The sequence below is a fragment of the Prochlorococcus marinus str. MIT 9314 genome (genome assembly GCF_000760035.1).
Lineage (GTDB): Bacteria > Cyanobacteriota > Cyanobacteriia > PCC-6307 > Cyanobiaceae > Prochlorococcus_A > Prochlorococcus_A marinus_B.
The window spans coordinates 1-54590 of sequence record NZ_JNAO01000002.1; the positions used below are offsets into that span (position 1 = coordinate 1).

77 protein-coding genes (1 of these 77 running past the window's edge) are annotated in these 54590 nt (G+C 30.8%); 39 read left to right on the top strand and 38 right to left on the bottom strand.

Annotated elements, in window-relative coordinates:
• Together EU98_RS0108680 and EU98_RS08045 are read right to left on the bottom strand one after the other, a co-directional pair.
• On the bottom strand, nt 1-387 hold a 387-nt coding region (locus EU98_RS0108680), incomplete at its 3' end, for a hypothetical protein (protein WP_032514985.1).
• A gap of 47 nt (nt 388-434) precedes the next feature.
• Nucleotides 435-827 (bottom strand): hypothetical protein, encoded by a 393-nt coding sequence (locus tag EU98_RS08045; protein ID WP_032514986.1) that lies wholly within the window; start codon nt 825-827, stop codon nt 435-437.
• A gap of 171 nt (nt 828-998) precedes the next feature.
• On the opposite strand from EU98_RS08045, the gene dusB reads away from it, so the two are divergent.
• Together dusB and EU98_RS08035 are read left to right on the top strand one after the other, a co-directional pair.
• On the top strand, nt 999-1997 hold the full coding sequence (gene dusB / locus EU98_RS08040; protein ID WP_032514987.1) for a tRNA dihydrouridine synthase DusB: 999 nt from the start codon (nt 999-1001) through the stop codon (nt 1995-1997).
• Between the two features lie 28 nt (nt 1998-2025).
• Nucleotides 2026-2286, top strand: coding sequence for a DUF2470 domain-containing protein (locus EU98_RS08035; protein WP_032514989.1), 261 nt, complete (start codon nt 2026-2028; stop codon nt 2284-2286).
• A 13-nt stretch (nt 2287-2299) separates the two neighbouring features.
• Here the strand turns inward: EU98_RS08035 and EU98_RS09610 are convergent, their stop codons facing one another.
• Together EU98_RS09610 and EU98_RS08030 are read right to left on the bottom strand one after the other, a co-directional pair.
• Entirely contained in the window at nt 2300-2464 is a 165-nt protein-coding gene (locus EU98_RS09610; protein WP_072165436.1) for a translation initiation factor IF-2 N-terminal domain-containing protein, read from the bottom strand.
• A 42-nt stretch (nt 2465-2506) separates the two neighbouring features.
• Nucleotides 2507-2743, bottom strand: a complete 237-nt coding sequence (locus tag EU98_RS08030; RefSeq protein WP_032514991.1) for a hypothetical protein — start codon at nt 2741-2743, stop codon at nt 2507-2509.
• A 443-nt stretch (nt 2744-3186) separates the two neighbouring features.
• Between EU98_RS08030 and EU98_RS08020 the strand changes: the two genes are divergently transcribed.
• Genes EU98_RS08020 through EU98_RS08005 form a run of 4 tightly spaced genes read left to right on the top strand, consistent with a single transcriptional unit; the run spans nt 3187 to nt 5020 of the window.
• Nucleotides 3187-3606, top strand: a complete 420-nt coding sequence (locus tag EU98_RS08020) for an acyl-CoA thioesterase (RefSeq protein WP_025891745.1) — start codon at nt 3187-3189, stop codon at nt 3604-3606.
• A gap of 34 nt (nt 3607-3640) precedes the next feature.
• Nucleotides 3641-3838 (top strand): hypothetical protein, encoded by a 198-nt coding sequence (locus EU98_RS08015; protein ID WP_032515101.1) that lies wholly within the window; start codon nt 3641-3643, stop codon nt 3836-3838.
• A gap of 40 nt (nt 3839-3878) precedes the next feature.
• Complete coding sequence (locus EU98_RS08010) at nt 3879-4130, top strand: hypothetical protein (RefSeq protein ID WP_011818540.1); 252 nt, start codon at nt 3879-3881, stop codon at nt 4128-4130.
• Between the two features lie 20 nt (nt 4131-4150).
• Nucleotides 4151-5020 (top strand): restriction endonuclease, encoded by an 870-nt coding sequence (locus EU98_RS08005; RefSeq protein ID WP_032514994.1) that lies wholly within the window; start codon nt 4151-4153, stop codon nt 5018-5020.
• A 5-nt stretch (nt 5021-5025) separates the two neighbouring features.
• Here the strand turns inward: EU98_RS08005 and EU98_RS08000 are convergent, their stop codons facing one another.
• Nucleotides 5026-5430 (bottom strand): MAPEG family protein, encoded by a 405-nt coding sequence (locus tag EU98_RS08000; RefSeq protein WP_032514996.1) that lies wholly within the window; start codon nt 5428-5430, stop codon nt 5026-5028.
• Nucleotides 5431-5804: 374 nt separating this feature from the next.
• On the opposite strand from EU98_RS08000, the gene EU98_RS07995 reads away from it, so the two are divergent.
• The gene (locus EU98_RS07995; protein ID WP_032514997.1) at nt 5805-6098 is read left to right on the top strand and encodes a hypothetical protein; all 294 of its coding nucleotides are present in this window, start codon (nt 5805-5807) and stop codon (nt 6096-6098) included.
• Nucleotides 6099-6107: 9 nt separating this feature from the next.
• Here EU98_RS07995 and EU98_RS07990 read toward each other — a convergent pair whose 3' ends face one another.
• On the bottom strand, nt 6108-6650 hold the full coding sequence (locus EU98_RS07990; RefSeq protein WP_032514998.1) for a PAP/fibrillin family protein: 543 nt from the start codon (nt 6648-6650) through the stop codon (nt 6108-6110).
• A gap of 79 nt (nt 6651-6729) precedes the next feature.
• On the opposite strand from EU98_RS07990, the gene EU98_RS07985 reads away from it, so the two are divergent.
• Both EU98_RS07985 and EU98_RS07980 read left to right on the top strand, forming a co-directional pair.
• Nucleotides 6730-7014, top strand: coding sequence for a DUF1330 domain-containing protein (locus tag EU98_RS07985; RefSeq protein ID WP_032514999.1), 285 nt, complete (start codon nt 6730-6732; stop codon nt 7012-7014).
• Nucleotides 7015-7150: 136 nt separating this feature from the next.
• The gene (locus EU98_RS07980) at nt 7151-7330 is read left to right on the top strand and encodes a hypothetical protein (protein ID WP_011863071.1); all 180 of its coding nucleotides are present in this window, start codon (nt 7151-7153) and stop codon (nt 7328-7330) included.
• A 4-nt stretch (nt 7331-7334) separates the two neighbouring features.
• Here the strand turns inward: EU98_RS07980 and EU98_RS07975 are convergent, their stop codons facing one another.
• From EU98_RS07975 to EU98_RS07965, 5 genes are all read right to left on the bottom strand, one after another.
• Nucleotides 7335-7514 (bottom strand): hypothetical protein, encoded by a 180-nt coding sequence (locus EU98_RS07975; RefSeq protein ID WP_011818547.1) that lies wholly within the window; start codon nt 7512-7514, stop codon nt 7335-7337.
• Nucleotides 7515-7599: 85 nt separating this feature from the next.
• A complete protein-coding gene (locus tag EU98_RS10110) occupies nt 7600-7734 on the bottom strand; it encodes a hypothetical protein (RefSeq protein ID WP_257469857.1) in 135 nt (44 codons plus the stop codon).
• An 86-nt stretch (nt 7735-7820) separates the two neighbouring features.
• A complete protein-coding gene (locus EU98_RS07970) occupies nt 7821-8123 on the bottom strand; it encodes a hypothetical protein (RefSeq protein ID WP_032515000.1) in 303 nt (100 codons plus the stop codon).
• On the bottom strand, nt 8124-8309 hold the full coding sequence (locus EU98_RS0108685) for a hypothetical protein (protein ID WP_241466370.1): 186 nt from the start codon (nt 8307-8309) through the stop codon (nt 8124-8126).
• Nucleotides 8310-8394: 85 nt separating this feature from the next.
• On the bottom strand, nt 8395-8574 hold the full coding sequence (locus tag EU98_RS07965; RefSeq protein WP_025888492.1) for a hypothetical protein: 180 nt from the start codon (nt 8572-8574) through the stop codon (nt 8395-8397).
• Between the two features lie 232 nt (nt 8575-8806).
• Between EU98_RS07965 and EU98_RS07960 the strand changes: the two genes are divergently transcribed.
• The 3 genes from EU98_RS07960 to EU98_RS07950 all read left to right on the top strand — a co-directional run bounded on the left by EU98_RS07960 (nt 8807) and on the right by EU98_RS07950 (nt 10291).
• Nucleotides 8807-8989: a Nif11 family protein gene (locus EU98_RS07960; protein WP_011863077.1), complete on the top strand. Its 183-nt coding sequence runs from the start codon at nt 8807-8809 to the stop codon at nt 8987-8989.
• A gap of 85 nt (nt 8990-9074) precedes the next feature.
• Nucleotides 9075-9845, top strand: a complete 771-nt coding sequence (locus EU98_RS07955; RefSeq protein WP_032515002.1) for a hypothetical protein — start codon at nt 9075-9077, stop codon at nt 9843-9845.
• A gap of 131 nt (nt 9846-9976) precedes the next feature.
• Nucleotides 9977-10291, top strand: a complete 315-nt coding sequence (locus EU98_RS07950) for a hypothetical protein (protein WP_032515003.1) — start codon at nt 9977-9979, stop codon at nt 10289-10291.
• A 17-nt stretch (nt 10292-10308) separates the two neighbouring features.
• On the opposite strand, the gene EU98_RS09685 is transcribed toward EU98_RS07950, so the two are convergent.
• On the bottom strand, nt 10309-10470 hold the full coding sequence (locus tag EU98_RS09685) for a hypothetical protein (protein WP_011818555.1): 162 nt from the start codon (nt 10468-10470) through the stop codon (nt 10309-10311).
• 96 nt (nt 10471-10566) lie between these two features.
• Nucleotides 10567-10941: a hypothetical protein gene (locus EU98_RS07945; RefSeq protein ID WP_032515004.1), complete on the bottom strand. Its 375-nt coding sequence runs from the start codon at nt 10939-10941 to the stop codon at nt 10567-10569.
• A 179-nt stretch (nt 10942-11120) separates the two neighbouring features.
• On the opposite strand from EU98_RS07945, the gene EU98_RS07940 reads away from it, so the two are divergent.
• From EU98_RS07940 to EU98_RS07930, 3 genes are all read left to right on the top strand, one after another.
• Nucleotides 11121-11327, top strand: coding sequence for a hypothetical protein (locus EU98_RS07940; protein WP_025891758.1), 207 nt, complete (start codon nt 11121-11123; stop codon nt 11325-11327).
• 281 nt (nt 11328-11608) lie between these two features.
• A complete protein-coding gene (locus EU98_RS07935; protein WP_032515005.1) occupies nt 11609-11851 on the top strand; it encodes a hypothetical protein in 243 nt (80 codons plus the stop codon).
• Between the two features lie 127 nt (nt 11852-11978).
• Complete coding sequence (locus EU98_RS07930; protein WP_025891760.1) at nt 11979-12386, top strand: OsmC family protein; 408 nt, start codon at nt 11979-11981, stop codon at nt 12384-12386.
• A gap of 635 nt (nt 12387-13021) precedes the next feature.
• On the opposite strand, the gene EU98_RS07920 is transcribed toward EU98_RS07930, so the two are convergent.
• Nucleotides 13022-13405, bottom strand: coding sequence for a DUF1499 domain-containing protein (locus EU98_RS07920; protein ID WP_032515006.1), 384 nt, complete (start codon nt 13403-13405; stop codon nt 13022-13024).
• Nucleotides 13406-14108: 703 nt separating this feature from the next.
• On the opposite strand from EU98_RS07920, the gene EU98_RS09690 reads away from it, so the two are divergent.
• The 3 genes from EU98_RS09690 to EU98_RS09695 all read left to right on the top strand — a co-directional run bounded on the left by EU98_RS09690 (nt 14109) and on the right by EU98_RS09695 (nt 14740).
• The gene (locus tag EU98_RS09690) at nt 14109-14252 is read left to right on the top strand and encodes a hypothetical protein (protein ID WP_193742981.1); all 144 of its coding nucleotides are present in this window, start codon (nt 14109-14111) and stop codon (nt 14250-14252) included.
• Between the two features lie 9 nt (nt 14253-14261).
• Nucleotides 14262-14510 carry a hypothetical protein gene (locus EU98_RS07915; RefSeq protein WP_011376589.1) on the top strand — a complete coding sequence of 83 codons (249 nt, stop codon included), beginning with the start codon at nt 14262-14264 and terminating at the stop codon, nt 14508-14510.
• Nucleotides 14511-14593: 83 nt separating this feature from the next.
• A complete protein-coding gene (locus tag EU98_RS09695; protein ID WP_011863089.1) occupies nt 14594-14740 on the top strand; it encodes a hypothetical protein in 147 nt (48 codons plus the stop codon).
• On the opposite strand, the gene EU98_RS07910 is transcribed toward EU98_RS09695, so the two are convergent.
• Nucleotides 14741-15526, bottom strand: coding sequence for a metal ABC transporter permease (locus EU98_RS07910; protein ID WP_032515007.1), 786 nt, complete (start codon nt 15524-15526; stop codon nt 14741-14743).
• 17 nt (nt 15527-15543) lie between these two features.
• Here EU98_RS07910 and EU98_RS07905 point away from each other — a divergent pair, with 17 nt between their 5' ends.
• Nucleotides 15544-15978, top strand: coding sequence for a Fur family transcriptional regulator (locus tag EU98_RS07905; RefSeq protein ID WP_032515008.1), 435 nt, complete (start codon nt 15544-15546; stop codon nt 15976-15978).
• Nucleotides 15979-15991: 13 nt separating this feature from the next.
• On the opposite strand, the gene EU98_RS07900 is transcribed toward EU98_RS07905, so the two are convergent.
• Nucleotides 15992-16762, bottom strand: coding sequence for an ABC transporter ATP-binding protein (locus EU98_RS07900; RefSeq protein WP_032515009.1), 771 nt, complete (start codon nt 16760-16762; stop codon nt 15992-15994).
• A gap of 137 nt (nt 16763-16899) precedes the next feature.
• Between EU98_RS07900 and EU98_RS07895 the strand changes: the two genes are divergently transcribed.
• The 3 genes from EU98_RS07895 to EU98_RS07885 all read left to right on the top strand — a co-directional run bounded on the left by EU98_RS07895 (nt 16900) and on the right by EU98_RS07885 (nt 20818).
• Entirely contained in the window at nt 16900-18330 is a 1431-nt protein-coding gene (locus EU98_RS07895; RefSeq protein WP_032515010.1) for a metal ABC transporter solute-binding protein, Zn/Mn family, read from the top strand.
• Between the two features lie 77 nt (nt 18331-18407).
• Nucleotides 18408-19757 (top strand): CobW family GTP-binding protein, encoded by a 1350-nt coding sequence (locus EU98_RS07890; RefSeq protein WP_032515011.1) that lies wholly within the window; start codon nt 18408-18410, stop codon nt 19755-19757.
• Nucleotides 19745-20818, top strand: coding sequence for a WD40 repeat domain-containing protein (locus tag EU98_RS07885; RefSeq protein ID WP_032515012.1), 1074 nt, complete (start codon nt 19745-19747; stop codon nt 20816-20818). The genes EU98_RS07890 and EU98_RS07885 overlap by 13 nt, the downstream gene beginning before the upstream one ends.
• 18 nt (nt 20819-20836) lie before the next feature.
• Here EU98_RS07885 and EU98_RS09700 read toward each other — a convergent pair whose 3' ends face one another.
• Nucleotides 20837-20992 carry a hypothetical protein gene (locus EU98_RS09700; RefSeq protein ID WP_193742982.1) on the bottom strand — a complete coding sequence of 52 codons (156 nt, stop codon included), beginning with the start codon at nt 20990-20992 and terminating at the stop codon, nt 20837-20839.
• 559 nt (nt 20993-21551) lie between these two features.
• Here EU98_RS09700 and EU98_RS0108690 point away from each other — a divergent pair.
• The 5 genes from EU98_RS0108690 (at nt 21552) to cynS (ending at nt 26086) form a co-directional block, all read left to right on the top strand.
• Nucleotides 21552-21836, top strand: a complete 285-nt coding sequence (locus EU98_RS0108690; RefSeq protein ID WP_032515013.1) for a hypothetical protein — start codon at nt 21552-21554, stop codon at nt 21834-21836.
• 350 nt (nt 21837-22186) lie between these two features.
• The gene (locus tag EU98_RS07880) at nt 22187-23872 is read left to right on the top strand and encodes an ABC transporter substrate-binding protein (RefSeq protein WP_032515014.1); all 1686 of its coding nucleotides are present in this window, start codon (nt 22187-22189) and stop codon (nt 23870-23872) included.
• Between the two features lie 69 nt (nt 23873-23941).
• A complete protein-coding gene (gene ntrB, locus EU98_RS07875) occupies nt 23942-24727 on the top strand; it encodes a nitrate ABC transporter permease (RefSeq protein WP_032515015.1) in 786 nt (261 codons plus the stop codon).
• Between the two features lie 13 nt (nt 24728-24740).
• Entirely contained in the window at nt 24741-25607 is an 867-nt protein-coding gene (locus EU98_RS07870) for an ABC transporter ATP-binding protein (RefSeq protein WP_032515103.1), read from the top strand.
• 35 nt (nt 25608-25642) lie between these two features.
• Complete coding sequence (gene cynS / locus EU98_RS07865; RefSeq protein ID WP_032515016.1) at nt 25643-26086, top strand: cyanase; 444 nt, start codon at nt 25643-25645, stop codon at nt 26084-26086.
• Nucleotides 26087-26127: 41 nt separating this feature from the next.
• On the opposite strand, the gene EU98_RS07860 is transcribed toward cynS, so the two are convergent.
• A complete protein-coding gene (locus tag EU98_RS07860) occupies nt 26128-26319 on the bottom strand; it encodes a TatA/E family twin arginine-targeting protein translocase (RefSeq protein ID WP_032515017.1) in 192 nt (63 codons plus the stop codon).
• Nucleotides 26320-26412: 93 nt separating this feature from the next.
• Here EU98_RS07860 and EU98_RS07855 point away from each other — a divergent pair, with 93 nt between their 5' ends.
• Nucleotides 26413-26736, top strand: coding sequence for a hypothetical protein (locus EU98_RS07855; RefSeq protein WP_032515018.1), 324 nt, complete (start codon nt 26413-26415; stop codon nt 26734-26736).
• 142 nt (nt 26737-26878) lie between these two features.
• Here EU98_RS07855 and EU98_RS0108695 read toward each other — a convergent pair whose 3' ends face one another.
• Together EU98_RS0108695 and EU98_RS07850 are read right to left on the bottom strand one after the other, a co-directional pair.
• A complete protein-coding gene (locus EU98_RS0108695) occupies nt 26879-27100 on the bottom strand; it encodes a hypothetical protein (protein ID WP_032515019.1) in 222 nt (73 codons plus the stop codon).
• A 44-nt stretch (nt 27101-27144) separates the two neighbouring features.
• Complete coding sequence (locus tag EU98_RS07850) at nt 27145-27309, bottom strand: hypothetical protein (RefSeq protein ID WP_413352872.1); 165 nt, start codon at nt 27307-27309, stop codon at nt 27145-27147.
• 200 nt (nt 27310-27509) lie between these two features.
• On the opposite strand from EU98_RS07850, the gene EU98_RS07845 reads away from it, so the two are divergent.
• The 5 genes from EU98_RS07845 to EU98_RS07825 all read left to right on the top strand — a co-directional run bounded on the left by EU98_RS07845 (nt 27510) and on the right by EU98_RS07825 (nt 32014).
• Nucleotides 27510-28952, top strand: a complete 1443-nt coding sequence (locus tag EU98_RS07845; RefSeq protein ID WP_032515021.1) for a circularly permuted type 2 ATP-grasp protein — start codon at nt 27510-27512, stop codon at nt 28950-28952.
• Nucleotide 28953: 1 nt separating this feature from the next.
• Entirely contained in the window at nt 28954-29895 is a 942-nt protein-coding gene (locus EU98_RS07840) for an alpha-E domain-containing protein (RefSeq protein ID WP_032515022.1), read from the top strand.
• A gap of 11 nt (nt 29896-29906) precedes the next feature.
• On the top strand, nt 29907-30764 hold the full coding sequence (locus tag EU98_RS07835; RefSeq protein ID WP_032515023.1) for a transglutaminase family protein: 858 nt from the start codon (nt 29907-29909) through the stop codon (nt 30762-30764).
• A 174-nt stretch (nt 30765-30938) separates the two neighbouring features.
• On the top strand, nt 30939-31412 hold the full coding sequence (locus EU98_RS07830; RefSeq protein WP_032515104.1) for a hypothetical protein: 474 nt from the start codon (nt 30939-30941) through the stop codon (nt 31410-31412).
• Between the two features lie 83 nt (nt 31413-31495).
• Nucleotides 31496-32014, top strand: a complete 519-nt coding sequence (locus EU98_RS07825; protein WP_032515024.1) for a pentapeptide repeat-containing protein — start codon at nt 31496-31498, stop codon at nt 32012-32014.
• A gap of 23 nt (nt 32015-32037) precedes the next feature.
• Here EU98_RS07825 and EU98_RS07820 read toward each other — a convergent pair whose 3' ends face one another.
• Both EU98_RS07820 and EU98_RS07810 read right to left on the bottom strand, forming a co-directional pair.
• The gene (locus EU98_RS07820; protein ID WP_032515025.1) at nt 32038-32391 is read right to left on the bottom strand and encodes a hypothetical protein; all 354 of its coding nucleotides are present in this window, start codon (nt 32389-32391) and stop codon (nt 32038-32040) included.
• Between the two features lie 211 nt (nt 32392-32602).
• The gene (locus EU98_RS07810; RefSeq protein WP_032515026.1) at nt 32603-33472 is read right to left on the bottom strand and encodes a carbohydrate kinase family protein; all 870 of its coding nucleotides are present in this window, start codon (nt 33470-33472) and stop codon (nt 32603-32605) included.
• 41 nt (nt 33473-33513) lie between these two features.
• On the opposite strand from EU98_RS07810, the gene EU98_RS07805 reads away from it, so the two are divergent.
• Nucleotides 33514-33885 carry a DUF2834 domain-containing protein gene (locus EU98_RS07805; protein WP_032515027.1) on the top strand — a complete coding sequence of 124 codons (372 nt, stop codon included), beginning with the start codon at nt 33514-33516 and terminating at the stop codon, nt 33883-33885.
• Here the strand turns inward: EU98_RS07805 and EU98_RS07800 are convergent.
• Nucleotides 33882-35111: an MFS transporter gene (locus EU98_RS07800; protein WP_032515028.1), complete on the bottom strand. Its 1230-nt coding sequence runs from the start codon at nt 35109-35111 to the stop codon at nt 33882-33884. The genes EU98_RS07805 and EU98_RS07800 overlap by 4 nt on opposite strands.
• 2 nt (nt 35112-35113) lie before the next feature.
• On the opposite strand from EU98_RS07800, the gene EU98_RS07795 reads away from it, so the two are divergent.
• The gene (locus EU98_RS07795; RefSeq protein WP_032515029.1) at nt 35114-36664 is read left to right on the top strand and encodes an alpha/beta fold hydrolase; all 1551 of its coding nucleotides are present in this window, start codon (nt 35114-35116) and stop codon (nt 36662-36664) included.
• On the opposite strand, the gene EU98_RS07790 is transcribed toward EU98_RS07795, so the two are convergent.
• From EU98_RS07790 to EU98_RS07750, 10 genes are all read right to left on the bottom strand, one after another.
• Nucleotides 36661-37683: an ABC transporter permease gene (locus EU98_RS07790; protein WP_032515030.1), complete on the bottom strand. Its 1023-nt coding sequence runs from the start codon at nt 37681-37683 to the stop codon at nt 36661-36663. The two genes, EU98_RS07795 and EU98_RS07790, sit on opposite strands and share 4 nt — an antisense overlap.
• Nucleotides 37676-39247 (bottom strand): ABC transporter substrate-binding protein, encoded by a 1572-nt coding sequence (locus tag EU98_RS07785; RefSeq protein WP_032515031.1) that lies wholly within the window; start codon nt 39245-39247, stop codon nt 37676-37678. The genes EU98_RS07790 and EU98_RS07785 overlap by 8 nt, the downstream gene beginning before the upstream one ends.
• Before the next feature lie 17 nt (nt 39248-39264).
• Nucleotides 39265-39516 carry a hypothetical protein gene (locus EU98_RS0108700; protein WP_193742983.1) on the bottom strand — a complete coding sequence of 84 codons (252 nt, stop codon included), beginning with the start codon at nt 39514-39516 and terminating at the stop codon, nt 39265-39267.
• A gap of 70 nt (nt 39517-39586) precedes the next feature.
• Complete coding sequence (locus EU98_RS07780) at nt 39587-40888, bottom strand: homoserine dehydrogenase (protein WP_032515034.1); 1302 nt, start codon at nt 40886-40888, stop codon at nt 39587-39589.
• A 45-nt stretch (nt 40889-40933) separates the two neighbouring features.
• Nucleotides 40934-41353 (bottom strand): SufE family protein, encoded by a 420-nt coding sequence (locus EU98_RS07775; protein WP_032515035.1) that lies wholly within the window; start codon nt 41351-41353, stop codon nt 40934-40936.
• 39 nt (nt 41354-41392) lie between these two features.
• Entirely contained in the window at nt 41393-41950 is a 558-nt protein-coding gene (locus EU98_RS07770) for a 5-formyltetrahydrofolate cyclo-ligase (protein WP_032515037.1), read from the bottom strand.
• A 9-nt stretch (nt 41951-41959) separates the two neighbouring features.
• On the bottom strand, nt 41960-42433 hold the full coding sequence (ruvC, locus tag EU98_RS07765; RefSeq protein ID WP_032515038.1) for a crossover junction endodeoxyribonuclease RuvC: 474 nt from the start codon (nt 42431-42433) through the stop codon (nt 41960-41962).
• Nucleotides 42434-42438: 5 nt separating this feature from the next.
• Entirely contained in the window at nt 42439-43527 is a 1089-nt protein-coding gene (gene bchI / locus EU98_RS07760) for a magnesium chelatase ATPase subunit I (protein WP_011818593.1), read from the bottom strand.
• 116 nt (nt 43528-43643) lie between these two features.
• Entirely contained in the window at nt 43644-44396 is a 753-nt protein-coding gene (locus tag EU98_RS07755) for an RNA methyltransferase (RefSeq protein WP_032515039.1), read from the bottom strand.
• Complete coding sequence (locus tag EU98_RS07750) at nt 44393-44779, bottom strand: c-type cytochrome (protein ID WP_032515040.1); 387 nt, start codon at nt 44777-44779, stop codon at nt 44393-44395. Before EU98_RS07750 ends, EU98_RS07755 begins: the two co-directional genes overlap by 4 nt.
• Nucleotides 44780-44834: 55 nt before the next feature.
• On the opposite strand from EU98_RS07750, the gene petG reads away from it, so the two are divergent.
• Entirely contained in the window at nt 44835-44954 is a 120-nt protein-coding gene (gene petG / locus EU98_RS0108705) for a cytochrome b6-f complex subunit V (RefSeq protein WP_011376619.1), read from the top strand.
• Here petG and rsmD read toward each other — a convergent pair.
• The 4 genes from rsmD to EU98_RS0108710 form a co-directional block, all read right to left on the bottom strand.
• Nucleotides 44931-45530 (bottom strand): 16S rRNA (guanine(966)-N(2))-methyltransferase RsmD, encoded by a 600-nt coding sequence (rsmD, locus tag EU98_RS07745; RefSeq protein ID WP_032515041.1) that lies wholly within the window; start codon nt 45528-45530, stop codon nt 44931-44933. The two genes, petG and rsmD, sit on opposite strands and share 24 nt — an antisense overlap.
• A gap of 13 nt (nt 45531-45543) precedes the next feature.
• A complete protein-coding gene (gene hisH / locus EU98_RS07740; RefSeq protein ID WP_032515042.1) occupies nt 45544-46161 on the bottom strand; it encodes an imidazole glycerol phosphate synthase subunit HisH in 618 nt (205 codons plus the stop codon).
• 11 nt (nt 46162-46172) lie between these two features.
• The gene (gene trxA, locus EU98_RS07735; RefSeq protein WP_011376622.1) at nt 46173-46496 is read right to left on the bottom strand and encodes a thioredoxin; all 324 of its coding nucleotides are present in this window, start codon (nt 46494-46496) and stop codon (nt 46173-46175) included.
• Nucleotides 46497-46725: 229 nt separating this feature from the next.
• Nucleotides 46726-47889, bottom strand: coding sequence for a GuaB3 family IMP dehydrogenase-related protein (locus EU98_RS0108710; protein WP_032515043.1), 1164 nt, complete (start codon nt 47887-47889; stop codon nt 46726-46728).
• A gap of 180 nt (nt 47890-48069) precedes the next feature.
• Between EU98_RS0108710 and gyrA the strand changes: the two genes are divergently transcribed.
• Together gyrA and crtL are read left to right on the top strand one after the other, a co-directional pair.
• A complete protein-coding gene (gyrA, locus tag EU98_RS07730) occupies nt 48070-50667 on the top strand; it encodes a DNA gyrase subunit A (RefSeq protein ID WP_032515044.1) in 2598 nt (865 codons plus the stop codon).
• A gap of 24 nt (nt 50668-50691) precedes the next feature.
• Entirely contained in the window at nt 50692-51903 is a 1212-nt protein-coding gene (gene crtL / locus EU98_RS07725) for a lycopene beta cyclase (RefSeq protein ID WP_032515045.1), read from the top strand.
• A gap of 5 nt (nt 51904-51908) precedes the next feature.
• Here crtL and EU98_RS07720 read toward each other — a convergent pair whose 3' ends face one another.
• On the bottom strand, nt 51909-53492 hold the full coding sequence (locus EU98_RS07720) for a glycoside hydrolase family 57 protein (RefSeq protein WP_032515046.1): 1584 nt from the start codon (nt 53490-53492) through the stop codon (nt 51909-51911).
• 226 nt (nt 53493-53718) lie between these two features.
• Between EU98_RS07720 and EU98_RS07715 the strand changes: the two genes are divergently transcribed.
• A protein-coding gene (locus EU98_RS07715) for a 2-isopropylmalate synthase (protein ID WP_032515048.1) crosses the window boundary here: on the top strand, nt 53719-54590 show its 5' portion. The gene runs 769 nt beyond the window's last position; the window shows 872 of its 1641 coding nt (coding positions 1-872); it begins with the start codon at nt 53719-53721; its stop codon lies beyond the right edge, outside the window.

Below are 54590 nucleotides of genomic sequence, written 5' to 3' on the forward strand. Positions count from 1 at the left end.
TGACTCTACTTTTTCTTCTTTAACTTCACTTTCTTCTGGTTCTTCTAGTTTTACTTCTGACTCTACTTTTTCTTCTTTAACTTCACTTTCTTCTGGTTCCTCTGATTTTACTTCTGACTCTACTTTTTCTTCTTTAACTTCACTTTCTTCTGGTTCCTCTGATTTTACTTCTGACTCTACTTTTTCTTCTTTAACTTCACTTTCTTCTGGTTCCTCTAGTTTTACTTCTGAATTTGCTGAGCTTTGATCTTCATCTTTACTTAAAAGGAATTTTAATAGTTTTTTGAATAATAAGAAACCTTTTTCAATTCTTTTTGGACCTAAAATTGAAAGCAAAATTACTAATAATATGAATATTTCAGGTGAATTTAAACCTAATAGTTTCATAAAATTTCATATTCTATTTATATTTTAGTACATGCTAAAAATATAATCTAATTATTCTCAAAAATTGGTAAGTAGAGTTCCCTATTTGATGCAATTAAACCTTCTTCTTTAAAAAAAATTTCTAGGTCTTTTAGATCATTTATATCTACAAATTCCCCACAATTATCTAATATATTATTATGGGTGAAGTTCCATAAATCAGCCAAATATTCGTCATCATCTGGAAATGCTACAAATTTCAAATATGTATTATTCAAAGCATATTCACTAGCAAAATCAGAATCTAAACCCTCCCTCTTGGCATCACAAAAAACTTTAGCAAATCTTTTGCCTACAGAAGTTTGAGCACTTGATAAATCTAAATTACCTTGCATAGCATTTACATTTATTGGTGAAATAAAAATAATTATTGGAAGAATAATAGATACTAATATAAACAAGAAAAAATTTCCTTTTTAAATTTTAACTCAACCTAAACTAGCAAAAAAAGTAATCAATTAGGCTTATTTAAGTAAAAGCACTTATTATAAATTAAGAAATAAATAGAAAACATAAAATCATCTCAATATCTGAATTTATAATAAATAAAGATAAAATGAATTTAAAATTATATGTCTTCGAATATAAGGCTAAAAGGAAGGGGGGTTAACAGGATAATTACCAGTAAGGTCATGCTATCGCCATTAGCAGGAGTTACAGATAATATTTTTAGACGACTTGTACGTAAATGGGCTCCAAACTCTTTACTTTTTACAGAAATGATAAATGCCACAAGTCTTAAAAAAGGATATGGCACACAAAAAATCAATCAAATAGATTTAGAAGAAGGTCCTATTGGAGTACAAATATTTGATAATAGGCCATATGCTGTTTCTGAAGCTGCGAAACAAGCTGAGGACTCTGGAGCTTTCTTAATTGATATAAATATGGGATGTCCAGTAAAAAAAATTGCAAAGAAAGGTGGAGGCAGTGCTTTAATTAAAGACCGAAAACTTGCTATAGAATTAGTCAAAAATGTTGTAAAAGCTGTTAGGGTTCCAGTAACAGTAAAAACACGACTCGGATGGGATAGTAAAGAAGAAAATATAGAGGATTTCTTATTTAAACTTCAAGATGCGGGAGCAACGATGATCACACTTCATGGAAGAACTAGAAAACAGGGTTTTTCAGGCAAGTCAGATTGGGAAATGATCGGGAGACTTAAAAAGTTGTTGGAAATTCCAGTAATTGCTAATGGAGATATCAAAAATCCAGATGACGCTCTTAATTGTTTAAAAAAAACAAATGCTGATGGTGTAATGATTGGACGAGGAATTTTAGGATCCCCATGGAAAATAGGAGAAATAGATTATGCTCTTAGAGAAAATAAAAATTTTAAAGAACCAAACACAGAAGAAAAACTTTATTTAATTATTGAGCATCTTGATGAATTAATAAAAGAAAAAGGAGATCACGGATTGCTAATTGCAAGGAAACATATCTCATGGACATGCAAAGACTTTAAAGGAGCATCAAATTTGAGAAATAACTTGGTTAGAGCTGTTGATAAAAATGAAGTTAAAAATTTAATAATTAAAATGATTAAAACTTTGAATAATGAAGAAAAATAGATTAGCTTAAAACAAATTTATTTTTTAAATGAAAATTATTAGTAAAGAAACAAGTAAAAGAGTTTGTGATCACATGAACAATGATCACATAGATTCAGTGCACAAATATCTTATTCATTATGGGAAGATATCAAGATTTGAGAATGCTTATATGGAAGAAATTAATAATAGTTATATAAAAATCAATTACGATGGCCAATCAGCAATTATTAATTTTAAAAATGAAATATCTGAAGAAGAAATTCATTCAACTTTAGTATCAATGATTAAAAACATTAAAAAGAAATAATTTAAAAAAAATTCTAATTTTTATTTTCATAGTAATCAGTTATCTTTTTACATTCTTCAAATGAAAGCATGCTTAATCTAGATGTGGCTTTTATTTTTAGAATTGCACAAACAGCTAATAAATCAGCGCTATCAACATTAAGTGCTTCAGAAAGTTCTAGGACCCTAAGACCTTTCATTAGTATTAAAAAATCTTTTCTAAATTATCAAGAATCTTAAAATCAATGGGCTGCATTTTTACCTAAACCTGCAACGAATGGAAAAGTTTGTTCATCACCAAATATATCTTCTACTGAAGAATTAGAAATATTAGTATTTTTATTATCAGGCTTAATTTCTTCAATTTCATTAGAGATATTATCTTTAATGTTATTTTCAATTTCTTTTGCTAATAAATTATTGGTATTAGAAAATATTGAAAAAACTAATACACAAAAAAACAAAACAATTCTTTTCATAAAAACAATTTATCTAATACTATTGTCATATGCCAATAAGGTTATTTAGAAAAACTAGATAATTTTAAAACAAATCTATATAAATCAAAATCCAAAAAAATTCATCTTCCCAACTTATTTCTATTTTTAAATCTAATAAAAAAATAAAGACCTAGTAATAAAAGAATTGCCAATGAGTACTGATTAAGAAAAACATAAACCATATACACGAGAAAGGGGAATAAGCACGCCCTCTTGAAATTTAATTTCTGTTCCTTTGACATATTTTTCCAATTTAAATATTCTTCCCATTGAAAAATCTTCTTCATTTTTCTAGTTCTATTTTTACGATTAAACATAACTTTATAAATATAGTTTTGATGATTCTTATGTTAATAAACAAAATTAATCTACAATATCAAAATAAGTTTTTTCATTGAATAAAAATATTTTATAAATAAAAGATGAACTCAAAACCAGTTTGGAAAATAGAAAAAATTGTTTTACCTCAACATGCAGATCATGCAGGCGTAATGTGGCACGGTAAATATTTTAATTGGCTTGAAGAAAGCCGAATAAATGCACTTTCAGAAGTAGGTATAAGTTATTTCGAACTAACTAAAAATGGCTTAGATTTACCTTTAATCAATACTTCTATAAAATATAAATCTCCTTTATTTCTTGGTGAAAAAATAACAATCGAGAGCGAATTCAATATTGATAAAAGTCCTAGGATTAATGTAATTTCAAAATTTCATAACAAGAAAAATGAAATCTTAACGATTGCTGAAGTCAATTTAGTCTTAATAAATAAACTGAATTTTTCTATAATAAGAAAAAGACCAGATTTCCTATCGGAAGCCTTTAGTAAATTAAATGGTTGAAATTATTATCCGCCAATTCAACGATTTATTAATTATGAATATATTTCAAGTTATGGATTCTTATCAATATGAAATGGAATCAAGATATCAAGAAAAATCAATGCTCACTAATCTTTTTACAGAGCACAAATTTATAGGATGGTTAGGGTTGTTTATAGTATTTTTCTCTATCTTTGCAATTTTTGTTTTTCAATTTCTTGAGTGGGAAAGTAATGACAATAATAAAAGTTAAGAAGATTTAATGCTTATAATTCAACTGAATGACTTAAAAAATGGCTATCTATTTAAAAATAACTAACCCTACAGAGGTTGTAAAAAAAAAGACCTCAAAATGGCTTACAGATATTACACCCGAAAGAATTGATAGAAAATTGGTCGAGGACGAAGTAATAAAAGGCATTATCGAGCAATTAACATTAGAAGGCATAAAAGGAGAAATATCAGCAATTAATGGGTTTGAAGTAAATGAATCTTCAGTAATAACAAAAAATAATTTTGTTATTAGAAAAACAAAAACTTTTTAGATAGAAAATAAAAATCTTTAATGAAAATTTTTTTTATTTTAATTATTTTTATCATTTTTTTAATTTTTATAATTGTAAGAGATTATCAAATTAAGAAGAAAAAGTTTAAATTAAAAAATGCCTTAAATTCCAATTTCTTTATTCAAACAATTAATAAATTAATTGACGAGAACAAATACAATTTGTTAGAGGAGAGGATCAGATTAAGGGAGATAGATGCTTACGGTAACGAGGATTATAAAAAATGGATTGGCAATCCACCTCTTGATGAAAAAGCCATTGAGAAAAATATATTTAATGGATCTAAGCGATTTAAAGAGGGTATACCATACTTCTATGAAAAAGTAATTTTAAAAGAATTTGGAGGTACGGAATTATTTTTCGAAAAGTGGAGATCCTACTGTAATGAAAATCCTACTATTGATGATGAGATAATTGGATCTATTAGAAAGCTCGAGACTGAAGATTGGTTTGTTTTCATAGCAAGTCAAATTGAGAAATCATGCTTAAACCTAATAGAAAAAAGCTACTCAAGTAAAAAAAAGGGAAACTACAAAAGAGGTATTAGATTTGAAAATCATTGTATGGAAATTCTCAAAGAAAATGGCTGGGAGGTAAAAGAAACCCCTATTACAGGAGATCAAGGGGTTGACTTAATTGCGTCAATAAATGATTTACGAATATGTATACAATGCAAAGATCATGAAAAAGCCATTGGAAATAAAGCAGTTCAGGAAATTTCAGCTGGTAAATTATTTTGGAAAGGTACACATGCAATAATAGTCTCAAAATCTGGCTTTACAAAGTCTGCTCATCAACTAGCAAAATCAAATAAAGTGGAACTAATCAATGAATATCAATTAAAAGATTTAGAAAAATTTATTGTTTAAAAAGTTTATATCAATTGAGTTAAGCCCTCTTTATAAAGCAAAAGTGTTGTAAAAGTTCCTGAGGCCCACATTAAACCTCTAGCTGTTGGGATATTAAATATATATGCACCAATATATAAAAAACGAAAAATAGGATGAATCAATGCGGCAATTATTGCAATATTAGAGTCAGTTAAACTAATCAAACAAAGAAGACATGCGGGTGCATGTAGAGAAATACTTTCCCAACAATTTTGATGACACCAAACTGCTCTTTTTCCAAAAGAAGGTAATTCATCGAATAAAGCCCTTGGAGCAGACATATTTTCAACAGAATATCCCGCTTTAACTCTCCCTATAGTTAATGGAATAATTGATAATAAAACAACACCAACTGATAGACAAAGGCTCCAGGCAAAAGCTACTTGCATATGATTTAAATAATATTATTAGCTTAATAATTGAAGCTCGTTATCGTGATAAATGAAAAATCATTACCATAGATAAAACTTTTCAAAAAATGCTGTAATTTATAAAAAAAATCATTTATGGATATTTCAAAGATAGTTTTAATTTTTGGCATAAGCTTACTAATATATTCTGCTTTTCTGTTTTTAGGCTTTTTTCTTAAGAATAAAAATCTACAGGCACAGAATCTAAAAAAAGAAGAATAGATTATTAATGCCACGAAAATTTACTATTTTCACAATATTTTTATATCTTTTTGAATATATTTAATGGAAATAAAATTTGATCCAAATAATAATAAGGGATATTTGAAATTAAATAAGACAGTTGCTGGTATATGAAAAAATTTTATAAATTTCTTAAAAGTTTTCTATTTATATCACTATGGCTTATTTTATCCTCATTTTTAACCCAATATTGGAATACCTTTCATTGGGAATATGTTTATTTAAACTTCAGAATTATATTTGATAAAGAATTTTGGTTTGTTGTAGAAAAAATTCTTTTAGGATTTGATATAGGTTACTGGTTAGAAGAAGCACTAAAATTCTTAAGTTATGAAATACCTAAAGAATCATTTAAATATTTACCAATTTATTTCGTATTAAAGTCTATTTGGATAAAGAGTTAATTTCTATTTTTAATAGATTTTAATAAATTCCTTGAAATTATTGAATAAAGTCGGTGAATTTATTTTTCTTAAAACAAATAAAGTTCCTTTATCACCTCTACAGATTCTAAGCTTATTGCTTAAATAAGTTATCTCTAACCACCCTAATTGTTCATTATTTATTTCTTTCATAGCCTTTATATTTTTTCTTCCAAATTTAGGACCAATAACACCGGCATGTGTAAATTTGACCCCAATTTTTTTTTCATTTATGTAATTAAGTCTTATTAAAATGCCAGTACCAATAATTGATTTTATTCCTCTAGGTTTAAGTAAATTAAGACCATTTAAATTTAAGGGATCAAGAAATTGAAGGTTATCAATAAAAGGAGAATATTTTAAAAAAGGGCTATTAGAACTACTCCACCTAAGCTCCCAAACACCCTGCAAATCATTTCTATCTTTGGTAAAGGAAAAATTATGTTCAATTTCAAGTTGTTCGGCAAAATTACGTATACTCTCTGAATTTGGAGATTTAAGAAGTAAATTTAATAAATCATTTTCGGTTTCCATTTAATAAACGCTGGAGTATATAGCTAAGGATAAATACTTACCTTCATGTGCTATATTCTACCCAGAATATGTTGATTTGATGACAAAGAGCTATTGGCTAAAGAAAATTTCAATTCCAAATGCTGATTTATTTCTGGAATATATAAGGACAGTATTGCCTTGGATTAAATCTGTGGGAGGAGTAATAGTAAAAAGAGATTTAATACAAGAATCAACCTCAAATGAATGGGATGGAGGGCAGCTTGGATTAGTAATTCAATTCGAATCAAAATTTGCTGCTAAAAAAGCATTTTATTCTGAAGTATTTCAAAAATATCTGCAGTCCAGAGACTTAATGGAACTAGTTACTATAAGTACTCTTTAAAAAATCAACCAATAGCGATCTCACACAAACAATTTATAAGTATTTATTCCTATTAAATTATTTATGTAATATTTATAACTTCACTAGCAATAGCATATTTTGCAAAATTTAATTGTAAAAGTAATCCGTTAATCAAATGAACTATTCAACAGAAAAGGACGATTATTTGATGACAACTCCATATACAAAAAAAATTCAGCAAAAATTTGAAAAGGTTAAATCTTTTTTAGAGCAAAATGGATTTAATCCTTCATCAGAGAGCTTAATGCAAGATATAGTTAGCTCAGAAGAATATATTGCTAAAAATGGATTATAAAATATCAGAATATATTCAGAGTCCTTAAATAATAAAAACCGCCTATTAGAAAAGGTAATAATATTCCAATAAATAAAAATATGGATTTTTTTGATTCGCCTTCTGATATCGGGTTAATTTCTGGTTCAATTGCAAAACCATTTTGTCTACCACCGCTTTCGGTTGTATAACCTTTTTTATTCATAAGAAAAATAATTTATGCAGATTATCTCATGTAAAAACTTATTTAAAAAAATTTTTTACATTTAGAATTAAACTAATCTTAAGATCTAATAATTGATTTCAATCTGAGATTTCAATTTGGCAGCTTTTTTTAAAAGACCTACAACTTCCTTACGACCAGTAGCAAACTCAGCCTTGTTAAGTAACTCGCTATATTTTTTTGTGATTTCTCTGTGGTTCATTTTGAGTGTTAACTTCTATAAATTATAAAGTTCCTAAAAAAAGTTTTTGTATAAAAGATATCAAAAAAGAGTTTAAGCACCTTTACCTATTTAAACCAACCTTTTTTCTTTGGTTTAATCTCTTCTTTAATAACTTCTTTTTTTCTCCCAAATAATCCCTTTTTTTGGACTGTTAAATTCTCTTCAACAAGTTTAGATTTTCTATTAAATAAGCCTTTATTAGGTTCTTTTTTAATTGATTCTTTTTTGTTGGAAATCTTTGTTTTTTCAGGATTTGATTTTGAGTTTTTGGGTTTGCTATCTGCGAATAAAGTTTGATATACAAAAAAACCAAAAACAGCGAAGAAGCCTAATGCCTGTACTAGAGCAGTTCCAAGATTATCAAACATTTAGGCCTCAACTTTGTATAGTGATTCTTTTTCTTTCGCTTCTATACATTTTTTATCATCAGACAAGCATTCAATTTCTGCCTTCTTCTCAATATGAGAACTGCAGCCACCTGCATTTACATTAGATATCGAAAACAAAGTTAGTACCCCTAAAATTAAGGCGCATGAGGTGTTAATCGGTTTCATGAGTTTTATTTTTATTATGGAAAAATAATTTCGCAATTGCGAAGATAATCTTCTCTTCTGCTAAAAGTATCCCCTTTTTATATATCTATTTGTAGTAATTAACCAAATCGATAATTAATATTGCTAGTAATGAAAAACCTAAAATGAAAGGTAAATAAGGATATTTATTTAAAATTTTGTTTAGTTGATTTTTCGATGTTTGTTTTTCCTTTTTCTTTTCTCTAGGTGGTAAGCCTAACTCTTCCCTTCTCTTAGCTTCTCCCATAATTTTTAAACTATTTATGACTATTCTATATACCTAGTAGTAGTAGTGTATTGTTCTAGATTTAAATTATTAACGGTTAATTTAAATTTTGGATATATTAAAAATATATAAAAAAATAACATGATAGAAGTAGTTTGGTCAGTAAATATAATGATTGCAATTCTTATTATTGGTGTTGCCTGGGTTCTTTATTACATATTTACTTATGATCAAAAATTTACTTCCTAGATAAATGTCAGATAAAGATCTAAGTAATTTTCTAAAAAAAATTGAGCAACTTAATCAAATTGCTGAGCTAATAAAAAATAATCCTAGTAAAAAGTTATCCCTCTCAAAATGCAAGAATCATGATGAGGTAATTAGATTAACCACTGAATGGGGTTTTGATATTGGTAAAAGGTGGGGAGAATATTAATTGATTTTATTACCAGCATTATTAAAATTGCCATCAACATCAAATTAAATTCCTAAGATTAATTAGTATTTCTTGTATTGGAGTTATGAAAGAAATTGGAGAGATAAAGTCAAATATATATAAAATAGCTGCTGTTACAGATAGAGGGCAGAGATTAAATAAATTGATTTCTCCTATGTATGAAGAAAAAGCTAATGAAATGGATCAATTGATTGATGCTCTTAAAGACTTTAGTTTTGAAATATCAGAAAAGTTATTGTCTGGAGAGTGGGAATTGATTTTTTCTAATGTTGAATTATTTCGAAGTTCTCCTTTCTTCCTTGCTATTGAAAAGGCATTAAATGATGAATTTAAAAGTAATCTTTTTTTTAAATTACATCAATTGCAAGTAGGATCCTTTGGCATATCAACTATTGGGAGAATTGCTCAAAAGATTGATTTTGAAAAAAAAGAATTTATATCTACTTTTGACACTACAATATTTGGGCTCACAACTATTCCTATCTTAGGTTGGTTCAAACTACTGCCTACTTTTGGTGGAAGAGTAATAACCCTAGCAAGTGATTTATTTTTAAGAAATAATTTACTTGATATGAACTTACAAAAGACAAAAGTTTCCAAAGTTGATGGTCTTAATAAGATTCCATTATTTAGTGAATTACTTATGGATAGATGGTATCCAGTTAAAGATGTATGGAATAAGTTACCTTGGAATAAAGAATCGCCAAATTGCCAGGTTTCAATTGTATATTTAGACGATGAAATGAGAATTATGCAGGATATGTATGGGTCTATTTTTATTTATATAAGGCCTTCAATTTCCTTGTTGAATTCAAATACAATCTCTAATGATTAATAAAAACACTGAATAATAATTATGTAATTTATAGAAAAAACCATTAAAAATTTATTTTAAAGATTAATTAATAAAAACATCTCACATCTTAAATACAAATAGGTTATGTTCATGATGAACATTTTTTTATTATGCTTAGAAATCAAGAAAAAAATTCTGTTGTTAGAGGAATATTCCTAATAGGAGGTTGGGGCTTAGGTCTAGACAGATTCTACGAAGGGTATAAAAAAGGTGGCTTTTTATCAATCATTGGTTGGAGTATCACATTTTTTAGCTTTATCTTTCTTAAATGTTCAGGTTATGAATATGTTGAAGGTGTTAAACATTATTCAGATTATTCCCCTAACCCTTTAATAGTATTACCTTTACTGGCAGGAGCATATGGTGGCTTTCTAATAATTAAGAAGGCATTTAGATTAGCAAAACAATTTGAGAATGCTGAATAATACTACCAGCAGTTAATTCAAGATAATAATCCAGATCCTTTCAAATAAAATTTAAATAAAAGAATCACTAAAAGGTTTACTATTGCTAAAGCTACTAAACCATTTCTGTTTTTTACATCTAATTTCTTGACTAAATTAGAAAGATAAACTACTGGATTTTCTGGCTCTTTATTATCCAAATTTTTTTTAAATATTAATTTGACAAGAAAATATCACAGTTTCATTTGAAGAATCAAAATTGTAAAGATGAATATCCCAAAAGAAATAAATAATTTTTAACCCATAATTCCTGCATTTCTTAAAAACGCTTTACCCATATTGCCAATTACAAAAAATAGAGACAGATTAATTAAAAGGACTATTAATAATGCCAACATTTTATAGTTTGGATTAGTTGAAATGCCATCAAATCCATTATTGAGAAATCTTTTAAAAAGTGATTTGTCAATTTTTAGTTTTTGTTGCTCAGAATCAAGTTTTACTTTTTCTTCTGAAGAATCTTGATTACTTGCTTTCTCTAGAAATTCTGTAAATGCCTTAACATTTTCTTCTTTTTTATTCCCCTCATTAAGATCATTATTGTCTTCATTCAAATTGGGGGACGATTCGATTGAATTATTTTCCTCAGGATTAAGTTTTGAATCTTCCAAATTAATAGTAAATGCTAGGAGTATATTACACCATAAAAAAAACCCACTCGATCAAATGAAGAGAGGGTTAGCTAAGGTTAAAGTTCCTAATTTGATAATAATTTATTTTATTTAAATTTGCGGTTTTAGCATAATGAAGTTTTAAATTAGATTATATTCAAGGTGATTTTTTCTTACATATGTTAGATGCAAATACTAAAAAAGCATGTAAAGATGATCCCTCAATAAGAGAAATTAAAATTAGAAATATAGAACATGCTATTGAACAAGCAGAATTGATGATAAAAGAATCAAAAATGAGCCAAGAAGAATTAATCTTTTTAAAAAGAAAAATATCGGACTCAAGACAAGATTTAGAGATACTTTATTTAATGAAAATTCAATAAATATAAATTTGTTAATCTTTAAAAGGATTGAATTTATACAAAGAAAATTAATTTGTATATTTGAAGACTTATAAAGTTTAAAGGGAATGTAATTATTTGTATAAAGGGTCTAGTTATGTCTAAAAATAATCTATATATACCTTTAAAGGTTGTTCCATACATCTTCATTTCAATTACTGCCATAGCAATAACAGCAGCTACATATGTAATTACTTAGTTCTATAAACTATGTAAAGTTTTCAGATATTAAGTAAATTAAAATATTTGTAATAACTAATTGTATGAATAAATTCAAAATAGCAATTTTTACAATATCAATAATCATATTTTCCCTAATTGGCATTAAAAAATTAATTTATATAAATCAAGTTAAAGATATAAAAAATAAAGAAGAATTATTCTTAAATGAATCTATACGTGTTTTAAATGAATGTTTCGATCTAGAAAATAAAAATAAAAGAACTCTTAATAAATCAATTGAATTAATTGAGTATTGCTTAGAGGAATATGGATATAAAAACTGATTTCAAAACTTGAATTATGAATTTCCTTAATACTCCACTAATATGCAAATAAAAATTTCTCATCAATAATCTTGTTATGTTCCATAATTTTTTATTAATAATATTTTCCTAATTAAATTTTTTTAAAATGACTAAAGTTAAATGTTCTTATTTAGGAAATTTAAACTGTGAGGCTATTCATCTACAATCTGGAAGTCTTATTAGAACTGATGCACCTTTAGATCACTGCGGTAAAGGTGAAAGTTTTTCCCCAACTGATTTATTAGCAACATCTCTAGGTACTTGCCTGCTAACCATCATGGCAATCAAAGCCAAATCGAAAGGATTTGATTTGAAAGGTATATATTTAAATATTGAAAAAGTAATGACACAAAATAGCGAGAGGAAAATAAAAGAACTAATAATAGATATTTTCATCCCAGAGAGCACTTCTAATGAAACTATTGATTTTTTGAAAAAAGCTTCCAAAGAATGTCCAGTTACAAGAAATTTATCTCAAGAAATAGATATTAAAATTAGTTGGCATCATGAATAAATCTCAAACATAGTAATTACATAAAAAATAATGAAATACTTTATTGGAATAATCATTCTTTTAGTTGGAATATATATAATGACAAACTTGGCATTAAAGACTAGGTATACAAGGAAAAGACTTTCAAAAGGAAAAAAATAAATCCTATAAATTTTAATATTGCAGATTAAGGAAATAGATTTATATACTGACCATTAAGGCATATTTTATTTTTATTTTTTCACTATTTTTTGATCAATCAAACTAATCAAAGGAATCATGAAATTTACATTTATTCCAACAGTGCACCATGTATAAATAATAAGAAAAAATATTTTTATAAATAAATTAGGGGGTAAAGTGAAAAATATTTTGAAAAACCCTCCAATGAATAATACCAATATTCCAATTTGAAAAAGACCTTTGATTATCCATTTAAGTCCATTTTTTTTAATGTTTATATAAAACCAGAAAAAAACAAAACCAGATAAAAATAAATATATAAAATTTATGATCATCTTTTTAGAGAAAATCTAATAAATTTGCCATTATCAAGGCATGATGACAATTATCACTTTTTTATCTGCTAATTTTTTTTTAAAATGGAAAAGTTATACAAAAAACAATAAATACAAATTTTTTTTTTACTTTTTATCTTAAAACATTTTCGATTTTAGTAAATCAACTCTTTTTTGATTCACGCCCAAATCACTTTCTCCAACTCTTGATTCTGATCTTATTGATAAGATGTTTGATTCAGGTAGAAAGGATACTTCTAAGTCGTCTACATACTTCATCCATTTACTGGTTGCCTCAGCATGAAGATAATCGCCATCAATTTCAACAATCTCAGTTCTTGGAGTGTTTTCGATAAATGCTTTAATCTCTTCAAAAGGTTTCTCAATATCGTTTACCTCCCATTCCTCTCGTACACAATGAGCAATCTCTACACAAGGTTTTAGTTCTATATGTGAGGCATATGATGAAGAAGGGAATAAAAAGCTTGAACAAATTAAAATTGCTAAAAAAAGTATTTGCATTGACAGAAGAATTTATCGACTCATAATCTAACGAATTAATTTACTAATTTGTAATGAAGACCTAAATTATTTTGGAAGAAAGCATATATGTTTTTATAGTCAGAATTAAATATGTATTTCTAAAAATCCAAAAAAAAGACCTCTCAGAGAGAGATCTTTTTAAAATTGATTTATATCAAGTGTTTCCTTGTTTCCACTGAAATAAATCAATTCCTCCTACACACAAACCTAATATCACACCAAAATTCAAAATATGTAATGCTTATTAGACCTCTATCTTAACTGTCACATGGCAAAAAATACAAAAAGTACTCAAACATCGAGGTCGGAGTACTTTTAAAGTTATCAGAAAAAAGTGTGTGAGGAGTTTCTGATGTGTTTAATCTACTCCGTAGTTAATTTAAAAGGCTACAGTATAAATTACTAATTATTTAAATCTTTCAGAAAAATTTGGCGTTGATGAAAAAAATAATCAAAAACATAAAAAATTCATGAAAAGCATTTACAAAAAAATCATTTTTATTATTTCAGCAATTGCTCTTTTTTCAGTAATAGTAGGTGTTGTCAAATATTCGCTTACTTATATTGAAAATAATCCCGAAAAATACCTACCTACACAAAAGTAAGACAAAAATTAAGTATAAATTCACTTCAAAAAATCTATAAAGTGTCTTAAATATGTTCTACATAGACAGCTTGAGTCATGAAAATCAAAAATACTTCAGTTCTTAATCAGAATAATATTGATTTAAGTCAATTCAAAAATAAGCATAAATATCAAATACTTGAGAATTACTGGAAGAAAAGAAAGAAAGAATGTGAAAAAAATCTTTCAAAATTTTGCTAACCGATAATTATGAATTTTATTTTTTCTTTTTTATTAGCATCTGTAATGTGGGTACAAGTTCCACAATGGGAAGCTGACTGGTCAAAATGTGCTGTAGATGTTCCTGATTCTTCATGTCACTGGTACGTAGCTGCTCCCGATAATACTTTTGGGGAAGGATTTAATTGGGAAAACGCTCCTTGGTTTGATGCTAATGGATTACAGGATGTAGCTAAGATTGAGAAAGAATCTGTAGTAGAAAAACTTCAGAATAACTAAAGTTTCTATTTCATCAATTAACTTTTAAAAGTATTTAAATCTAGTTGCTTAGTGGTTAACTTTTGATTAATTAAATAATTTTTATGCGTTTTAAAGTAAGTCTCAAAAAAAATGGAAAGGAATTTGATGAAGTTGTTATAGCTAATAATAAAAAAGAAGCTATGGAAGTAGCTTTAAAAAACAATCCAGAAGCTCAAGCATTAAACTCTGATTGGACATTTAAGATTTAATTATTTGCGAAGGTTAGGAATTAAAAGGGACGCAACACAAATAACGCTAATTGCAGGTCCAGGCGAAAGATTAAAGACTATAGAGAGAATAAATCCAAGAAGTGAGATACATAATCCAAAAAATGAAGACCTCATCATTGCAATTCTTAAACTATGAGCCTTATTTATCCCTAACAAAGTTGGCGTAGAAAGAAGAGCAATTACAAGAATTACTCCCACTGCTGACATTGAACTAACAATTACTAATGCCGTTGTAAAACTCAAAGCAAGATTTAATAAAGAAACGTTTATACCACTCGCGGATGCACCTTCTGGATCTAATCCAACATAAACAACCTTTTCATATCCAAAAGTCATTAAAAGTATAAATACTAAAAAAGCAATTATTGTTCTAAGTAAATCTCCAAAATTTGCTGTCAATAAATCGCCAAATAATACTGCCTCCAAATCAATCCTTATTCCGAGTAGAGGGATTATAAGGACTCCGAACCCAAGCATTCCAGCGAGAATAGTATTCATAACTGCTTCATAATTTTCACTTTTTCTATTAGTTAAACTTTCTGCAATTACTGAGCCCAGAAGACCACTTATAACACCACCAATTGAGGGGTGAATTCCAAGCGCTAATGCGAGAGCAAGTCCAGGCAACACACAATGAGAGATTAAATTAACTTGTAATAATCTCTTATGAGTGATTAATACAGTTCCCATAGCTGGGCATAAAATCCCGGAGAATATAGTTATTATTAATGGAACCAGCCACCAGTTGTTATTAATAAAAGACATTATTCGAATGATTCGGTATGATCAAAAATACGGGACAAAAAAAGATTTCGGAAACAATGGTAACTAAGTCTGACATTACCAAAAGACAAGAACAACTTCTTGAAGAACTTAATAAATGCGAGGATGAATTGACTGGTCAAGAGTTGCATAGACAATTGATAGAAGGCGGAAAGGCTATGGGTCTTACGACTGTTTACAGGAATCTTCAAGTTCTGATAAAGCATGGCTTAATACGTTCTAGACATCTACCAACTGGAGAGGTTCTTTACACTCCCGTAGATAGAGATATTCATCATTTGACCTGTGTTCAATGTGGTGAGACATCAAAAATGGAAGGATGCCCGGTAAAAGATATTCATACACCCAAAACAAATCCAAAGAAATTCCAATTGTTGTTTCATACCCTCGAGTATTTCGGGCTTTGCCAAAACTGTTATCAAGCTCAGAATTGAAAAGGAACATTCTCTAATCACAGAAATTATTTTTGTTTATAGAGCTAATGTTAATTGCCTCTAATTTATCTTTTATTTGGTCAGGACTACCAACTGCCAAAACACTTTTATCAAGAACTATTACTTGATCATAGTTATTTAAAGAATCGCCCCAATCATGGCTACTTACGAGCAAAGAAAGTCCCGCATCCGCAAGTTGACGAACAATTTTAAGAAAATCCTCTTTTGCAGGGGGGTCCAAAGCTGCACAAGGTTCATCTAAAAGAAATATTTTTGCCGGGGACATAAGAGTTTTTGCTAATAGAGCTCTTTGCTGCTGTCCTCCCGAAAGAGAATCGAGTCTTCTATTAGCCAAACTTGCAATGCCTACTCTCTGCATTGTCGCCTCTAATTCACAACATTTATTAATCCAAGAATTAGGATATGCTAGAAGAGTCTTAATTTGAAATGGGTTATTACTTCTTGATTTTGAATACTTTATTTGACCAAGAGATACCAATTTTTCAACTGTAATGGGGAACTTCCAATTCATAGAACTTCTTTGAGGCATAAGTGCCACAAGAGCTCTAGATCTATATAAATTTTCACCGTCAATTTTTATTTCGCCTTTATCTGGAGTATTTTGTCCTTGCAAAATTCTCAAAAGAGTTGATTTACCTGCGCCGTTTGGGCCAACTAACGCTGTTAGAGTTCCAGGTTTAATCTCAACCGATACCTTATTCAAAACTGGCTTACTTTTTTTTGCGTATGCAAAGGTTAAATTTTCAGCGACTAAAGTAGCCATTAATTAATCTTTTAAAAAAAGTCACTTTACAAGCTTACCAATAATACAAGTTGCGTATTATTTTCATAACATTTGATACCTTTACTTGTCAGACATAATGAAAATGATTATCATTTTTAAGTATTAAATTATTTTTCATGTCAATTTTTAAAAGACTTTTAACAAATAAAAAAGGTTCGAGTAAGTCAATTATTAAAATTTCCGTAATCGCTGGAACGATTATATTTTCTGGTTTTGGGCAGGATGTTATGGCAAAAGGAAAGTCATATGTAGCAGTAGAACCACTAGTTTGTGATTTAGTTAAATCAATTGCATTACCATCTGACGAAGTTACATGCTTAGTAGATAGAAAACAAGATGTTCATGACTTAAAGATCAATCCAAGGCAAGCTCAATTACTAAATAGCGCAGATAAAGTATTTACTCTTGGTAAAGAAATGACTCCAAGTATGAAAAATTGGGAAAATAAAAAGAATACTGTTGTTGTAGGTGTTAGTGCAATAGACGTAGATGATCATTCTGATCATGGAGGTCATGATGATCATGCTGAAGGTTCTTTCGAATGGGCAGGAAAATTTCAACTTTCTAAGGGTTCTTACAAATGGTCATTTGAAAAAGTCGATGGCGAATATGCTGATCCTGCAATGAAGATGGTGATTCTTAAATCTAATGACATAGAAGGGTCTGAAGATTTAGCCAAAGAATTATTAGGATCTAAAGACTCAATAAGCAGAAAAAATGATGGTACTTTGATAGCAAGTAATAAAGCTTTTGTTCTTAACTTTGATCAAAGAAAAGAAAGTACTGTTTTTAACGTGGATATTAAAGAAGATGGTCAATATATATTTTTTACTGAACACATGCCTTTTGAGTTTGAAGCAACTCAACACTTTTTTAAAGACGTTTCAAATAGTGATGTAGAACCAATAGCACAAGTTCCAGACGAAGGAGAGGGGCATCATCATCATGACCATGGAGGTCTTGATCCACATGTATGGCACGATCCACATAACATCATAAAAATGGGAGATCTTATAAGCAAAAGTTTAAAGAAAGATATTTCAGTTTTTAATAGAGGTGACAGAAAACTAATTAATGAAAGATTCGAAAAAGCTGATTCTCTCTTAGAAGGCTTAGATAGTTGGATCGTCGAACAAGTAAGCTCTATTCCTGAGGAAAACAGAGTAATTGTCTCTAAACACAAAGCATTGGAATACTACGGTGATGCATTTGGTTTTGAAACCATTAGTTTACTTGACTTTCTTGGAGACTCCTCAAGCTTAAGACCAGACAACATTAGTTCTACTTTAAAAATGTTAAATGAAGAGAAAGTTCAGGCAATATTTCCTGAACAAATTCCAGCATCTAAGTTATTAAGAAACTTAAGTAGACAAAGTTCAGTTCCTTTAGCTTCTAATCAAATATTCGTTGATGGATTGATGATGGATGGCAATACGGTTTCAGTAGCTGTTCACAATACTTGTACAATTGTTGATTCATTAGGTGGAAGCTGTGATAAAGAATCTGGCTCCAATCTTGAGTCTGAATGGTACAAACTTTCAGATTAAATTTTTCTAATAAAAACGGTTTTCATTTCTTATTATTACTATGATTAAACTATTGTTTATTTAGTAAAAATCAGTAAATGAGCATCCAAGATAAAGTTCCCGTAACCATCCTCACTGGATTCTTAGGATCAGGGAAGACTACTTTGCTTAATAGAATTTTAAGTGAAGAGCACGGAAAAAGAATAGCCGTAATTGAGAATGAATACGGTGAAGTAGGTATAGATCAAGGTCTCGTAATTAATGCCGATGAAGAAGTGTTTGAGATGTCAAACGGGTGCATTTGTTGTACTGTTCGCGGTGATCTAATAAGAGTCCTTGGCAACCTTATGAAAAGAAGAGATAAGTTTGACTATGTTTTAGTAGAGACGACAGGATTAGCAGATCCAGGCCCAGTTGCTCAGACATTTTTCATGGATGAAGAGATTAGTTCTGAATTCACTCTTGATGGAATTGTGACTTTAGTTGATGCTGCCCACATTGATCAACAGCTAGGCAGGAGTGATGAAAGTTCAGAACAAGTAGCATTTGCAGATGTTCTGGTCCTTAATAAAACTGATTTAGTCTCTGATGATACACTAGCTACTCTTGAATCGAGATTGAGAGATATGAACCGAATGACCCGAATTATTAGAGCCGAGAATGCCAAAGTACCCATTGAAACTGTCTTAAATCTAAGTGCATTTGATCTTGATCAGATCCTTAAACGCAGACCAACATTTCTTGAACCAGAATATCCTTTTGAATGGACAGGTGTTTACGATCTTGATGCAGGTAAATATGAATTAATGCTAGAAGAAGGACCCGATCCAGAAATGTCTCTAGTAGCCCTCGTTAACCAAGGAGAGAATGAGGAGGAACTTAAAGATGGTGCTGAATCCTCCGTAAGACTTTATGCAGAAAAAGCTAATAGTTTAGATCCTGGAAATACTATTCCATATGGAGAACATATAAATCTCAAATTGGAGGATAAAGGAAATAAATCCTTCATCCTGAACATAGAAGAACCAACAAAAATAGGTTTGTTTACACAGCACACTGCTGAAGAATTCAATATGAAAGTCATTAAAAGTGACGAAAATAAAGAGATTCCATTTAATACTGAAAGGTTCTGGCAAGCAGAGCATGAACATGATGATGAGGTAGGCTCAATTGCTATAGAGCGTTTTGGAGATGTTGACCCAGAAAAACTAAATACTTGGATGGGAAGGCTTCTCTCAGAAAAAGGGGTGGATATATTCAGAACTAAAGGTTTCATAAGTTACTCAGGTAACCCAAGGCGAATAGTTTTCCAGGGAGTACACATGTTATTTACTGCACAACCTGACAAAGAATGGGGTAACGAACCTCGTAGAAATCAACTTGTTTTTATCGGTAGAAATCTAAATGAGAAAGAGATGCAAGAAGGCTTTGATAAATGCCTGATATAGAACCATTTAGCCCAAGAGGCATGTTCCATGAAGGATGGACTGCTGAAGTTAACGATTACGCCATAGCATGTGGCTGGGCTCTTAAAGGAAAACAATTTATTGTTGGCGACGTAGCAGGAGGTCTTTTTTCGTTCGAAGGAGATACTGGAAAAATTATTTGGAAAAAAGAAAATACACACTCCGGTGGTCTATTAGCAATGGCTATTCATCCAGAGGGTGAAATTTTTGCAACATCAGGTCAGGATGGAAATGTTCAAATTTGTAATTGCCATGAAGGTAAAGTTATTAAAACACTTGATCTTGGTAAGGGTTGGGTAGAGCACCTCAAGTGGTCTAATGATGGTTTATTTCTAGCGATAGCTTCCTCAAAAAAAGTATATGTTTTTAATGAAATTGGAGAAGAGAAATGGATCTCAGAAGATCATCCAAGCACAGTAAGTGCAATAACATGGTCAAATAAAAATGAGCTCGCAACTGCATGCTATGGCAGAGTGACATTCTTTGACATTGTTAATAATAAAACGAATCAAAAACTTGAGTGGCAAGGATCATTGGTCTCTATGGAATTAAGCCCTGATGGAGATATAGTCGCCTGTGGGAGTCAAGACAATTCAGTTCATTTTTGGAGAAGATCAACAGGAATGGATGCCGAAATGACTGGATACCCTGGAAAACCAAGTCACCTTTCTTTTGATGACAGCGGAAAATTATTAGCGACTAGCGGCAGTGAAAGAATTACAGTATGGAGCTTTATAGGCAATGGTCCAGAAGGGACAATGCCAGGAGAGCTATGTCACCATACAGAGCCTATTTCGAGCTTAGCCTTTTCAAATAAAGGAATGCTTGTAGCCTCAGGATCTAGGGATGGTTCTGTTGTAGCAAGTTTCCTAAAAAATGACGGCAATGGGGACCCAGTTGGGGCTGCATTCGCCGGAGATTTGGTAGGGGCAATATCATGGAGACCTGATGATTGTGCAATTGCAGCAGTTAATGCAAAAGGTGTTGTAAATGTATGGAAATTTAAAGTTCGTACAAACCTTTTTTCTAAGGGATTTAAGTAAAATTAGAAATTTATAAAATTACCAATAGTTAGCTTTTAAATGTCTTTCCATACAAATGACTTCACAGTCATTATCAATACCTTTTGGGTGAATATCACAATATGAGAGGCATTGAAAATATTCGTCTATAGGATTAGATTGATCAACTTTCCTAACTTCTTTCGAATGATTCATAAAAGAGTTCCTCAATTATTTAAAATCAAGATAGTCGAATTAAATATCGAAAGAAATAAGCAAAACTTACTAAAAATATCCCAAAAAAATTAACGCAATTGATTACCACTCTCGGACATTTTTAATAAAAAAGCAATGCGTATAAAAACGGATTGTCTTTAGAGAAATATTTTCCTAATTTTATACTGTTGAGTTCTAGGAGGTCTTTCAAAATGATCGATAGCCTGCCTGAAATTTCGGAATAAACCGAACTAATTTAATTAACTGCTCCAATTATTTTTTATTAATGTCTAAGCTTCCTTCTTCTGCATCGTTTAGGTGCCCTTTAAGAAACAAGCTTAATTCTAGAGTTTTTGCCCCAGTTAAAGACAATTAGTTAATTTTGGTGAGCATTAGCTTAAAAGAAGTTAGCAACAAGGATCCATGATTTAGGTACGTTATTAACTTCAGTAAAAAATATAAGTAAAAAATAAAAGAGGGCTTAAATTAGCCCTCTTTTTTTAATAAGATGACTTTCTTCTAGTTTTATAGATAATGATTAAAACAATTAAATTTAAAAATGGTTCGATATTATTGCCCATATTGCAATCCTAAATATCAATTTCCTAAACAATCTTCAAAAGGGATTCTGATTTGTGGCTTGTGCGGAGAGGATCTCGTAAAAAAACCATTTATTAGGTTAAACCAGATAATTGCTTTAGTTGCTGCATCCTCATTACTTCTACCATTAATATATACTTTTATTTTTTTAATTAAAAATCAAATCAATCCTCCTAATAGAAATTATCAAGCAAATAGTCTTTTAATGAAAGGCATCAAAGAGCAAATTTATAAAATAAATTGAAAATTTAAATTGATAACTTTTTTTCTAAATTTTATTTTTTATCTTAAATATTTAATCTTTAATGATTTATGTAAGGTAAAAATTTAAAATTATATTTATATAAAATGAAAATGATAATCAAATTTTAATTTAAAAAAAATACTCAACCTAATGAAAATGATAATCATTTTTATATTTTAAAAATATTAAACCTAATTAACATGATTGGTTTCTTAAGCTATTTTTTTTTTAGTTTGTGCAATATTTTCGTTCAAAAATATTTATACTTATTATTTTAAAAAGTATTTATTTATACATCTCAAAAGTAACTCTACATAAATAATTTAGACATTAAGAACAAATATTATTAAATGATTATTCCAGCTAGTAATTTTACTCAAAAATATAATTTTGAATGTAAAACCTCAGATCAGACTTCAGAGAATAACCCATCAAGTAATAAAACATTTCTTAAAAATAACTTTTTAAATCCCTCAAACGATCATGGTTATTACTGTGCATGCATAGAATGTCGGCCAATAGGAAATGATCATGAAAATTTTATGGCAGACATGCCAGATGACCCTGCTGAAATAATTTCAGATTTTTCTAGGATGGGGCTCATCAAAAATGAGGCTTATGAAATTGCTGATGCTATTTCAACTGCAGAAATGAGAGATCTTTTATTTTATAAAAACGCTTCTAATGGTGATCCATACAAAGAACAATTGCTTAGAGAATTAGCTAAAGAAGCTGGTGGTTTAGATCAAGCATTTCAAGCAGCATTTGGACCACAAGCAGGGAAGTTCTTTGCTAATACAAAAGCTTCTTCACCAATGGGTAGAAGACAGTTTTTATCTAGCTTGGCTGCAGGTGCAGCACTTATTACAGTTGCTTGTTCTAATCAGAATAAACCTGCTAAACAACCAATCGATGACACTCCAATTAATGTCAATAATTTAGAGAAACAAACTTTAAGAGTTGGTTTCATACCTATAACTTGTGCCTCTCCCATCATTATGGCGGAACCAATGGGTTTCTATAACAAGTTTGGTATGGATGTAAAAGTTGTCAAAATGCCAAGTTGGGGTGCAGTAAGAGATTCTGCAATTGCTGGTGAATTAGATGCCTACCATATGCTTGCGCCAATGCCAATTTCCATGACACTTGGATTAGGAACTGCGCCATTTAGTGTGAAACTAGCAAGTATTGAAAATATAAATGGTCAAGCTATTACTGTTGCTAAACGTCATAAAGGGAAAGTAAATGGTCCTGCTGACATGAAAGGATTCGTTTTTGGAGTTCCATTCCCATACTCAATGCATAACCTTTTATTGAGATATTATTTAGCCAAAGGTGGTGTTGATCCAGATAAAGACGTTCAGATTCGTCCTGTTCCACCACCAGATAGTATTGCGCAATTAGTTGCTGGGGATATCGACGCATATTTAATGCCAGATCCATTTAATCAAAGGGCAGTTTACGAAGATGCAGGTTTCATACATCTTCTTACTAAAGAATTATGGCCAGGTCATCCATGTTGTGCCTTTGCAGCAGGGGAACCTTGGATTAAAGAACATCCTGAAACTTTCAGAGCTCTTAATAAATCTATTATTGATGCTGCTGCTTATGTCTCAACTCCTTCTAACAGAAAAGAAGTTGCTAAAGCTATCTCCGGAAGAGGATTTCTTAATCAACCTACTGAAGTTGTTGAAGCTGTTCTTACAGGTAAATTTGAAGATGGACTAGGTAAGACTCAAAATGTACCTGATAGAATAGATTTCAAACCATATCCATGGCAAAGCTTCTCTCACTGGATTCAATCTCAATTAATTCGTTGGGATTTAGGAGGTGCAGTTGCAGCAATTCAAGCAGGCGATTTTAACCCTAATAGTGCTTCAATATTTCTAACAGATGAAGCTCAAGCCCTCGAAAGGGAAATGGGAGGTAATCCACCAACAGCAAGATTTAGAAAAGAAATCTTAGCTTATGATGAATTTGACCCTAGCAATCCAATGAAATACATTAAAGATCAAATTAAGAGGGATGGTTTTTAATAAATAAAAAATTATATTTATTGGTATTTATTAATACAACAATTTCGAAATTCTAATTAAATAATCTTGATGATGAACAAAGCTATTTCTACAAGGCTTACTTTTGCAGTAGCAATTTTAAGTCTCTTAATATTTATTATTATCTGGCAAGTAATTGCTCAACAAGGTTTATTAGTAAAAAATTTCCCAGGGTCTTTTAAAACAATAGGATCATTAATCTGGTGGGTATCTGATCCATTTTTTGATAATGGTCCAAATGATTTGGGAATTGGAACTAACCTACTTATAAGTTTAAGAAGAGTATTAATTGGCTATAGCTTGGCTGTTTTAGTAGCTATTCCTTTGGGTGTTCTAATGGGAATGTCAAAGCTAGCTCAGTCTTCTTTAAATCCATATGTGCAACTTTTAAAACCAGTTTCTCCTTTAGCTTGGCTACCTGTAGGACTTTTTGTTTTTAGAAACTCGGAGATAACAGGAATTTTTGTTATTTTCATCACCAGTATTTGGCCAACTTTAATTAATACTGCTTTTGGTGTAGCTAGTATTAATCCTGATTATTTGAGAGTTTCTAAATCTTTAGGGGCAAGTAAATCAATAACTATTAGGAGGGTTATTTTACCAGCAATCATGCCAAATATTCTTGCAGGGATGAGAATATCTATGGGAACTGCTTGGCTTGTGATTGTTGCTGCAGAAATGCTATTGGGTACAGGAATTGGTTATTTTATTTGGAACGAATGGAATAATTTATCTCTTGAAAATATATTTGTTGCAATAATAATTATTGGATTCACAGGATTTATTTTGGATCAATTTTTTGGATTTCTTCAAGATAAATTCGATTACAGTATATAAACCTTTTGATAAAATGATTAAAAAATCATCAAAAACATCTAACTCTAATAAAAATTATTCTCACCTTGAATTAGTCAATTTAGGTAAGATTTTTTTTAAAGAAAAGAAGTTTCTCGATTTTAGAGCCAAAGGAATCAAGGGCGGATTTGAGGCTATAAAGGACATTAATTTAAAAATTGAGAAGAACAAATTTGTTTCAATAATAGGTCCCTCAGGTTGTGGCAAGTCAACTTTATTAAATCTAATAGCTGGCTTACAAACTCCAACTGCAGGAAAAATTCTTATTGATGGTTATTCCATAAAAGGTCCAGGTCCTGATAGAGGAGTCATTTTTCAGAATTATGCGCTGATGCCATGGTTAACAACTATTCAAAATATTGAGTTTGCCTTAAATACTGTTTTCCCAGCAAAAACAAAACCAGATATTAAAGAAAGAGCTAGAAAATATTTGTCAATGGTTGGGTTAGAAAAAGCTTCAAATAAATTTCCAAAAGAATTATCTGGAGGGATGAAGCAAAGAGTTGCAATAGCCAGAGCCTTGTCTATAAATCCAAATATGTTGTTAATGGATGAACCATTCGGGGCTCTTGATGCATTAACCAGATCCTATTTGCAAGATGAATTATTATCCATTTGGAGAAAAAATAAAGTAACCGTTGTATTAATTACTCATAGTATTGAAGAAGCCTTGCTTTTGTCTGACAAGATTGTTTTAATGTCAAGCGGTCCCTCTGCCACAATTTCTGAGGAAATTTCTGTTGATTTGGAAAGACCCCGCGATAGGCAAAAGATTGAACAAGACCCTAATTATTTAAAAATAAAATTGCGTTTGGAAAAACATTTATTAAGAGAAACAAGAGCTGTAGAAGAGGTTTCTTAAACTTCTTCTGCAATTATAAAAATCAAAAATTTATCATGACTTTACCCTCATTTACAAAAGTACTATTAAAAGCAAAAAAAGAAAAAAAATTATCCTTTGAAGATTTAGGTAAATTGATTAATAGAGACGAAGTCTGGGTTGCTAGCTTATTTTATGGGCAAGCTACAGCTTCTCAAGGAGAATCTAATATTTTAATTAATGCTCTTGATCTACAATCAGAAATAGAAGATCAATTAACAACACCGCCAGTAAAAGGCTGCCTAGATCCTGTTGTTCCTACAGATCCTCTTATTTACAGATTTTATGAAATAATGCAAGTATATGGGCTACCAATGAAAGATGTAATACAAGAAAAGTTTGGTGATGGAATCATGAGTGCAATTGACTTTTCAATTGAAGTTGATAAGGTTGAAGATCCAAAAGGGGATAGGGTCTTGGTAAAAATGTGTGGTAAATTCTTGCCCTATAAAAAGTGGTAAGTAATTTCGTTCGTTTTTTAGAAATATAAACCAATCATTGATCAATCATCATTTTCGTTAAGTTTGAGAGTTTTATTTATTTCACTCTCGAATTCCTTAGAAGCAGATTGTAAACCTTTTATGGTTTTACCAATGGTTTTCCCAAGTTGAGGCAAACGTTTTGGCCCAAAAATTAGTAATGCAAGTACAACAATTACAGCGATTTCTGGTATCCCAATCCCAAAAAAGTTCATTAAAAATTCAATATATTTTTAACTATAAAAAGTTTTTCTTCTGCTAAAAGTAACTAAAGTCACACATTAATTTTTTTAATCAATTTACCTACAATGGAAAGAAGTTGGGATCCCTATTATAAATATTTCAAAGAATTTGAATTTAATCTTTTTGAGATTTTTATATTTTTAGAATTTCAACAAGAAATTATTGACTTAGGTTATGTCGGACAAAGTCAAATCAACCAAAATGTTCTTAATCCTGGCCAGTTTTGTGTTGTCGATGGATTTATAAAGATAGTTCATGATTTACCAAAATTCTTGCATGATGAAAAATTTAAAAATAATTTGGATATAGAAAAATGGAAAATAGATTCTTATAATTTGCTTTCTTTAGATATAAAGTGGATAAAAAAATCATCAATTAAAATCATTTAATGCTTAAAAATATTTATTTTAAATTTTAATATTAGAATATAATTTTTAATTTCTAAATATTACTTAAGAAATAGTATCTACTTTACAATAATGATAATCATCAAAGATCCAATTAAAAAAAATTTGGAAAATTTTTAAGTGATCATCCTCTGCAAAGAGATTTATTTAAACAAGAATTTTTACTCTCAATATTTATTTGATCATCAATATTTTTTAATTTGTTTTTATTATTTATTACTTTAACTTTTTGCCCACAATGTTCTTTGCAACCACCATTAAATAAATTATGTGCATACAAATTGGAAATGTTTGTAAGTAGTAATAGAAAAATTATTTTATAAAATTGATAAAAATAAGACTTCATTTTTTATTATGATTTTCCCAGAATTGGTAAATAAATAATATCAATTAATTCCAAGGAGTGTTTATAAGACCCCAGATATCGAAGAAGAAAAATAAAACTGCAATAACGACAAGATCCCATGCTCTTTCCCTAAAAGCCCAAGGCGCAATAAAAACTTCCCCAAGTCCATGAAGTGCCGCCCCTACTGGTAGATGATCAAGAACCAGCAAACTGTGAGAGAGAATAAAAAGAAAGCTAGCGAAATATCTAAAAAAAACAAATTGCCAATTATTAGAACTCATGCATTTTAGATTTTTAAGAAATATACTTCAATGATCAAAATAATGATATAGATCGAGTAAAGAGATATTATTTTTGGTAGCTATAAATACGAATAAAGATATAAAGCTAAAGTAAAAGTTACTAAACGATGAAATATATGTTTTCAAGTTATCAGCCTAAAAATAGTTTTGATGAATATTTTAAGGATAATGTTAACTCTGCTAGAGAAATATTGATTCCACTTCTTTCATCTTTAGATAATATGGGTCTTGAGGAATTAAACAGGAATCATTCTGCAGCAAAAAAATTATTATTAAGACATGGTGCAACTTTTAGATTAAATGATACTGGTTTAAAAGGTACTGAGAGAATATTACCTTTTGATCCACTTCCTAGAATAATTAGTAGAGATGATTGGGTAACTTTAGAAAAAGGGCTAAAACAAAGGCTTGAGGCAATTGATTTATTCCTAGATGATATTTATAATTCCCAAAAAATAATTAATGATGGAATAATTCCAAGAGAATTAATAGAGAGTTCAGAAGGTTGGAGACCTCAAATGATAGGCTTCAAACCGCCATTAAATAAATGGTGTCAAATTTCAGGACTTGATTTAATAAGGGACAGAAAAGGAGATTGGCATGTTTTAGAAGATAATTTAAGGTGCCCTTCTGGGGTTGCTTATTTTTTAGAAAATAGATTAGTTATGAAAAATATTTTTCCTAATCTTTTCTCTGGAAGAATAGTAAAACCAATTGATGAATATCCATCATATCTTTTAAAAACTCTTCAAGAACTTGCAGTATGGACAGATACTCCCAAGATAGTTCTACTTACTCCTGGAATTTTTAATAGTGCTTATTTTGAACATAGTTATTTAGCTCAAGAAATGGGCATCCAACTAGTTCAGGGTCATGACTTAGTTTGTAATGATGATTATGTATATTTAAAAACTACCTCTGGATTAAAAAGAGTAGATGTCATTTACAGAAGAATTGATGATGATTTCCTAGATCCTCTTAATTTCAGAAAAGATTCCTGCCTTGGTGTTAGCGGATTACTTGATGTTTTTAAGGCAGGTCATGTTGCTTTGGCAAATGCGCCTGGGACTGGAATAGCAGATGACAAAATGATTTATTCATTTGTTCCAAAAATGATTAAATATTATCTTGATGAAGAAATTATTATTAAAAATGTAGAAACGTATATTTGTCATTACCAAAAGGATCGAGATTATGTCCTTGAGAATTTACCAAAACTTGTTGTTAAGTCTGTCGCAGAAGCCGGGGGTTATGGAATGTTAATTGGACCTCACTCAACAACAAGTGAGATAGAAGAATTTGCCAATAAAATTAAAAAAAATCCTAGAAATTTCATAGCACAACCAACCTTAGAATTATCTACTGTGCCATCGTTATGTGATGGAGAACTCTATCCATGTCATGTTGATTTAAGACCATATATCTTGAGAGGGAAAGATTCATGGGTAAGCCCTGGTGGGCTTACGAGGGTAGCATTAAAAAAAGGATCATTAGTCGTCAATTCTTCTCAAGGCGGAGGATGCAAAGATACATGGGTTGTAGGTAAATAATATGCTTTTAAGTCGTGTAGCAGAATCTCTTTATTGGATCAATCGTTATTTAGAACGTGCAGAAAACATATCTCGTTTCGTGGAAGTAAGTGAAGCTATGTCATTAGATTGTCCGCCAGGAAGTGCAGAACCTTGGCTCCCGTTAATTGATGCTTCGAGTGATAGAGAATCTTTTGATAAAAGATTCCCAGAGAAAAAACCCGATGACGTTATTAATTTTTTAATAAGAGATCGTTTAAACCCAAATAGCATAATTTCTTGCATTCAAATGGCAAGAGAAAATGCAAGACAAATCAGAGATGTCATGACCACAGAAATGTGGGAACAGATTAATATTTTATATTGGAATATGCAAGAAGGAGAAGCAATATGGAATAAACCAAGACAAGAACAATTAAGTGAAATAAGGAGGGAATGTCAGCTTTTTTATGGAATTACAGATGCGACTCTAAGCAAAGATCTTGCCTGGAGATTTAGCATTCTTGGAAGATTAATCGAAAGAGCTGACAAAACATCAAGAATTTTAGATGTGAAATATTATTTACTCCTTCCCAGCTTAGATGAACTTGGAGGAGTTCTTGATGAGTTGCAATGGATAGCACTTTTACGTTCAGCTGGAGCTTATCAAATGTTTAGGAAAGCAGAGCAAAATTCTATAAAGCCTAATTCAGTTGCAAGATTTCTTTTACTTGATCCAATTTTTCCGAGATCAGTAAGATACTGTCTTGATGGGATAAGCAATACTCTTAAAACAATTGATACCTCTCCTTCAACTGAAAATCCTTCAGAACTAGAATGCATGAGAGGTTTGCTTAAAGCAAAGTGGAGTTATATCAGAATTGAAGATATAATCAATAATGGTTTACATGAGGCAATCGATTCATTGCAAATGGATTTAAATAAATTAAACGAACTCATTCAAGAAAAATATTTTATTAATTAATAAGTTTATTAATGAGAATTAAATACCTTCACAAACTTGAATATAAATACGAAGACCCTGTTCAATTAGGCGAGCATAGATTATGTATAAAGCCAAGGTCAAATGGATTCCAAAAGCTAAAGAATTTTGAATTAAAAATAACTCCAGAACCAGAAATTATTTATCCATTACTTGCTGCCAGCGGAGAAGAGATTAATAGAATCAGATTCAATGGATTAACAGATAATTTAACTATTGAATCAATCAGCGAAGTTGAAACTATTAAACATCCAAACATCATTGATGGAGTGAAAAATAGAGATTTAACATTACCTTTTTGTAGAAGCATTATTAACAGAGATCTACAGGGAGCATTAGAGGGGTGGATGCCAAATGGACAACACGATCCCTCTGCTGTAGAACTTGCCCAAGAAGCCTTAGCAGGAAGCATTAATAACGCATTATCATTTACATACCAACTAATAGAAATTATTCAAGATCGGGTTAAATATACCAAAAGACATACTGGTCCAGCATGGCCGGCTAGCAGAACGCTAAGAGAACGTATAGGTTCATGCAGAGATTTAGCAATGCTAATGGTTGAAGCTTGCAGGTCTATAGGTATCCCAAGTAGGTTTGTAAGTGGTTATCATTTTGAAGATCCATTACCCTCTGAGTTGGATTTACACGCTTGGGCTGAATTATATATTCCAGGTGCTGGTTGGAGAGGTTTTGATCCAAGCGGAAAAGGATTAATAGATGATAGATATTTAACATTGGTATCCTCTTCAAAATCTAATTTAACCTCTGTAATTAAAGGAAATTTTATAGGAAAAAATAATTTAGAAAATACTTTATCCTGGGAAATCAAACCTCTTGAAATTAAATAAACACTAAATTTTTAATCTTTTAATATAACAAAAAAATATAAATAATAATATGTTTCTTTTTTAGTGTTAATTGATACGTTCTTGGATATATATATCTGTTTTCATTTGTGTAATCTTTAAAGAAAATTGAACTCAAGTTTAGAAATTCCAGTTATCAAATCAAACAAATCGAAAATGTTTGAATTGATAAGTTATGAAAAATTTCGCGATACAAAAGATGTAAGATTTTTTGATATTAGTGTTAATGAATCAAACTATAGAGATCTAGTTATTCACAGCGGGCCTGCAGTTAGTCCTCCAAATGATGAAGAATTTAAGAATTGGCAATTTTACATACATCACAATCAAGAAGATAATCTACTGGCTATCTCAGGGGGAAGAACATTTTTTCTTGTCAATTTTGGCTGGGATTATCCTTTTTATAAAGTTAGATTAGAATCTTGCGGATACATTTTAAGAATACCTAGAGGAACTTTTCATAGATCAGTATCTGACGAAAACGGTTCCATAGTTTTAAATCAAGCTATAAGAGATAAAGAAGGTACAGTTGAATCTGAATTCAAGGTTACGAATAGCAGAGATAACAAAAAACTTCTAGATTGTATAACTAATTTAGAGCCTAGATTCAAAATTTATAGTGTTAAATAATTTTAAAAAGGAGTTCCAAATTTAGTCATCAATTTTAAAAATTATCTAATTGTTATAAAATAATAATATTCGAATTCTCTAGTATGAAATTTTTCAGATTTTTAAGATTTTTTTTATGCATAACTTTTTCTTTCTTAGTTTTATCCTCTCCAGTTTTTGCTGGGGCAAATGTAGCTGTTAAGGGCGAGGGAGATGAAGTTCCAAGTTATGTAAGATCTAATATTACTGGATTTGATTTCCATGGAGAGGATCTTCATTTGTCATCTATAGCTGGAGCAGTTGCGAGAGATGCAGATTTTAGTGACGTTGATTTACATGGGACAACCTTAACCCTATCTGATTTAAAAGGTTCTAATTTAAATGGAATCGACCTGACCGATACTCTTTCTGATCGAGTTAATTTCCAAAAAACAGATCTTAGAAATGCTGTTTTAATAAATATGATCGCATCAGGTAGCAGTTTTGCAGGAGCTCAAATAGAAGGAGCAGATTTTTCTTACGCTATTCTTGACAGCGAAGATCAAAGAAATCTTTGTGAAATTGCTGATGGAATCAATCCAACAACAGGCGTTTCAACCAGAGAAAGTCTTGAGTGTAGTTAGAACAAAAACCAAAAGTAAACTCCTCATAAATAAACTTTCTTACCATTATTAAATTTGTAAATCCTTTGTTCATAATCTTGAAATATCATTTCACCATTTAATTTGGATTTCTTAAATTTTGAAAGCCTTGCTCTGTGAATATTAGATTTCCTATTAATATTTTCTTCGTCATCATAACTCCCAATATAGATATTTATATTAGGGTTTGAAAAGGTTTTTTCTTCCTCTCTTAAAAAAATTCTTTCAATATTTGTTTGCGTGCTTTGAAGTTTATTTTTAAATTTATTTAATTTTAAGTTCTTTGATTTTTTAGATTTAATTTTTTTGTAGACCCAAAAAATAACTCCTAAAATTAGAAAAAATAAAAATATATTCATTAACTATTTAATTTTTATTTTAATATCTACGCCTAAGTTACTTTTAGTAGTTAATATTTCTTTCCTTAAGATTCCATAAGTAAAAATTCTAGATAAAGTTTTCAAAGATTTAAAAACCAAAAAAACAGTAAATAAAAAGAAAACAATAATATTTTCTACAAGAATATTTTTATTTTTATTATCTAAATTGCTCATGTAAGAGTTAATTCAATTATTTTTCATCATTATTTGCATATGGTCCGAAAAATTCACTAGCGTCTCTTCCCATTACTTTAGCAAGATTTAAACTTTTATCTATATCCCATTTAGATGCCATTCCATAAAGAATACCCGCAGCAAAAGAATCACCACATCCATAAGAATCAACTTTTAGTTTGTTGTTTTTAAGAGCCTTATATCTTCCTCCTGGGAATATAATGCCTCCCTTCTCTCCCTCGGTTTTAATAGTATATTTGGGTTTTAACGATAATTCAGAAAAAGAAAAAACTTCTCCGGGATCAAGATTACTGCCTATTAATCCATCTAAAAGAACATTTGAATTATTAATTGTATTTAATCCTACCCTTGGTGTTGTACACAGTATTGAAGCCGATCTAGCCATTTTAAAAATCTCTGAATCAGATGCAGTAATAAAAATTCCGTCCATTTTTTTTAAAATGTTCCATTCTAAATTGTCTTTATGAGTTGGAGCTAACCTTTCTCCAATAACTGTTATTGCTCTTTCACCTTGAGAGTCAATTAAACTAAATCCTCTTCTAGTTGGTTTATCACGCCAAGCTACATGTAACTTAATTCCCATATTTGAGAGAATCTTGAAACACTTATCTCCATAATCATCATTACCTAATGAAGTAAAAAAATGAATTTGGTTTGAAGTTAAATCAGAAAGTATTTTCGCGATAATAGATCCACCACCAGCTGGATAATCAAGTGACTTTTCAGAATGAGAAATGACTCCTGGTTTTGGTAATTGATCAACCTTTAAAAAATTTATCCACTCAACATGACCAACAACGGCAAAATTTAAATTTCCTTTTTTAAATTTATAGTCTTCAACTTTATTATTCTTTTCAACAACCATAAGCTTTTAAATACTATTATTAAAAGAAATATTTTTGACAAGTGAATTCATTTAACATTTTAAAAGATAATAAACAGATACTATCTTTTCTTTACCTTTTTCTATCAATTTTGGGGGCTGTTCTGCCAATGTTGGCAAATTTCGAATTTGCTAGGGAATATGGAAACAGCTTTGATATAAATAACTTCATTTCTTTAGCGAATTCAAACCCTGCAGCTCAGTCAATTTCTAGAGACTTATTAGTAGGTGCAAGCGCTATTTTTATATGGATAGTAAATGAATCAAAAAAGCTAAACATGAAGAATATGTGGGTTGTATACATTGGAACTTTTCTTATAGCCTTCGCATTTTCTGCCCCTTTTTTCTTATTTCTAAGAGAGAGAAGAATTATTGAATTAGAAAAGATTAATTAAAATAATCTCTTAAATAGAATTGTAAATGCAATAAAGCAACAACAAGAAATTGAAAGCCAGATTATTGAAGCATAACCAAATAGATCTAATATGCGTCCTGAAATAAATGGTCCAAAAAAATAACCCATAGCAAAACATTGTGATAGTAAAGCAAGTGCAAAACCTTTTTTATTTGAAGGAGCTATTCTGAAAACGACATCTGTTGATGTTGGAAGAAATGAAGCAGTCCCTAAACTTACTAAAATCAATGCCAAAGAAATTAAATAAAACGCTGGGATATTTAAATAACTAGAAATAAATAATAAAAATGAAGCGAAAGAGAAATTTATTAAACTAAATTTCAAGCCAAATAATCTTTCTTTTTTGGATATCCAAGAACCGACAGGCCATTGTAAAAACAACAATAAAATTAACTGAATAGAAATTATAAGACTAATAATTTCTTTGCTCAATGCATTGCGATATACTCCACCTTTAACAAGATCCAGAGGCAAAGTTACTTGTATCAAGGCTAAAGAGGTAGTTATCAATAAAATAGATAAAATTATTATTGTTGAATTTTTATTCCATTTCAATTGTCCCTGATTAATTGGATCTACTAATTTTTTTTGAAAATTTTCTAAGTTTCTTTTTATAGAAGAACTATTTCTAGATATTAAATACGTGATAACTAACATGCAAAATATATCATTTATAAATATTGATTTAGAATACAAAAAACTCGTCATATACCCCCCTAAGAATACCCCTAGAAATATTCCTAAAGCTTCCGAACTTCTAACAAGGGCATAAGCTTTACGTGTTTCGATAGGATGACAAAAATAGGGCACCCCAAACTCGGCAGCAGGCCAATATATTCCTGCAGCAGCCCCAACAAGTGATTGTCCAATTATGTACAAAAAAGTATCTCTTGAAAAAATGAGGCATAAGCTAGCGGCAATACTTAGTATTGAAGAAGTAATTATCGGAAATTGTATTTTTCCCGTTTTATTAAGATAATTACCTGTAAAGAGTCTTGTTACGGTTCCAATTATTGCTGAAATGGTAAATCCCAGGCCAATATCTGTCGCCGATAATCCTAGATTATTAAAAATAAGTGATGTTAAATAAATAACACCTCCTGCTCCAAATGCAGCGAAAAATCTTATCTTGGTTATTAACCTCAAATGATAAGGAAATTGAATCCACCAATTTTTGCTAATTTGTAAACTATTTGGACTAATCACTAGTGAAATACATTTTTATAATTTTTTTTAGTTTTTGTGGTTTATTTTTTAATAATGGTTTAAGAGCTGCTGAAAAGATAAATATTAAGTTTGAAGAGATGGAAATCCCTCTTACTATAGAACAATTATCAAAATTAGAAAAATACAAAGATGATTCAACAGAATTAATAGATTGGTTAAAAAAAAATGGATTTATAAGAGTTTTTGAATTATCAAAATTTTTAGAATTTCCAGTTTTCAAAGAAGAGGGATTAAATAGAGAAATATTAAGAAGTTGGATAGGGCGTAAAATTCTTACAGAATTAAGCAAAAGCATTGAAGTTCCAAATGACAATAATGGAACAGAAATATATAACACTATAGAAAATTTATTAGATCAAAAAAAAGAAGTTTCAACTTTAGACATCATAAAGGCATTACCATCAGATGAAATTTCACTAGATATTGATAATTTAATTTTAATAATTTCATCTTGGAAAAATGAATTATCAATGCAACAAGAACTGTTGTCCAAATTAAATCAACTTGAAAGAACTAAACAAAATGCCTTTAAAAATACTGAAAAAAAATCAAATCAAGATCTTATTAAAATTGAAAAAAAAATTTTTGCTCCTCACCGAGTGAAACCTTTTGAAATTAAAATATGGAAAAGCAATCAAACAAATGAAGATAAAGAATTGATAATCTTTATGCCAGGACTTGGAGGCGAAATTAATAATTTCAAATGGATAGGCAACGAATTAGCAAAAAGGGGGTGGCCAATATTATTCATAGATCATAGAGGGAGTAATTTAGAATCATTCATAGAAGTACTCGAAGGCAAGGAAACGATACCAGGAAGTGCAGACTTTTTCTTGTATAGAATTAAAGATTTAGATGCTGTATTAAAAGCTCATGAAAATGGAGAATTTGGTATACCTAATGATTCTTATATTTTAATGGGGCATTCACTTGGCGCTTTAATAGCACTTTTATATGAAGGTAATAAACCTACTGATCAACTAGAGGATAAATGTGATTCGGCATTAAAAGACTTTGCGGTAACAAATCTATCAAAATTACTTCAATGTCAGTTGAGTGAAATACCATTCCCTAAGAAAAGTAACACTAATAAGGCCAGTGCCATAGTAGGTTTTAATTCATTTGGGAGTCTAGTATGGCCAAAAGAAAATAGTACAGGCATTAAAGCACCAACTCTTCTAATAGGTGGTACTTATGACCTTATTACACCGTTAATGAATGAACAATTTAGAGTTTTTTATGCGTTAGATAATCCATCAAATAGATTTCTAATTATTGAAGGAGCAAGTCATTTCTCTCCAATAAGAATTAATAAAAGCTATGAAGAAAATAATGACCTCTTCAAAATAAGTGAATCTTTTATTGGTTCAGAGCCAACATTAGTACAAGATTTATCTACGAAATTTATAGTTGAATTTTTAAAAAATATAAAAAACCGAAAGATGCCTACAGTAATTAAAAACCAAAGAGATTTGGGACTTGATTTCCATCTTTTAGATCTTGAAACAATAAAAGAAATTTCCGAAAATTAGTACTCTATTCGTGGATCTAAATAAGCGATTAATATATCTACGAAGAGATTTAAAGAGACTATGAGCATAGAGGTAAAAATTACAATTCCTTGAACCAAGGTATAGTCTCTTTGAGAAATAGCTTCATGTAATCTTAAAGCTATACCTGGCCATGAAAAAGTTACCTCGAATAACAAAGCACCTCCTGCTAATGAGGCCATAGTCAAGCCAGAAATAGTGACAATTGGCAATAGTGCATTAGGCAATGCATGGTTCAAAAATATTTTTTTCCTTGATATTCCTCTACAAATAGCAGCATTTACATAATCACTTTTTAATGTCTTATCCAAATTTACTCTTAATGAGCGACTGAATATACCACTTAATAAAAAGCCAAGGGTAATCGAAGGAAGTGCGATATGATAAAGACTATCTTTTAGAGCAATAATATTATTTGAAAGAATACTATCTAAAACCAGAAAACCTGTTATTTGAGGTTGTTGCTGAAATATTGGAAATCTACCTCCAATTGGGGAAATATTAAAAAGAACAGAAAATAATAATTGCGCTAGCATTGCACCCCAAAAAGGAGGTATCGCGTATGTGGCAATTCCTAATATTCTCGCAATATAATCAATCTTTTTCCCTCTATTTCTTAAGCCAATTAATCCCAATGGGAATCCTATTAGTGTGGCACTTAATATTGAAAAGAATCCAAGCTCAATACTTGCAGGCAATGACTTAATAATAATATTTAGGACTGGCTCTTGAGTACTAAGAGATTGGCCAAAATCTAAGTGCAATATATTTTTAATATATGAAAAATATTGATTTATTAAAGGTTCATTTAGCCCCAATTTATTTCTAAGAAATTCCCTAGAAACCTCATCTGCACCAGATCCAAGTATGGCATCGACAGGATCGCCGGGAGCAACTCTTAATAAAATAAAAACTAATGAAGAAATTATCCATAACATTATCGGTATTAATAAAATTTTTAATAAGGAATAATTTAGTAATTTATTTAAATTTCTAGTCATTAATTAACTGAAGATCACTCAATGAAATTATTCCTGCACCATTAAAAATAGGTTTTGAAATTTTATTTTGAGACCATGCTTTTTGAGAGGATATCCAAATAGGAATATAAGGTATTGAACTCGCTGCTATTTTTTCAATTTCAATAAGTTTTTTTAATCTTTTAATTCCACTTATTTCTTCACTTTCAAGAAATAAACTTTCCACTTTATTAGATCCCCAAAAACTACCGCTGTAGACTGATTCACCTTTTTTACATATACCATCAACTATTTCATTACAACTTAAAAGAGGGGTAAGATATGCTTCTGGATCTGAATAAGCTCCAGTCCAATCAAGAATAACTGCAGTATAAATTCCTAAACTTAGATTTTTATAAACTGTTGTCGATTCTACTCCATTTAGTTCAATATCAATACAATCATTCAAAGAATTTTTAATTTCTTGCTGCCATGTCAGAGCAATAAGCTTGTCAGCTGGCACATTAGATCTATAAGTAAGAGGTATTTTCAGAATATTTCCATCACAATAGTTTTCTTTTTGCAATAACCTTCTCGCTTCTAAATAATCATATTTAGGCCATAGTTCTTGATTATCTTTTTTTAATATCGGAGGGATAATTGATCTAGTTGGCTTCCTTAATCCATAACTTATTTTCTCACTAATTAATTTTCTATTAAGACTTTTTGCCAAAGCAAGTCTTAAATTACGATTACTTAAGGGATAAGAACTAGTTTTAAGACTTATAAAACTTAATTCAGTAAAAGGGCTATTACCTTCTTTAAACTGTTTATTTTTGCTTAAATTATTTAGACTTTTTCTCTGACTATCATCAATAGAGTTTGATAAGAGCACATCAATCTGTTTACTTTTTAAAGCCCCAAAAAGAGATGATGAATTTGAATAACCCACAAAATTTATGCCCTTATTTAAGGGTTTTTCACCCCAATAATTCAAATGTGGATCAATTGATTGAACTTCATTAGAAAAACTGGTCAGCACATACTTGCCAGTACCAACAAATTTTTCATTTAGAAACTTATCAGAATATTCTTTGTAAAATGTAGGAGATATTGGAGTTAAATTTACTGAAGTAAGTAGACCATTTAAAGAACTTGATGGTTTATTCAAATTTATAATGACTGAATATTCACTCGGGGTTTCTATTGATTTAATCTTGTTTCCTAAAATATAATTCATCGTTCCAATTCTTTTGAATCTATCAAAAGAAAACTTTATTGCATTTGAGTTAAATAAAGTTCCATCGTGAAAAAAAACATTTTTTCTTAAATTGATAATTATTTGAAGTTTATCCTTTGAAATAATTGGCATCCCCGATGCCAATTCAGGTATTAATTCACCGTTAGAATTTAATTCATATAATGTGTCTCCTAGAGAACTGATTAATTGAATTGCTTTAAGAGTATTAGCTCTAGCTGGATCTAAAGATTCAATTTTCCCAGAACTTGCTACTATGATTTTTTTAGATATTCTTTTTGAGCGGCAAGAAGTCTGTAAAAAAGAAATTAAAAAAATGAGTATTGATAAAACGACTTTTTTTTTCATGTTTTTCAATTACTTAATTATTCTGAAAAATTATTAGAGCAAAAAATTTGTAAGGTTATTTGACTTATCTCTAAAGCAAATGTTTTTTTAGAATTACAAGCAAAAGGCCACTCTCTTACCCAACAAATTTTCTTACCTATATTTATACCAATTACTTGAAAAGTCTTATTGCTATTTTTAATTTTTACACAAGCACCTTTATAAAGGTTTTCAGAACAAATTAAATTATTTTTTTGATTTTTATTGTCCAATATTTTTGAATGAATCATTAAGGTATTAAAACCAACCACTTACTTTCTTCGGTTTAACAAGCCATTAAGAAATTTGCAAACTATTTTTTTAAATACAACTTAATTGACTTGCAATAATTTTAACTTCATTTAGCGAATTTATTTCATCTTTCGATTTCTCAAAATCTCCATTATTCACCTCATGCGTAATAACAACAATTTCTGCTTTGTCCTCACTGGCATCAAGTTGAACAATTGATTCGATTGATACATTATTCTTTCCAAAAATATCTCCAATCTTTCCTATGACACCTGGACTATCAAGACAAATAATTCTAAGGTAATTTTTTTTGTTTATTTGTGAAGATTCTATGATATGACAGGTTCTCCAGAAATCAAAAGATAACAATGGATCGACCGAATTATTATTTTTTACTGAGGCGGCATGCAGATTTAATATATCTGATACTACAGATGCAGCAGTTGGGCCACTTCCTGCACCTGGACCATACAACATTATCTCTCCTAGAGGATCAGCCTCTATCAATAAGGCATTGTTAACTTCCTTAACTGTTGCCAATGGATGAGATTTTGGAATCAAAGAAGGTCCTACCCAAATATTCAAAGCAAGTGAATTATTACTATTTGTTTGTACCCTTTCGGAGAGCGCTAAAAGTTTAATTTCAAATCCTAATTTATTGGCATATTCGATATCCTTGAGATTAATTTTACTAATACCCTCAGAATGTATCTCCTCTCTTTTGATTTTACCTCCAAATGCGAGTTCACTAAGGATTGAAATCTTATCAGCAGCATCATGCCCCTCAACATCTGCAGTTGGATCAAATTCTGCGTAACCAAGGCTTTGGGCCAATTTTAAAGTCTCCTTATAATCTGCTTTTTCATTTGCCATCTTTGAAAGAATAAAATTTGTTGTGCCATTTATTATCCCAACCATTTTTTTTATAATGTTACTTTTTAATGATCTTTTTAAGGGTTCAATTATTGGAATCCCCCCGCAAACAGCTGCTTCTGACAATATATACACTCCTTCTTTAGATGCAGTTTTATATATTTCTTCTCCATATCTTGCAATCACTGCTTTGTTTGCGGTAACAACAGATTTACCTAATTTTAATGATTGCAAAATAATTTCTTTCGCTAAATCAATCCCACCCATTACTTCAACAATTACATCTATAGATGGGTCATTAATTAATTTAAATGGATCATCAATTAACAAATTATTATCTAGCTCAATATCTCTTTTTTTATTAAGATCTTTAACTGCTATTTTTGAAATTTCTATTTCTTTTAGAATTGGATGTGAATCAAGTTCAGAAGTTAATATTTTATAAATCCCTGAACCTACAGTTCCAAAACCTACAATACCAATTTTGCATTTTCTCATTGTTTTATTTCTTTTTACTTTGAATTTAATTTTATATTATTAGACCTACAAAAATTCATTTGCTTGAGACTGCATTTTCAATAAAATATTTAAAAAACCATTTGATCGTGAAGGGGTTAAGCTTGCTTTCAAACCAGTATCTTCAATAAATTTCTTATCTATTTCAACAACTTCTTTTGGTGTCAACTCATTTAATCCACTTATTAGAAAGGCCAACAAACCCTTTGTGATGAGAGCATCAGAATATCCTTCCCAAAATAATTTACCAGATTTAATATTTGCCTTAACAAAAACTTCTGAAACGCATCCCTTAACTTTATTTTCTTCAACAAGGATTTCATTATCTGGTTCATTCAATTTTTTGCCTAACCACAAAATATATTCATATTTCCTTTTTGGATCCTCTGATTTCTTCAACTTTTCTACTAATTTTGATAAATTATTGTATTTTTCCTGATTTTCCATTTTTTAAAACTATGAACTAATCAATTTATGAACCTCCTATTATACAAATATTTCTTTTTCTGTGATAAAGCCCGATAAAGGAATATCCCACTCAGCTTTGGTTAATGGAATCGTACTTACGCAATTAGAAGTTAACACTCCAATGCATGGAACATTTCTCCAATTATTATCTCTCCTTAATTTATCAAAATAACCTCCTCCATAACCTAATCTTGTTAAATTTTTATCAACGGAAAGACATGGTACAAATATCATGCTTATCTGCAAATAACTTAATGAGGAAGATTTATTTGGACTTAGTATTCCCTCAGAATCTTTGGTAAGAGGTTTTTCGTCCCATGGATAAAATAACAACTCTTTTTTATCTTTACATCTAGGCAAAGCTAAAGTAAATTTTTTCTTAAGACTTCTAATATCAACTTCATTTTTTAGAGGCCAATATATGCCTATATAACCAATATTTTTGTATACCTTAACAAATGAATCAACATATAATCTTACATTCTTTTCTACATTTTCTCTTTGATTAGGAAAAATCTCATCTCTTAGTTTTCTAAAGGTATCCCTCTCCAATTTCTTATTTTCAAAGATCGTCATATTAATTTTTCAGTTAAAGCCATCCTCATTTAGTTTTGTGAGTGCTATAGCCAATGCATCTGCTGAATCATCAGGTTTTGGAGGTTTGTCAAGATCTAAGTTATACATAACAGCATCAAGAATATCTTTCTTAGATGCCTTTCCAGATCCAGCAATTGTTAATTTTATCTGAGCAGGTGAATACTCACTAACATGAATTTTTTTAGAGGCCAATGCCATCATAATCACGCCTCTGGCCTGCACTACACTAATGGTAGTACTTGACCTGTAAAAGAAAAATTTTTCTACTGCCGCTGTAGTTGGGTTCCAATGATTTATTAATTCATTAAGATCTTGGTATATCTCATAAAGTCTATCTTCTTCTTTTTTATCTTTACCTGTCTCAATAACACCGCAATCTAATAATATCTTTCTTTCGTTTTCTATCTCAATTATTCCATAACCAACTCTAGCTAATCCAGGGTCAATACCAATTATTCTCACTGTTATTAAGCTTCAGCAGACAATTGAAATTTTGAAAGATTTTCTTTTTCATCCAAATCAAATACTTTACAAAAAGCTTGAATAACTCTTTCACCTGAATCAACTTGTTCTAAGGGATCTTTTCTAAGTCTATGTCTTAAAGAACAAGAAATAACCCTTGCTATATCATCTTCTTGCACTTCAGTTCTGCCCTCAAATGCTGCAATTGCTCTTGCAGACCTATTTGTAACAATATCTCCACGTAAACCATCTACATCAAGTTCTCCGCAAATTGCAGAAATATTCAACCTTAAGTCATCATCCATTTGAACAGAATTTAATATTTCTTGTGCTTTAATAACTTTTTGTTGAAGTTCATCCTGTTGTTTCTCAACACTCAATGAAAACTCATCAGGATTGTCATCAAAAGAAGTTCTTTGATCAACTACCTGCACTCTTAATTCAGCATCTCTAACTGTCTTAACTTCAACACTCATTCCAAACCTGTCCAATAATTGAGGCCTTAATTCACCTTCTTCTGGATTTCCTGAACCAATAAGGACAAACCTCGCAGGATGTCGAACTGAGACTCCCTCCCTTTCAACTGTATTCCATCCGGAAGCGGCCGAATCTAAAAGTACATCAACTAAATGATCGTCAAGTAAATTCACTTCATCAACGTATAGTAAACCCCTATTAGCTTTTGCTAATAGACCTGGTTCAAATGCCTTAACACCTTCGCTCAAAGCCTTCTCTATATCAATGGTTCCACAAAGCCTATCTTCAGTAGCCCCTAAAGGTAAGTCAACCATAGGTACTTGTTTTTGAATACTTTCTAGATTTTCTCCTTGAGTAATTTTTTCCAAAACTTCTTTACTTTGTAAATCAGGATCGACTAGGGAACTATTATATGGATCGTCTTTAACAACATCTATAGCAGGCAACAAATCAGCTAAGGCTCTGATTGTAGTTGACTTTCCAGTCCCTCTATCACCCATTATCATCACTCCTCCAATTCTTGGATCAATAACATTTAACAAGAGAGCTAATTTCATTTCTTCTTGACCAATTACTGCTGTAAAAGGAAAAACTCTTCTTTTCTTTGTTGTAGGCACAGTTTTAGTTTTCTTAAATATTCAAATAATCAATAGATGCTACTTCAGAAAATGTTTTTAGTAAATATCCCTATAAATTAAAACTACAGAGAAGCAATAACTAATCAAATTTATACTTACTTATTTTTTTTTGAATTGTTCAAAAACCAGTTTATTTGATGGACAATTCCTCTTAAAACATTTATTTCGTGCATTGATGTATTTGCCCTTAAAATAAAACTCTTAAATTTATTGATTTTTGCCTTGGAGGTATGTTTTAAGAGATATCCTACTCGCAAAAGCATTTCCTCTATCTCCGCAAATGTATCATGTACTTCTTTCGATGATGCCAAGTTAAAAACTTTTAATTCATTATTTAAATTCTTTTTAGAAGACTTATTTAATTCATACAAAACTATTGAAACAGCGTGAGAAAGGTTTAATGAAGGATTATTCTGAGAAGTTGGGATATTAAAAGTTTTATTTGCCAGAAGCAATTCACAGTTAGTTAAACCTCTATCTTCTCTTCCAAATATAATTGCTAAATTATTTATCTTTTTAAAGGATAAAGTCCAATCGAATATATCTTCAGAAGATTCAAATAATGAATCTTTATTTACATCAATCCTTCCACAAGATGCGAGAACCAAATCACAATCAAAAATTGCTTTTTGAAGATCATCAAAAATCTTACAATGTTTAAGAAATTTTTGACCTTTAAGGGCCATTTTTTTTGCTTCTAAAGAAAATATATCGCATTTCGGAGAAACAATTCTTAATTCATCAACTTCAAAATTACTGCATAATCTTGCAACACTCCCTACATTTAAAGGGCCATTTGGTTCAACTAATATTACCTTTAAATTAGAAAAATTTTTTTTTAAAGTCATTCAAGGCTATGAAGATATTTTAATAAATTGGACATATTTACAGGATCAATTTCAAAACTTGGCATAGGAGGAGTTAAGCCTCCAGTAACTTGTTTTATTATCTCTTTGTCATTCAAACGTTGAGTTATTGAGTGTAAGTCTGGACCCACTAATCCTCTAGCTGTAATTCCATGACATCCAACACAATTTATCTTAAAAAGAGCATCTCCTTGCTCAGCAGAGCCATTAAGCTCAAGAGTTTCCACAACATATTTGTCATTTTCTTGATGTTTTACGAAAAATATTGAAAAACAAATCAATAAAACTCCAAATACAATAAAAACAATTTTTAAGAATTCACTTTTAAAGTCTCTTTCTGCTGCAGTTGATGAAGATGTTGACACAAAAAATAGTCTCTATGTAACAATTGTGGATAAGAATTTTAAAAAAGGCAAAAAAATGATCGAGCCTCTTCTATGTGGAATTGTTTTAGGTTTAGTTCCAATAACTCTTCTTGGATTATTCGTAAGTGCATGGAATCAATACAGAAGAGGTTCAGGGATGCTGGACATTGATTAAAAATGTTAATCTTGACTGCCCATAGTTTCTTACATCTATAGTTTCCCACAAATTACTTTTTTTAAAAAATAGGTTTGGAGAATGTTCACAAATAACTGTTGAATCCTTTTTTAAAAAATTACAATTAAATAATTGATTTAAAACTAATTCATAGAAATCTACATTGTAAGGAGGATCTAGATAAACAAAATCAAATTTTAATTTGTTTAAATCCATATTTCTAGAGGATAAGTTTCTCTGATAATTTGGTTTTGTCCATTTCAAAACGTCTTTACAAATCACTTCAATATCATTTCTCCTATTCTCTATGTTTTCCAACGAGAGTAAATTTTCTAAGCAAATTTTTGAGTTGATTTTGTTTTTTTCAATTGCAATTATTTTACTTGCCCCGTGATTATAGGCTTCACAAGATATGGCCCCTGTTCCACTAAACAAATCTAACCAGTTACTATTTTCAACTCTCTTGTTCAATATATTAAATATAGCCTCTCTCACTCTCAAAGTAGTAGGCCTCGTATAAATATTATTTGGACTTTGGAGTTTTTTACCACCTATTAATCTTAAGTTAGTCTTCATCCCTAAGCATCTTTTATTGAATATTACTCAGCCATTTTCTTAAAAGTTTTTCACCGGTTTTTCCAGATTTTTCCGGATGAAATTGACAGGCCAATAAATTATCATCCTCAATCATTGCGGTTAATTTTTCAGAGCCATAATCAACCTGAGCTGCAATAATATTTAAGTCATATGGGGTTGCATGATAGGAATGTACAAAATAGACCCAATTATTTAATTCTTCAAGCTCAAATAATGTATTTGGTTTTGTTGGTAAAAGTTGGCACCAGCCCATGTGTGGGATTCTCTGGTTAGGAATATTGGGTATTTTTTGTATTTTTCCTTTTAAAACTCCCAGCCCTTGAACTTTTCCTTCATCACTAGATTCAAAAAGGAGTTGGAGACCTAAACATATCCCCAAAAAGGACTTCCCACTTTTAATCCAATTTTTCAAATCATTTATCAAATCAGTATTTATAAGATTATTCATCGCTGGATCAAATGCTCCAACGCCAGGAAGTATTATCGCCTTACAAAGCTTAGAATCATTAAAGTTCTTAATTAATATAATTTCTTCTCCAAGACTTTCTAGAGATTTTGTTACAGAATGAATATTACCCATTCCATAGTCTATTAGTCCAATTTTATGCAAAGCTTTTATATTTATAAATGCTTAGTTAAAGTACTCGAAAGAGTTGCTTTTGGCACAGCGCCAACAACGGTATCAACCTTTTGACCTCCTTTAAAGATCATTAGTGTAGGTATACTTCTAATTCCGTATTGACTGGCTACATTTGGATTCTCATCTGTGTTTAATTTAAAAACTTTAATTTTCCCTTCAAAGTCTTTTGAGATTTCTTCTACAACTGGAGCGACCATCCTACACGGACCGCACCATGGGGCCCAAAAATCAACCAATACTGGTAGATCACTTTGCAGTACATCTTTGTCAAACGAAGAATCAGTTACGGCTGGAGCTGATGACATAATTTAAGTATTCCTTTTTGAAAATTTAGCAGGCAATTCTTTGAAGTGATGATTTCATTACAGATAAAATAATATAAGTAACAAAATATCTAAAAAAGCCCGATTAATCGGGCGATTTAGTGTGTGAGGAGTATGGGGTTTCCCCCATCATTTCATAATAACTCCTAATTAGAAAATTTTTCAATTTAATACTTAATTCACTAAGGTTTATAATTCTGCTCTAAAAGAACTACTTACCCATCCCAAGCTGCTGAGCTTTTTGATAAACCTTACCCTCGGTAAGAAGAGATGGTGCGATAACTATTTCAACTTCATGCATTTCTTTAATATTTTTTGCCCCAAGAGTACTCATTGAGGTTCTAATGGCTCCTAATAAGTTATGTGTCCCATCATCAAGTAAGGCAGGGCCTTTAATTATTCTTTCTAAGGATCCTGTAGAACCAACTTCAATTCTTGTGCCCCTTGGCAATACTGGACTTGGAGTAGCCATACCCCAGTGAAATCCCTTACCTGGAGCGTTTGAGGATTTAGCTATTGGGGATCCAATCATTACAGCATCTGCTCCACATGCTAAACATTTACAGATATCTCCGCCCGTTACAATTCCTCCATCACCAATAATAGGAATATAACGACCACTTTCTTCAAAGTAATCATTTCTTGCCATACTACAATCAGCAATTGCAGTTGCTTGTGGGATTCCAATTCCTAATACTCCTCTTGATGTACATGCCGCTCCAGGCCCTATCCCAACCATTAATCCTGCAACTCCAGCATCCATGAGAAGTTTTGCAACTTCGTAAGTAACACAATTTCCTGCTAAAACAGGGGCATTCAAAGATTGGCAGAGATCTTTAATATTTAAGGTTTCCTTACCTTCCATACCAAGATGTTCAGTTGAAACAACTGTTCCTTGAAGAAAAAATAAATCTATTTTGGAATTATTAAGTGTTTCTTTAAACTTAATAGCAGCTTGTGGAGTCCCACTAAAAGCAGCGATGCCTCCTCCCTCTTTAACCTCATTTATTCTTTGTAAGATCAATTCCTCCTTAACTGGTTCGCGGTATATCTTCTGCATTAGTGGTACGAAATCATTCTTGCCGACAGATGCTATTTGGTTCAATATTTCATCAGGATTTTCATATCTTGTTTGTATGCCCTCCATATTTATAACTCCTATGGAGCCTAATTTTGTGAGTTCTACAGCCGTATTAACATCTACAACACTGTCCATGGCACTAGCTACGATAGGAACTTCTCTTTTGATATCACCTATTGACCAAGAAGGATCAGTTAAATCATAATCAAGTGTTTTATTACCTGGGACTAAAGCTATTTCGTCGATGCCGTAAGCCCTTCTGACTTTTTTATTTAAACCAAGTTCAATATTCACGGAATTTTTCTATTTATTTTGATTAAATTAACAACTAAAGGGGTAATAAGCCAAGATTTATTCAAAAACAACAGGTTTTATTTTGATTTGTGTGTAAATGTAAGTATTTGGGAATTAAATAAATATTTTTTTTTATTCATTATGTCAATCAGCGATTATTATTAAAAAAAGGATTTTTATATGTCTGATATTTTAGATTCTGATAACTCAGGATTAAGCGAAGATAACGACCGAATTATTCAGACTGACCTAAGAAACGAGATGTCTCGCTCATACCTCGAGTATGCAATGAGCGTTATAGTTGGTCGTGCTCTTCCAGATGTAAGAGATGGATTAAAACCTGTTCATAGAAGAATTCTTTATGCGATGTATGAACTTGGTTTAACTAGCGGTAGACCATATCGAAAATGTGCAAGAGTTGTTGGAGAAGTACTAGGTAAATACCACCCTCATGGCGATACTGCTGTATATGATGCTTTGGTTAGGATGGCACAGGATTTCTCTATGAGGATGCCACTCATAGATGGCCATGGAAACTTTGGTTCAGTTGATAATGACCCACCAGCAGCAATGAGATATACAGAATCTCGTTTACAGTCTCTTACAGATGAAAGTCTATTAGAGGATATTGAATCTGAAACTGTAGATTTCGCAGATAATTTTGACGGTTCTCAGCAAGAACCAACAGTTTTACCTGCTAGGATTCCTCAACTACTACTAAATGGATCATCTGGAATAGCAGTAGGAATGGCAACTAATATTCCACCTCATAACTTAGGGGAATTAATTAATGGTCTTAAATCAATCATCAATAATCCTTCGATTGAAGATAGAGAACTTTTTGAAATAATTAAGGGCCCTGATTTTCCTACAGGGGGTCAAATCCTAGCCAGAGATGGTATCAGAGAAACTTTCAAGACAGGGAGGGGTTCAATAACCATGAGAGGTGTAGCAAATATTGAGCAAATTAAATCCAGCGGTAGAGCAGAAAAAGATGCAGTAATAATTACAGAGCTCCCATTTCAAACTAATAAAGCGGCATTAATAGAAAGAATTGCTGACTTGGTTAATGAAAAAAAATTAGAAGGTATTTCTGATATTAGAGATGAAAGCGATCGAGACGGAATGAGGATTGTTATTGAACTAAAAAGGGATGCCTACCCACAAGTAGTTTTAAATAATTTATTTAAGCTAACACCTCTACAAAATAACTTCAGTGCAAATATTCTTGCTTTAGTAAAAGGAGAGCCTACAACACTTTCACTCAGAAAAATGTTAGATGTATTTCTAGACTTCAGAGTGGAGACGATCAGGCGAAGAACAGGATTTTTATTAAAAAAGGCTGAAGAGAGGGATCATATCGTAAAAGGTCTTTTATTAGCATTGGATGCTATGGATGAGATTATTAATCTAATAAGATCGGCAAAAGATACAGTTTCAGCCAGAGAAAAATTACAAACTGATCATGAGTTATCTGCCACACAGGCAGAAGCTATTTTACAAATGCAATTAAGAAGATTAACAGCGCTAGAAGCAGATAAAATCAAAGGGGAACATGATGAGTTAACCAGAAAAATCAACTTATATCAGCAAATATTGAATAGTAAAGAAAGAATTTTTGAAATTATTCTTGAAGAACTTAATAAAATCGATGAAAGATTTTCCTCTCCAAGAAAAACAGAAATACTTGATTTAGGTGGTGGTCTAGATGATATTGATCTTATCGCTAATGACAGATCTGTAGTTTTATTGACTGAAGCAGGTTATCTAAAAAGAATGCCTGTTAATGAATTTGAATCTACAAGTCGTGGGTCTAGAGGTAAAGCTGGAACAAAGACACAAGAAGATGATGAAGTAAAACTATTTATAAGCTGTAATGATCATGATACTCTTTTGCTTTTTAGTGATAGAGGGGTATCTTATGCTCTGCCAGCATATAGAGTTCCCATGAGTAGCAGAACAGCTAAAGGTACTCCATCAGTTCAACTTCTCCCAATACCAAGAGAAGAAAAGATAACCTCGCTAGTTGCAGTAGACTCTTTTGATAACGATTGTTATCTATTAATGCTGACCAAGGCTGGATTTATAAAAAGAACTTCACTTTCTGCTTTCTCAAAAATTCGATCAAATGGTTTAATAGCAATAAATCTTGAGGATGGAGATGCTTTAACCTGGGTTAGATTATCAAAAGAAGGTGACAGTGTTTTGATTGGATCAAGAACAGGAATGGCGATTCATTTCAGACTAGATATTAACGAAATAAGGCCACTAGGCAGGACGGCAAGGGGTGTTAAATCTATGAACCTTAGGAAAGGAGACAATCTTGTATCTATGGATGTTTTAAAATCTGATTTAGTTGATCAATTAGCTAAATGTGAAGATCTTACGAAAGAGTCTGATGAAAATCTTGAAGTTAACTCTTCAGAAGGTCCTTGGGTACTAATAGCCAGTGCGTTTGGACTAGGTAAAAGAGTACCCGTAACTCAATTTAGATTACAAAAAAGAGCAGGCATGGGTTTGAGAGCAATAAAATTCAGAATTAAAGATGATGTATTAGTTTGTTTGAAGGTCCTTGGAGAAGGGGAAGAATTACTTTTTGTGACCGAAAAAGGCGTGATAGTAAGAACAAACGCAGATAAAATATCCCAGCAATCTAGAGCCGCTACTGGAGTAAAATTACAAAAATTAGATGAGGGTGATCATTTATCAGAAGTTGTATTAGTTCCTCATGAACAAACAGAAGAAACAGACCAATTCAACCAAGGCAAAGAAAATTAAAAAAAAAATGGTTTATTAGATAATATGGAAATACTTGATATCCTAATTTTAGGTTCTGGGCCTGCAGCACTATGTTTGGCTTCAGAATTAGCCAAGCAAGATCTAAATATTAAGGGCATTTCAACTAAATCTCCAAATGAAAAATGGGAGAATACTTATGGTATTTGGGCTTCTGAATTAGAGGAATTAGGATTAGAGTCTTTGTTATCTCATCGGTGGTGCAAAACAGTTAGTTTTTTTGGAAATGGCGAAAACAAAAAGGGAGATAATCCTACAAAACATAATTACGATTATGGCTTGATAAATCAAGAAGCATTTCAAAATGAACTTTTAAAAAAATGTAACGGGATTGAATGGTTGAATGAGACAGCAAAAGATATTAAAGAGAAAAATAAACTATCTGAAGTGATTTGTTTTTCAGGTTTAAGAATAGAGGCGAGGTTAGTCATTGACGCAAGTGGGCATAAAAGTAATTTCATAAAAAGACCATTACAAAATGAAATAGCTCAACAAGCTGCGTATGGGATTGTCGGCAAATTTTCATCGCCACCAGTTAATGAGGATCAGTTTGTTTTAATGGATTTTCGTCCAAATCATTTAAACAATGAAGAAAAGTTATCATCTCCTTCCTTTCTATATGCAATGGATCTTGGCAATGAAACTTTTTTTGTTGAGGAAACATCATTAGCTAGTTATCCTGCCTTATCCCAAGAGAATCTCAAAAAAAGACTTTTTAAAAGATTGAATAACAAGGGTATTAAGGTAAATGAAATTTTTCATGAAGAGAATTGCCTTTTCCCAATGAATTTACCCCTCCCATTTAAAAAACAATTTGTACTGGGTTTTGGAGGGTCTGCAAGCATGGTGCATCCTGCATCAGGATATATGATCGGATCTTTATTAAGAAGAGCTCCACTCCTTGCAAAAAAATTAGCAATTTTTTTAAAAGAACCTAATCTCAGTTCTCTTGAACTAGCAACAAAAGGTTGGGAGATCCTATGGCCTTACGAGTTAATACAAAGGCATAAACTTTACCAATATGGTTTGAGAAGACTAATGAGTTTTGACGAAAGTAGATTAAGAAGCTTTTTCTCAAATTTCTTTAGATTATCGACCAATGAATGGGTAGGTTTTCTTACTAATACACTTCCACTTCCAAAACTAATTTACGTGATGAGTAAGATGTTTATAAATTCACCTCTAAAAGTAAAACTAGGAATGCTTAAGTTAAATTAGTATTTTTATTTTCGCCAATCATCAATATTAATATCTGGGAAAATTTCATCTTCTTCCTCAATATCTTCAAGAAATTTTAAATTAATATTGGAACTATTTTTTATCATTTCAACTATTTTCCAGAACCTGAACAAATGTCTTTCTATCCTTTCTTTTGCAAGTTCAGTTGTAGTTCCAGCCCTTAGTATAAAACTCCAATCAGAGGACTCAGAGAGAAGTAATTCTCTTGCTGCTTGCTTGAAAAGTCTTGGTGATAAGTCATTATTAAAATTTTTTGTGCATAAATCAGCAAAAGTTGAGCCTGCCTTAGTGATTTCCGGAACAATCCACGCATTTGCATCATTAATCCAGTAGTTATGGTAACCTCCTTGTCCCCAGCTTGATGGTGATGGATCGCAAATCTGTAGATTTGGCTTTTGAATTAAGAATTCTTTTAAATTTGTTAACTTAATTGAATATTTACTAGAGTTTTTTAAAATATTTTCAATAAAAAAAGGTCCCTCATACCACCAATGACCAAATAACTCTGCATCAAATGGAGCCACCAATAAGGGCTTAAAGGAAGAGGATAATGTTAATTTTTCTAATTGTTTGGATCTCGCGAGAAGATAAGAATCAGCATGTTCCGCAACCTTCTCTTTGGCTTCATTTTCTAAGTAAAATGCCTTTTCTCCTAACGGTAATTTATCATCTGTAATTTTATGAAACTTCAAACCCAAAGGTCTTTTAGTTGAGATGCCTTTCTTTTGGAGTTTGGAGATAGGTAATTCCCATCCCAAGTCTTTATGAAATTCTCTATAAACCTTGTCTCCAGGAAATCCGTCCTTTGCAGACCAAACAGGTAAAGTTGATTCACTGTCTCTTCCAAAGAAGGCAACTCCTTTTTTCGAGCAGATTGGAGCGTAAACACCATACCTAGGCCTCGGTGTAGCGTTTAGAATACCGTGTCCATCTAAGATTGCATATCTAATTCCATAATTAAATAGCATTTCATCTAAATTCTCATAATATGCACATTCAGGTAACCAAATACCTAAAGGCTTAGTTCCAAAAATATTTTCATGATTCCTAATGGCTGTATTGATTTGTCCTTTAACAGTTTCTGGATTCTCCCTTAAAATTGGCAAATATCCATGTGTAGCAGCACAAGTAAGAATATCCAAATTTCCAGAGTTATTTAAAACTCTAAACTTCTCAATTAAATTTCCAGAACATTTTTGCCAATACAAGTATTTGTCATTAAGGTTATTCATTAAAAATGCAGAGGCATTTTTTTCTTCTTTTGGCAGTTCGTTTAAGAAATTATTTCTTGTCTCAATCCAGCTTGGGAATGTTTTTTGAATTTTTTTATTATTTAAAAGTGATAATAACGTTGGAGACAAACTAATAGTAAGTTTGGTATTTAAAGGATTTTCCTTTTTGGAAGATTCTATTGATTGAAGTAAAGGTATGTAACATTCCAAAATCGCCTGAAATAACCAATCCTCTTCTAGGGAGTTTTTTTCATTTTTTCTTACATATGGTAGATGCGCATGTAAAACTATCGCTAACTGGCCTAAAATCTTATTTTTAGAGTATTGACCATTCATACTTTTTAAATTTATGCCTATAGTTCTATAAAATCCGAGATTAATTTTTTATATGAAAGAAGGATTTAACCCTAAAAGAATACTTTAAAAATTTATGTATTTTATTTTTTTTTTTAGAATTTTAACCAATATTATTTAAGTTTTAAACTTTCAGCGAATTTTTATTAAAGTAAATCTAGTCAAAGTTTTTTAATTAGCTTAATATAAGTTTAGTTTACTACCTTTGATGTCAAAAGATCCTGGAAGAATTTTGATATTTGATACAACTCTTCGAGATGGAGAGCAATCTCCTGGAGCCAGTTTAAATCTCGAAGAAAAACTTGCTATCGCCCATCAATTGGCAAGATTAGGAGTGGATGTTATTGAAGCAGGATTCCCTTTCGCAAGTCCAGGAGATTTTAAAGCTGTTAATAAAATTGCTAATGCTGTAGGGAAAGAAAATGGCCCTATAATATGTGGTTTAGCTAGAGCGTCTAAAGGAGATATAAAAGCATGTTACGAAGCAGTAAGTGCCGCTCCCAAGAAAAGAATACATACTTTTATTGCTACAAGTGATATTCATCTTAAACATAAACTTAAAAAATCCAGAAAAGATGTTCTTCAAATAGTTCCAGAAATGGTTAATTACGCAAAATCATTGGTAGATGATATTGAGTTTTCTTGTGAAGATGCCTCAAGGAGTGATCCTGAATTTTTATACGAAGTTATTCAACTAGCAATTTCTGCAGGAGCGACAACAATAAATATCCCTGATACTGTTGGATTTACAACTCCTAGTGAATTTGGCAACCTAATTATCGACATAAATAAAAATGTTCCAAATATCGATGAGGCAGTAATTTCGGTTCATGGTCATAATGATTTGGGTTTAGCAGTAGCCAATTTTCTTGAGGCAGTAAAAAATGGAGCAAGACAACTAGAATGTACTATTAATGGAATTGGTGAAAGAGCCGGGAATGCCTCTCTAGAAGAATTAGTAATGGCACTTCATGTTAGGAAAAGTTTTTTTAATAGTTTTTTCAATAGAAATCCAGATTCCCCAACTCCTCTTACCGCTATAAGAACAGAAGAAATAACGAAAACCTCTAGACTAGTTTC

Bases quoted from the DNA above. Each gene is read 5' to 3' on its own strand.
- dusB (WP_032514987.1), top strand. From the start codon at position 999: ATGTCTTCGAATATAAGGCTAAAAGGAAGGGGGGTTAACAGGATAATT.
- EU98_RS08035 (WP_032514989.1), top strand. From the start codon at position 2,026: ATGAAAATTATTAGTAAAGAAACAAGTAAAAGAGTTTGTGATCACATG.
- EU98_RS09610 (WP_072165436.1), bottom strand. From the start codon at position 2,464: ATGAAAGGTCTTAGGGTCCTAGAACTTTCTGAAGCACTTAATGTTGAT.
- EU98_RS08030 (WP_032514991.1), bottom strand. From the start codon at position 2,743: ATGAAAAGAATTGTTTTGTTTTTTTGTGTATTAGTTTTTTCAATATTT.
- EU98_RS08020 (WP_025891745.1), top strand. From the start codon at position 3,187: ATGAACTCAAAACCAGTTTGGAAAATAGAAAAAATTGTTTTACCTCAA.
- EU98_RS08015 (WP_032515101.1), top strand. From the start codon at position 3,641: ATGAATATATTTCAAGTTATGGATTCTTATCAATATGAAATGGAATCA.
- EU98_RS08010 (WP_011818540.1), top strand. From the start codon at position 3,879: ATGGCTATCTATTTAAAAATAACTAACCCTACAGAGGTTGTAAAAAAA.
- EU98_RS08005 (WP_032514994.1), top strand. From the start codon at position 4,151: ATGAAAATTTTTTTTATTTTAATTATTTTTATCATTTTTTTAATTTTT.
- EU98_RS08000 (WP_032514996.1), bottom strand. From the start codon at position 5,430: ATGCAAGTAGCTTTTGCCTGGAGCCTTTGTCTATCAGTTGGTGTTGTT.
- EU98_RS07995 (WP_032514997.1), top strand. From the start codon at position 5,805: ATGAAAAAATTTTATAAATTTCTTAAAAGTTTTCTATTTATATCACTA.
- EU98_RS07990 (WP_032514998.1), bottom strand. From the start codon at position 6,650: ATGGAAACCGAAAATGATTTATTAAATTTACTTCTTAAATCTCCAAAT.
- EU98_RS07985 (WP_032514999.1), top strand. From the start codon at position 6,730: ATGACAAAGAGCTATTGGCTAAAGAAAATTTCAATTCCAAATGCTGAT.
- EU98_RS07980 (WP_011863071.1), top strand. From the start codon at position 7,151: ATGAACTATTCAACAGAAAAGGACGATTATTTGATGACAACTCCATAT.
- EU98_RS07975 (WP_011818547.1), bottom strand. From the start codon at position 7,514: ATGAATAAAAAAGGTTATACAACCGAAAGCGGTGGTAGACAAAATGGT.
- EU98_RS10110 (WP_257469857.1), bottom strand. From the start codon at position 7,734: ATGAACCACAGAGAAATCACAAAAAAATATAGCGAGTTACTTAACAAG.
- EU98_RS07970 (WP_032515000.1), bottom strand. From the start codon at position 8,123: ATGTTTGATAATCTTGGAACTGCTCTAGTACAGGCATTAGGCTTCTTC.
- EU98_RS0108685 (WP_241466370.1), bottom strand. From the start codon at position 8,309: ATGAAACCGATTAACACCTCATGCGCCTTAATTTTAGGGGTACTAACT.
- EU98_RS07965 (WP_025888492.1), bottom strand. From the start codon at position 8,574: ATGGGAGAAGCTAAGAGAAGGGAAGAGTTAGGCTTACCACCTAGAGAA.
- EU98_RS07960 (WP_011863077.1), top strand. From the start codon at position 8,807: ATGTCAGATAAAGATCTAAGTAATTTTCTAAAAAAAATTGAGCAACTT.
- EU98_RS07955 (WP_032515002.1), top strand. From the start codon at position 9,075: ATGAAAGAAATTGGAGAGATAAAGTCAAATATATATAAAATAGCTGCT.
- EU98_RS07950 (WP_032515003.1), top strand. From the start codon at position 9,977: ATGCTTAGAAATCAAGAAAAAAATTCTGTTGTTAGAGGAATATTCCTA.
- EU98_RS07940 (WP_025891758.1), top strand. From the start codon at position 11,121: ATGTTAGATGCAAATACTAAAAAAGCATGTAAAGATGATCCCTCAATA.
- EU98_RS07935 (WP_032515005.1), top strand. From the start codon at position 11,609: ATGAATAAATTCAAAATAGCAATTTTTACAATATCAATAATCATATTT.
- EU98_RS07930 (WP_025891760.1), top strand. From the start codon at position 11,979: ATGACTAAAGTTAAATGTTCTTATTTAGGAAATTTAAACTGTGAGGCT.
- EU98_RS07920 (WP_032515006.1), bottom strand. From the start codon at position 13,405: ATGCAAATACTTTTTTTAGCAATTTTAATTTGTTCAAGCTTTTTATTC.
- EU98_RS09690 (WP_193742981.1), top strand. From the start codon at position 14,109: ATGAAAATCAAAAATACTTCAGTTCTTAATCAGAATAATATTGATTTA.
- EU98_RS07915 (WP_011376589.1), top strand. From the start codon at position 14,262: ATGAATTTTATTTTTTCTTTTTTATTAGCATCTGTAATGTGGGTACAA.
- EU98_RS09695 (WP_011863089.1), top strand. From the start codon at position 14,594: ATGCGTTTTAAAGTAAGTCTCAAAAAAAATGGAAAGGAATTTGATGAA.
- EU98_RS07910 (WP_032515007.1), bottom strand. From the start codon at position 15,526: ATGTCTTTTATTAATAACAACTGGTGGCTGGTTCCATTAATAATAACT.
- EU98_RS07905 (WP_032515008.1), top strand. From the start codon at position 15,544: ATGATCAAAAATACGGGACAAAAAAAGATTTCGGAAACAATGGTAACT.
- EU98_RS07900 (WP_032515009.1), bottom strand. From the start codon at position 16,762: ATGGCTACTTTAGTCGCTGAAAATTTAACCTTTGCATACGCAAAAAAA.
- EU98_RS07895 (WP_032515010.1), top strand. From the start codon at position 16,900: ATGTCAATTTTTAAAAGACTTTTAACAAATAAAAAAGGTTCGAGTAAG.
- EU98_RS07890 (WP_032515011.1), top strand. From the start codon at position 18,408: ATGAGCATCCAAGATAAAGTTCCCGTAACCATCCTCACTGGATTCTTA.
- EU98_RS07885 (WP_032515012.1), top strand. From the start codon at position 19,745: ATGCCTGATATAGAACCATTTAGCCCAAGAGGCATGTTCCATGAAGGA.
- EU98_RS09700 (WP_193742982.1), bottom strand. From the start codon at position 20,992: ATGAATCATTCGAAAGAAGTTAGGAAAGTTGATCAATCTAATCCTATA.
- EU98_RS0108690 (WP_032515013.1), top strand. From the start codon at position 21,552: ATGGTTCGATATTATTGCCCATATTGCAATCCTAAATATCAATTTCCT.
- EU98_RS07880 (WP_032515014.1), top strand. From the start codon at position 22,187: ATGATTATTCCAGCTAGTAATTTTACTCAAAAATATAATTTTGAATGT.
- ntrB (WP_032515015.1), top strand. From the start codon at position 23,942: ATGATGAACAAAGCTATTTCTACAAGGCTTACTTTTGCAGTAGCAATT.
- EU98_RS07870 (WP_032515103.1), top strand. From the start codon at position 24,741: ATGATTAAAAAATCATCAAAAACATCTAACTCTAATAAAAATTATTCT.
- cynS (WP_032515016.1), top strand. From the start codon at position 25,643: ATGACTTTACCCTCATTTACAAAAGTACTATTAAAAGCAAAAAAAGAA.
- EU98_RS07860 (WP_032515017.1), bottom strand. From the start codon at position 26,319: ATGAACTTTTTTGGGATTGGGATACCAGAAATCGCTGTAATTGTTGTA.
- EU98_RS07855 (WP_032515018.1), top strand. From the start codon at position 26,413: ATGGAAAGAAGTTGGGATCCCTATTATAAATATTTCAAAGAATTTGAA.
- EU98_RS0108695 (WP_032515019.1), bottom strand. From the start codon at position 27,100: ATGAAGTCTTATTTTTATCAATTTTATAAAATAATTTTTCTATTACTA.
- EU98_RS07845 (WP_032515021.1), top strand. From the start codon at position 27,510: ATGAAATATATGTTTTCAAGTTATCAGCCTAAAAATAGTTTTGATGAA.
- EU98_RS07840 (WP_032515022.1), top strand. From the start codon at position 28,954: ATGCTTTTAAGTCGTGTAGCAGAATCTCTTTATTGGATCAATCGTTAT.
- EU98_RS07835 (WP_032515023.1), top strand. From the start codon at position 29,907: ATGAGAATTAAATACCTTCACAAACTTGAATATAAATACGAAGACCCT.
- EU98_RS07830 (WP_032515104.1), top strand. From the start codon at position 30,939: ATGTTTGAATTGATAAGTTATGAAAAATTTCGCGATACAAAAGATGTA.
- EU98_RS07825 (WP_032515024.1), top strand. From the start codon at position 31,496: ATGAAATTTTTCAGATTTTTAAGATTTTTTTTATGCATAACTTTTTCT.
- EU98_RS07820 (WP_032515025.1), bottom strand. From the start codon at position 32,391: ATGAATATATTTTTATTTTTTCTAATTTTAGGAGTTATTTTTTGGGTC.
- EU98_RS07810 (WP_032515026.1), bottom strand. From the start codon at position 33,472: ATGGTTGTTGAAAAGAATAATAAAGTTGAAGACTATAAATTTAAAAAA.
- EU98_RS07790 (WP_032515030.1), bottom strand. From the start codon at position 37,683: ATGACTAGAAATTTAAATAAATTACTAAATTATTCCTTATTAAAAATT.
- EU98_RS07785 (WP_032515031.1), bottom strand. From the start codon at position 39,247: ATGAAAAAAAAAGTCGTTTTATCAATACTCATTTTTTTAATTTCTTTT.
- EU98_RS0108700 (WP_193742983.1), bottom strand. From the start codon at position 39,516: ATGATTCATTCAAAAATATTGGACAATAAAAATCAAAAAAATAATTTA.
- EU98_RS07780 (WP_032515034.1), bottom strand. From the start codon at position 40,888: ATGAGAAAATGCAAAATTGGTATTGTAGGTTTTGGAACTGTAGGTTCA.
- EU98_RS07775 (WP_032515035.1), bottom strand. From the start codon at position 41,353: ATGGAAAATCAGGAAAAATACAATAATTTATCAAAATTAGTAGAAAAG.
- EU98_RS07770 (WP_032515037.1), bottom strand. From the start codon at position 41,950: ATGACGATCTTTGAAAATAAGAAATTGGAGAGGGATACCTTTAGAAAA.
- EU98_RS07755 (WP_032515039.1), bottom strand. From the start codon at position 44,396: ATGACTTTAAAAAAAAATTTTTCTAATTTAAAGGTAATATTAGTTGAA.
- petG (WP_011376619.1), top strand. From the start codon at position 44,835: ATGATCGAGCCTCTTCTATGTGGAATTGTTTTAGGTTTAGTTCCAATA.
- rsmD (WP_032515041.1), bottom strand. From the start codon at position 45,530: ATGAAGACTAACTTAAGATTAATAGGTGGTAAAAAACTCCAAAGTCCA.
- trxA (WP_011376622.1), bottom strand. From the start codon at position 46,496: ATGTCATCAGCTCCAGCCGTAACTGATTCTTCGTTTGACAAAGATGTA.
- gyrA (WP_032515044.1), top strand. From the start codon at position 48,070: ATGTCTGATATTTTAGATTCTGATAACTCAGGATTAAGCGAAGATAAC.
- crtL (WP_032515045.1), top strand. From the start codon at position 50,692: ATGGAAATACTTGATATCCTAATTTTAGGTTCTGGGCCTGCAGCACTA.
- EU98_RS07720 (WP_032515046.1), bottom strand. From the start codon at position 53,492: ATGAATGGTCAATACTCTAAAAATAAGATTTTAGGCCAGTTAGCGATA.